Raw genomic sequence first — 50,495 nt, forward strand, 5'->3', positions numbered from 1 at the left:
GCTGTTGGAAGCAGAGGAGTCAGTGAGGACCGCAACCGTCAGTTGATTGGCGCCGAAGAGGGTGAGGAACGCGGGGAGCTTCGTTATGCCGCCGCCGGGTACAAGGACCCATCGATCGTCCAGGCCCTCACCGCCCTCGGCCTTCACCTGGTCGGAGAGAAACTGGAGATAAACGACGTCGGATGGCCCTTCGACGAACAGGACCTCGGGGCCGACGAAGAGCGATTGAGTGAGTTCGATCCCGAGTGCCGCGTGCAGAGGGAAGGCCGACTCCCCATCGACGCGCAGGACGTCGGAGGAGATGGTCGTGCCTGTGGCGTCGGCGTCGACGACCGTGCGGACGCGCTCGAAACGGCGAGCGTCGACCATGAACGGGGAGTGGGTAGAGAACAGCACCTGGTGTCGGGGCGCGAGGCGCTCATCGATGAACCGGAGGAGGTCGTGCTGGGCCGTGCCGTGCAGGCTGAGGCCGGGCTCGTCCAGGAGCAGGATCAGCGGCTGCTCTGCCTCGCTCTCCAGCTCGGAGAAGTAGGCCAGGAACGAGAAGAACCACACGAACCCGCGAGAGCGTTCATCGAAAGGGACGGTTACCCGGTGGCGCAGGTTGTGAACGCGGATCTGGAGCAATGGCCCCTGGTCGAGCGGAGCGGGTGCTCCGGCCTCGGGCTGTGGGATGACGGTCAGCTGGACCTGGAGGTTCTTGTTCTGGCTCCAGTACTCGAAGACCTCATCGCTGATGGAGTTCGAGGCGTTTTCGAGCCGGCGGATGAGGTGCTCGTGGCTTTCTGGCTCCGAGAAATCCTCCAGCTTCACCCCCGCGATCGCCAGCAGGGCCAGGAGCGCCTGCTCACCGCGGGTCATCTCGTCGGTGTCCCGCTTTGCGATCAATCGAGGGATCGAGACCTTGCCTGGCATCGTGTCGTAGTCGCCGAAGTAGACGAACTTCGGCCGGCGACCGTTCAGGATGTCGATGGCCTCGAGTGTCGGGTCGCCTCTACGCCAGTTCCCGACCCGTGCGACCACTGTCTGGCTCTCCGCGGTCGGCCCCTCCATCGCCTCGAGCGCGGCGACCAGCTCCCCGACGGTCTGCGCGGCCTCAGCCGCGGCAGCGGTGGACGGGGGTAGTTCCATATCGCCGCGGAGGTGCGTGACCACTGCGCGCTCTTCGATACGGACGTCCCACGTCGATCCCGCGTACCGATAGCCGGTCGTCACGGCGACCGTCATCGACTGCAAGGTGCCCGGGCCAAGCGCCTCCTCGACGGCGGCCACGTCGTCCTTGTCCAAGTTGTAGGACAGCACGGTCACGGGGATCTTGGTGTCTCCGCGCAGCTCTCGAGTCTTGTGGCTGGGGTAGTCGATTCCCTCGTCGAAGTCGGCGCCATCGTCGACAGGGCGGCTCTTGTACAGCGCCTGGAGCGTTGCCGTCTTGCCAGACTCGTTCTTCCCGACCAAGCAGGTGACGTCCTGCTGAACCGTGAACGTCGTCTCATCTTCGATGCTGCGGTAGCGACGGATCTTCGCCGATGCGAGTTTCACGTACGCAATCTAGTCCGGGTCGTGCCGTTCTCGTGGGAGGAGTTGGCACCTGACTTACCGAGATGCGGGGAGGTTTGATGAAGCCGTCGCGGCACTTTGCCCGTCGAGGCCGATGCTGCCGCGTTCGTGCCACCGGGGAACCACGACCATTCTCCGAGTTTGCCCGATAACCTGGCGCGGCATCGTCGGCTCAGTCCGCACGCGGCGTCCCCTTCCCTGCTAGCCGCCGGCCCATGTCCGCCACGCGACCGCGGCGGCGCCACCCAGCACGCCAGTGCCAGCGAGTCCGGTCAGCAGCACACATGCGGTGTCGGTCAGCTTGATGGCGATCCACCGCTTGGTCATCGACCAGCCTCCGCGCATGGCCTGACGCTTCGTCAGCTCTGCCTCGTATCGCGCGCTGGCGCGGCGCCGCTGTCCGTTCTCGTCGGTCCCGGCATCGCCCGGCTCGGCGGCGGGATCAGTGTTATCGGGGTGGGTCGGGTCGTTCACTAGCGTCTCCTGGGTGAGTCGGCCGGGCAGGTCGCGCGGCCAGCACGAGCAGGTTGAGGTACGCGGCGGGTCAACGTCGCGGGGTGCTGCGTTTGGCCGTGCTCGGCCGACCTGCAGAAGGCACCAGGGGTTGGTCTTCATGCTCACCGGGTCCCCTCCTCATCTCCTCGCGGCGCGGGGTCATCACTTGGGTGAAGCAACTTCCGGACACCAAGATCGGACACCTGCAGGTGAGTATCGGCACGATCGACACTTAGAACGCTACGGTCTAAGATTGGACCTGAACAGTCCAACGAACCAGGAAGGTTTGGACATGAGGGAGCCCGATAAGACGCGAACCTACGTCGGCAACATCAGGGGCTTCCCGTCGTGGGAAGTGCTGATCCCGGACGACTGTGCCGGCTCCTGCGAGACGGCCTGGCACAGCGCCGAGGGGATGCCGTGCGAGCTGATTGCCCAGACTCGCAACCACTTGGGCTACCGAGTCCAGGTCCGCTTCCTGCTCGACGACACCGCGGAGCCGTACGACGTGCAGGTGGCTGGCGTCGAGCTCGAAGACAACAGGCACCAGGAGGTGAACGGCGAACGTAGCTTTACGGGTTACGGCGACCCCAGGCCGCCCTCGGATGTCACCAAGGCACTCGAGCGTCTCCGCGTCTCCGGGCTCGCCGCGGCGATGCGGCAGGTCTTCCAGCAGGTCACTGATTGGGAGCGAGCAGCGACCGACCACCAAGTCGATCCCGAGGAGAACCGGCAGGCCGTAGAGCGTGTGTTTGACAAGCTGGCGCTCGTGGCAGACGTCTACAACCATGCTGACCGCCATCCACTCAAGGCCGTCATGCAGGAGCTCGGGATGCCGAAGAGCACTGCGGCGCTCTACGTGCGCCAGGCAAAGGAGCGCGGCGACATCCCCACAGCTGCGGCCACGCGGTAGGGGACGGGTGCCGTCGAGCCGCCGGTCGTGCAGCGAAACGTGGTCGGAGATCGGTGGGCCTAGTAGGACCGACCTCGGCCGCCTCTTCGGGCCTGATCCTCGATCTCCGATTGCGCCTCCGCCCGCGCGATCGCCCTCGCAGCGTCATCCAGTTCGGACCCCGTCGAGGTCAGCGTGGATTCCCTGAATGGTGGGTCACCGAGCGGGATCGAGGCGTGCTGAGTTTTTCAACGGTTATCTCTCCAAGAGATCTCGGCTCGAGTGGCGACGAGCCCCATGGCTTGGACGACACCGTCGATCCGAGTCGTTTGGTGCACCCCGATGTACGGGATGGTGTCAGGGCCGCCGCGGAGCAGGTCGTCAACCCGGACGGTCACCGTCTTGGCTGGCCCGGGTCCATGGTTCACCAGAACTATGGCGTCGGGGCCGCCAGCCCACTCGGCGGTGAGATTCGCGCGACCGCTGGCCAGATGCTGACGAACAGCTACGACGATGCTGATGGCCAAGGCGGTGAGCGCGATCCAGTCGGAGGGTTTGAGCACACCAAGCAGATGCATGACGGCACCTTAGCTCTGGGCGTCATCGGTACGGCGACACAGAGAGTCGTCGTACCGAGGTGATGACGATGACATGATAAGTGTCATTATCATGTGACCCGAGAACGTCTCTCACCCAGGCGATCGGCCGGTCACGGGCGTATTCGACGAGGTCTGAAATGACGGCATGCGCCGAAGTTCGCTCTCGTTGCCCAGAAACTGACCGGTCGGAGATGGCTGTTAGAGCTCTGTTCTCCCTGGCATGGTCGGGCTGATCATCTAAGGGGTGCCCGATCCGCCGACGGGTGTGCGAACTCGGGCGGTCGCTTCGCGTTGGGCGGCGAAGCAGGGGTGAGCGCGGCCGCTTGAAGCGAGTTGCTGCGTCGAGACGCTTTCGCTCGCCCGTCATCGCTGGCATTCAGTTCGTCGATTCGTGCCTGAGCCCAGGTCGCGACGTGGCGGTCGCGGTCTATGCTGGCTTCCAACGTGGCGCTCCGGAGTTCGCCGCTCGGGAGATCGAGACGCTCGCTGATCCGGTCGAGCTCCGCGAGCCAGGTGTCAGCGCTGCGCGAGGCCAGGATGCGGCCGGCGGCGTCGGCGACATCCGGGGTTGGCGTGCGATCGAGGAGGTCGTCGAGCATGACGTCGCCGAGTGGACGCGTCGACGCGATGGCCTGGGCAACAGCGCCGATGCCACGGAACTGGTGGAGTTCGCTCGGGTCGAGACCGTCGGGCAAGGCGATGTGGAGTGGGTCGAGGTCGGCGGCGGTGAGGTTCCAGTACGCGGTGCGGGCGGCCTTCCAGCCCGCTTCGTCGGCGTCGTAGGCGACTGCGATGTGCTGGTTGTCGTCGCCGAGGTGGATGTGGCGGATCAGGAGGCGGATCTGACGGGTTGTCAGGGCGGTGCCCATGGGGGCGAGGCCGGCCGCTCGGCCGGAGGATCCGAGGGTGATCGCCAGGGCGTCCATCGGGCCCTCGACGATGACGGGGAGGGCGCCGTTCGTGAGAGAGGCAGCGCTTTCGGCGTACCCGTAGAGGGCTTCGCCTTTGGTGAAGATGGCGGTGGTCTTCGTGTTGAGGTACTTGGGACCGGCGAAGTTGTCCTCGCCCTTGAGTGGGTTGCGGCGGCCGAGGAAGCCGATCACGCTCGCGGGGTTCGAGGGGTCTCGGATGGGGAGGACGAGGCGGTCGCGGAAGACGTCGACGTAGTCGGTTCGGCCGTCGCGGTGCTCGCGGAGGCGTACGAGACCGGCCTGTTCCAGCTCGTCGACGGTCGCTCCGGAGGTGGTGAGGTGGTTGAGGAGGCTGCGTGGGCCGGGTGGGGCGTAGCCGGCGGTGAGCGTGGCGTGGTCGGTGAGGTCGGTGCCGAGTCGCTCCGTGAGGTAGGCGGGTGCCCAGGAGGTGGGGTAGCGGGACTCGTAGTAGGCGAGGGCCTCGGCATTGAGCTCGAGGATCCGTTCGGCGGGAATCTCGCCGGGTTCGGGGAAGGCGAACTCAGCGCTGATCTCCTCGGGCTCGGCCGCTGGGAGCGGGAAATAGGGGTTCTCCTCGGGCACTTCGTCGATCTCATCGCGGTAGAGCGCGATGAGGAAGGTGTCGAGGTCCTCGGGCCGTTCCTGGTCCGGCTCGTACTCGAACGCCTGCTCCTCGCGTGGCCCCTTGGGCGGGAGATCGGGAAGCGGTACGTCGGGGTGGATCACCTGGTTGGTGAGCGAAGCGATCTGCCATGTAAGGGCATCAGCCACCTCGACCCCGGTCAAGGAACCGTCCTGAGGGACACGCTCGAGGGCTGCGGCGAGCAGTCGACGGGCCTCCCAATCATGGTGTCCGCAGGCCTCATCGATCGCGGCGACGAGTGCTGGCCACGCCGGGGCGCACCGCAGATAGTCGGCGCGCGCGATGCCGACGAGTTCAGCGAGGACCCCCGTCCAGGCCGGCGCGAGCAGGTCGTAGGAGTGCCGGTCGGCCTCCATCGCCGCCGGTCCCAGGTGCGGTACGATACGCCACCACAACGCGGCAGCCTGATACTCGTCGGGCAGCGGACGCTCGTCGGCAAGGGCTTGTGCGACGTACTCGCCGACGGGCAGCCCGGCGTGCTCGAGTCGGGCGAGGCGCTGGCACAGCGAAGTGATCCAGGCGTCGGCGCGGACGGAGTCCGGGAGGTTCTGATACCAGGTTCGCTGAGCGAATGAGTACGACGGCCGGACTTCACGCACCGCGCGGTTGAGTGCTCTCTGATGGTCGCCGGGGTTGCCGAGGGCGCGCGGTCCGGTGGGCCGCAGATCCTCGTCATGTACGCCGGTGGCCGCGCGCCACACCGAGAGTCGCGCTCGCAGGTCGGCGTCGGACTCCTCCAGGAACGGGTGTGCCCACGCCGGTGCGGTGCCACCGGACCAGGCCCGTGCTTCGTTCGCGACCGCGGCCACGCGGGAGGTCACTTGCACCGCGCGACGATCGAGATAGGCCGACCAGCCGGGTGATCCGACCAGGCCGGTGGGCGCCGGCGGCAGCCACGAGAGCGGCCCATCCAGCGTACGTTCGTGGCCGCTGTCGGCGAGGAGCCGGTCGATCCGGGCGTCGACGACGGCGGCAGGATCTCGGGCGTCGTCGAGACCTGCGAGGCGTACGGCATCGGTGAGAAGTCGGACCGGATCGTGCTCGTCGCAGGCAAGCAGGGCGAGGTGGCCGCGGAGGGTTGGCCAGGCATCAGACACGGTCAGGCCGTCGTCGAGCGTATCGGCGCAGGCGTCGATCCGCGCCATGCCTGCATCGCCAACCGCCGTCTCGGCCGCCGTGGTGACCGAGTCGTGGTAGCGCTCAGCGGCCTCGCGTAGCAGTTGCGCCGGACTGTTCTCCGCGTGCATCGCGGTGGTCGCGGAGACGGGAGACCCGTCGCGGCGCAACATGTCGGCGAGCTGGTCGAGCGCGGTGGGCGGGATCAGCGCCTCGGGCCGGATGAGGTTGTGCGGGTCACCGTCGGACGCGATGGAGAGGTAGAGGTGGTTGGCGCGGCGGCCGCGGGAGAGCCCAACGTACAGAAGGTTGCGGTCCTCCTCGCCGGTCAGGACGAGGTGGCAGGTGTCGACGGTGGCGCCTTGGGCGCCGTGGACCGTGGTTGCGTAGCCGAGCTGTACGTGCTCGGCGGCGTAGTCGGCGGGGAGTCGTACGCGGGCGCCGAGGTCGTCATGAACCGCAGTCACGGAGTCATCAGGATGGACCTCGGCGACCTGCCATCGGTCGCCGTTCTTGACCCAGTCGGTGGGGGAGAGGGCCAGGAGCCGCTCGTTGCGGCGGGTCACGATCGTGTCCCCGGCCGAGGCACAGGTGCCGTCGCCGAGGGTGAGCGTGCGGCCGATCTCGGGTTCGGGGAGGCCGGCGATGCGGTCGTTGCGGGCACGGCTGTTGAGCTCGGCGACCAGCTCGCGGGTCGGCGCGAGGAGTAGCGCGTCGAGCCCGGCGGCGTGATCGTCCGACCACGCCGCGTACGCCTGGTCGGCTGCCGAGCTGAGGTCTCCGACGTGGATGCGGCCCTGGTCGGCGTAGTAGCCGATGGCGGCGGGGTCGCCGTTGCGTACGGCGAGCGTCGCCCCGGCCTCCGCGGCATTGAGGCTTCCGTCGGGAGCCACGAAGCGGCGTACCTCGGTCAGGGTCACCGCTCCGACCTGGTCGGCGACGTCGCGCAGCACGCCACCCGCGGCCACGGAGGCGAGCTGGCGGTCGTCGCCGATCAGCCTGATGGTGGCTCCGCGGGCGGCGAGCCATTCGGTCACGGTTGCGAGCTCGGTGGTCGCGGCCATCCCTGCCTCGTCGATCAGGACCAGCGTGTCGCCGTCGATGCGTCGCATCCACGGCGGAAGGTCACCGTGTTCGATGTGCCAGACGAGCTTGGCGAGGGTGTCGCTGACAACGCCATCACCGCGGATCGCAGAGCCTAGTTCCTCGGCGGCGACCGCGGACGGAGCCAGCCCAATCACGGTGCCGCCGGAGCCGCGCCAGGCCCGGGAGAGCACACTCATCGCGGTCGTCTTGCCTGTGCCAGCGGGGGCGAGTGCGAGTTGGAGCCGCCGGCCGCTGGTGGCCAGCTCGCGCACCATCGCGGCCTGGGCGGCGTTCAGCTCAGTTCCGTTGGCGGCGCTCTCGGCCAGCGCGACGCCCACCTCGACCTCGTCGACCACCCGCCCGCCGGTTCGGGAGGCCGCCTCGAGGATGCGACGTTCGGCGTCGAGCACCGCAGCCGAGGTGTATTGCTGTGACCCGTGGACCGTGTAAATGCTCTCCCCGTCTTCGCGGACGAGCTGCTCCGGGATCCTCACCCCGAGGTTTGCGGCGATGGCAGGGTCGGTGAGCGGATCGGTGTTGGCGAACGGGATCGAGTGGTCTTCGATCGCGGTGGTCACAACCTGTTCGATGGCCCGATCAATGTCTTCGAGACGTACGCCGGCGGCTCGAGCTGCACGCTGCGCCTCGGCTCGCAGGTGCCAGACCTGCCAGGTCGCGCGGTCAGCTGACACCCTCGCAACCACTGCCGCAGCGGTCTTCACGACCCACTTGGCATGGATCTCCCGGTGGGCAGCGTGGCGGCCGAGAACTGCGGAAGCCATAGATTCCACGGCCTCGTTCGAACCCAAGATGGCGACGGCTTCATCGCGCCATACGTACCGCTGATCCCGCTCGTCGCGCGGTTCGCGCTTGTGCTGCCGAGTCTGCTCCCATGCCTGCTGCTTGAGAACGACAGCCTCATCCTCGGTCGGCGGCCGCCCGTGCTCCTTCTGAAACGCGACTGTGAGCTCACGGCGACGGCCGTTGATCGCCCGGTCCCGACTCGACCAGGACTCCGCCAACCGCGGATCGATGCCCACGATCTCCCGCACGGCCCGTTTCCGATCGGCGCCGGCAGGCGGCTTACGTTCCGCGAACTCGACCCCCAACCGGTCGACCAGCTCGGCCTCGAGCAGTGTGTTGTACGTCTCCGACAGGCTCACCTTCGCTTTGAAGAGCACGGTCCCGTCGACCGCCAGCCAGCGCCCGGTCTCGTCCTGGACCTTGTTGCTGACCGCCACATGGGTGTGCAGATGTGGGTCGCACGAGCGCGCGTCGCGGTGGGTGAACATTGTCGCCAGGAGGCCGACCGCCTTCACCTTCTGTACGCCGCCTCGACCGCGTCGGGAGTAGAGGACCTCGTCCTCGAGGTGCTTCAACGTCCGCTCGACCGCGGCATGGTGGGCGTCCTCGATCTGCTTCGCGACCTCGGGATCGGACACCGCCCAGAGCGTCGAGACGCTCTTGACGGGCGAGAACGTCAGGTCGTACCCGGCCACCGCGGTCGTCTTTTGACGACTCACCGTCGCCAGGAAGCCGGCCCGCTCCCGGTCGTCCAACGGCTCCCGCCCGTGCTTGTGGACGAACATCTCGTTCGCGACCTCGGTTCGGATCCTTGCCCGTACGTCGGCTGGAACCGCCGCCAGCCAAGGCTGCGCGTTCACCCGGTTGTAGTCGCCGAATCGTTCTGCGACCGTCTTCAGGAACTCCGACGCGTGCCCCTCGTAGACCGCGAACAACCGTCCCAGCTGGGTGGCCTTCATGGCGGCGTTGACGGACTTTCCGTCGTCGAGCGCGGCCTCCTCGATGGGCTCAGCGTTTGGATGCCGCCCCTCGCCGAACAGGTTCCGCATCTGCGCCTCGGTCACCTCGGACCCGATCTCGACTCCCACCGCCGCCAGCCCTGACCCCCACCAGCGCCCCGGCGACTCGCCCTTCTCGGCGTAGTAGTCACCGAGGCTAGAGGCAGCCCGCTCGGTGGTGTCCTGCACCGCAACCTGCCGGGTTAGGTACGTGTACCCGTCCCCAGCGGTCAACTTGTGCAAGGTCATCACGCGACCAAGAACAACCTCGCCGAATCCGGGTCGGACACGAACGATGCTCGGTTGCTCCGAAAGTGCACTAGGTCCGTGGCGGGTGGGGATCGCTCAGGTGGCGCATGCGGCGTCGTCGTACGCGGTTGTCGGAACGCGAGTGCCCGCGGCCTGGCCGGATCCGCCGATCCGTGTCCGATCCGTCTCGGCTGCCGTTGTTCTTGTTTCCGTCCAGCGATGAGCTCTCGATACGCGGTTGTCCACAGCCGTAGGCCGCGTTCCTTTCGCGCCGGCGCGGTGCGTGCGGTCATCGAGACGAACGCTTCGAGAAGTCTTGCGAAGGGAGAGTGACATGGGGACAGGACCGGACCCGAGCACGCCGGTCATCGCGTTGCGCAGCCCTGACGACGCGGATCTGGTCGACGTCCTGATCCGGGTGCTCTGGGAGGCGGCTTTCGCCGCGGGTCGGGTGGGTCCGTCGCCAGGGGCGTCGTTCCTCTCGGTGGGCGTGATGCTGGCGTACGACGCCGCGGCCAGGTTGCGAACGAGGCCGGGGGAGTTGTCACCTCTGGCCGAGGAGACGGCCGCTCGGATCGTGGCGGATGCGCGGAATGTGGTCGGCATCCTCGAGGGTGCGCTCGCCGTAGCGGCGCGAATCCAGCCGATCCCGGGTCTTGGCCGCTTGGTCGCGGACCTAGGCGAGCTCCTCCGCGAGGCGGACGGCGATGTCTAGGAACCGCCCAATGGCTTACCGCCGGGTGATGGCCGACCTGCTCGGCTCCACTCCTGGACTGTCGTCGAACCAGTTGGCCGCAGTTGAGGGCGGCCTGGGGCCCATGACCGCGGCGCGGTGGGTCGAGGCCCACGGCACGCGTGGTCCGGTCGGCGACGCGGAGACGGGGGAGCTGAGACGGTTCGTGCTTCGTTCGGGCACCGAGATGCCAGGCAACGTCGCGATTCCCCTCGCCATGAAGTTGCTCGAGCTCGGCAGAGTCCAGGAGCGCGACGACGATCGACTCCTGGCAACGGAGTTGGTGAAGGTTCGAGACTGCGTGGAAATGGCCGACCCGCTCTTGCCCGAGGTCGGCAGGGTCCATGAGCACCTCGATCGGCTCACGGTCGCGCTCGTCGGGCGGGCCGACGATGTCGATGCTCGACTCATCGGTGCCGTCCTCCGGCGCCGTCTCGATCCCGCAGGTCTGCCACGAGACGTGGGCGAGCTTCCCGGGTTTACCGTGGCGACGGTCCTCGAGGATGCGGAGAAGGCGGCACGGGAGTCGCTTCACTCCGCGGTCGGCTGGTACGCCCCGTCCATGCTCCAGTCGCTGATCCCGACGGCACACGTAGCCTTGGATCTCATCGATGCGCACGGTGACACCAGTGACCTGCGAAAACAGCTCGGGAACATCGAACGCTCTTGGGCGCAAGGATCGTGGCCGACCAACCGCGACCTGCGCCACCCAGCCATGACCCTGGCCGGCCGGAGCCTGAAAGACGCCTCGGCGTTGCTCGCCATGGACCCGGCCGAGACGCTCCGGAGTAATCCTGCGATCCGCCACTATGTCCTGCAGACGCTTCACGTCGCCACGTACGCCACCCGCTCAGCGGTGACCTCCTACATCGGAGCCGAGCGCGAACTACGGGCTCCTGGTCCCGCCATCGGCGAGGAAGGGCAACGCTGGATCCGGCGACTCGACACGTTCGAGCAGCTCGTCGGGGCCAAGGTGACCCCGAGAGCGGCGGTTGCGGAGCCGGCGAGGACAGTCAGCCGCCCCACGGACCACGAGCGGCTTCGTACCGACCTGGACGCCTGGACCACTGCCGTCGAGCAGGCCGTAGGCCGCCGCGCGTCTCCGGCCTCGCTCGCCTTGATCGCGCAGGTGCAGGCGATGACGATCGAGACCGGCGTACGTCTCGTACGCGCTGCCGACATTGCGCGTGACCCGGGATCGCCGGCCGTGGGCTCGCGCAGTTTCCTGAGGACATGCGACCACGCGCGCACCGCCTGGCGCGACCTGGCGGTCCGCTGGACGGCCGTCGCAGCACGCCGCCCAACCCTGGACCACGCAGTGAGCGACGCCGCCATCGCGCTGCGCGAGTCCTGCTCTCACCTAACCCGTGACGGCCGGCGGCTCGCGGAGCCCGTCGACGTTGCCACCCGACCCGACGTACCTCAGGCCGCCGTGGCCCTGCTCCGGTCGTTCGTGTCGGCCCAGTACATCGCGGTCGACCTGCAGCGGGCGGTCCTCGATCCGCACCTCAACGGCGGTATGGACGCTCCCGCGAACACAGGGATCTTCCCACGAGCGACGAGACGTCCCCACACAGTCGGCCCTCCCGACGTGCGCCGTGATCTCGCCTCGGCCACGGCCGAGGTCGTACGCCGCAGCGTCTTCCTTGCCTCCGCCGTCCACAAACGCCTGGACTCGCCTCCAGCGCCAGCGCCAGCCGACGCCGGAAGCCACGTGCTGCAGCAGGCGTTCCTCGGCGCTCCATTGCCCGCGAGCGCGCCTCCAAGGATCCCCGCCGCAGAGCCAGTCGCAGCTCCAGCCCGCTAACCCACCAGACAGGAGTCGATGACCATGTCCACCACCGCAACCAAGGCGCAGCACGCCCGCGACCGCGCGCGCAGGAACCGCCTCGCCGCCGCCCGCGAACGACGCCGCCGTCTCGATCCCGAGCAGCTCGCCAGAGAGCAGCGCATCGACGAGGCCGTCGTCGACGTCGAGCTCGCCTGGGAGCGACGCGCAGCCGCCGAGCAGGCCATTCAGATCGAAGAGCTCGCCGCCGCGCGAGCCATCGAGCGGCTACTCGACGAGCGACTGACCCTCGCCGACATCAGCCGTCTCACCGGTCTTGATCACAGCCTCATGCGCCGCCTGAAGTCGGCGATCGCGGCCACCGCTTCGTCAGAGCAGTCGGTGCAAGGTAGCGGTGCCCCATCGCCCGTTCGTTCGGGCAGTGAGTGAGATCGAGGTGCGACCCACGATGGCGCACAGCGAGGAGCAGGCTCTCCGAGTGAACGGCCGTGTCGTCCGACAGGGCGACCAGGAGGCCCAGCCCGAGCTCGCCACCGCTCACGATGACCGGGTCCGCCCCCTGTGCATGTGCCAGCGAGACGGCGTCGCGATGTACATCGCCCGGATCCCCGACCCCGATGGCGGAATGAGGTACGTCGTCAAGCGGATGCCCGACACCGGCCCGCTCCATGCTCCGCAATGCGCCTCGTACGTTCCACCTCCCGGCATCTCCGGCTTCGGCCAGCTCCTGGGCACTGCGATCAGCGAAGGCCCGGACGGGCGGACTGCTCTGCGTCTCGGCTTCCCGATGGACATGCTCGATTGGGCGGCACCAACCCCGACTGCCATGGTGGATCCGTCGGGATCCGTTCAGGCCGATCCGAGCCGGCTGACGCTCCGTGCCGTACTCCACTATTTGTGGCACGAGGCCGGCCTGGCGTCCTGGACGCCCGCGATGGCGGGCAAGCGCAACTGGCGCGTGGTCTCGTGGCATCTGCGCCAGGCCGCGCAAGGCATGTACCTGCGCAGCAGACCTCTCACCGACCGGCTCTTCGTCCCTGAACCGTTCCAGGCCGAACGGAAGGCCGAGATCACCGCACGCCGCCTAGCCGCATGGGCGCCCGCGCAGACTTCCGGGGCCCACGGCCGGAAGCTGATGATGCTGGTCGGCGAGGTGAAAGCGATCGAGGCGGCCCGCTACGGCAGGCAGCTGGTCATCAAGCACCTCCCCGACGCCCCGTTCATGCTCGACGACCGCCTCCACGTACGCCTCACTTGGCGCTTCGCGGCCGAGCTCGACCTCTGGCAGTCCGATCCCGATGGCCACCTCATAGCAATCTCCACCTTCGCCGTCGGTAGGGGAGGACTCGCGACCGTTGAGGAGATCTCACTCGTGACGGTCGATCGGCACTGGCTGCCGTACGAAACCGAGGCCGACCGCATGCTCGTCGAATTGGCCGTGGAGCAGCGGCGTCGGTTTACCAAGTCCCTGCGTTGCAACCTCACCGACGGCTTGCCCATCGCATCCCTAACGCTCACGGACACGACGGTCGCGACCGCAGCGTTTGTGCTCGCTGAAGCTACACAGGTTCCTGAGGCCGAGGACGCTGCTGCAGCCGCCGGGCTCGATGCCTGGATCTGGGCTCTCGGGTCGCCCATCCCGCGGCTTCCGGATCGTTCTCGAGTAACGGCGACCCCAGACGGTGCAGATCGGGGCGCAGTCGTTTACCGGCGCCGCCAACTTCGAGCATCTCTTTGAACGCTAGTGGCGACGAATAGCCATGCCTGTGATTTGACGTCTGGGAGTCAATCTTCTGGCGGGAGTGGGCCTGCACCACGCGTCCGGTGACGAGGATCGTGAAGCCCGGCGCGATCGTCGCCAGTGCGGTACTGGCAGTGAACAGGGCCATCGCCAGCAGGTGGCACCGCGCGTGCCGAGGTTGTTGGTGAGGAAGCCCGTCGCCGGGATGACCACGCCCATCGCCAGCATGAAGGCGGTGGTGAGCCACTGGTCCGTCGCGGCGGACACGCCTAGGTCGGCCATGATCGGCGGCAGCGCCACGGACATGGTGGTCTCGTTGAGGATCACGGTGAACGCGCCCGCCATGAACAGCGCGATGATCACGCGGAAGTGGCCTGGAGCGAGCTTGTCGGTGCGTGACGGCACAGAGGAGTCATTCGATGCTCCGCCGAATGTGGCCGCAGCGGTCGGTAGATCGCCCAGGTGGTCGGACGTGCCAGTTGTGACACTCATGGGCTTGCCTCTCTCGCACAGCGCGTGGGACAGGTCGACAGCGACGTTGCACGCGACCTGCTCTTGACGAACAAGGCTGACTTCGCGCCAGCGCGAAGTTGTCAAAGAAGGTTGCCAATCCGGCAAACCCTCACAGGTCCCCGCGCGTCCGGGTGCCCGCCCGCCAGATCCCGCTTGATGCGAACCATCTTCCGGTCGTCGTCGACGCCGGAGAACGTGCCCCGTCCTCGACGAAGGGAAAGGGAGCACGGTGACAGAGCCCAACAAGAAAGGACAGGACGGAAACATGGAACCCGAGCTGACAGAGAAGGCAGTTCAGTGCCTGCGACACCTGGAGAAGTTCGACTTCGCCAGCATGCGTGCGATGTGCGCGGACACGGCCACCGTCTGGCACAACGACGGCAAGGGCGAGCAGACGACCGAGGAGAACCGCGTGCAGCTCGCGCAGATGTCGGGCGGGGGGAGTGTTGCCTGCGGTACGAGATCACCCGTCAATTCCAGAGCCCGATGAGGTGCTCCAACAGTACGTGCCGCACATCAAGATGCCCGACGGGTCCGGCACCGAGCTGCCCGTGGCGATGTACTTCGGATTCAAGGACGGTCTCATCGACCGCATCGAGGAGTACGCGAACATGACGCCGCCCGACCAGGCCCACGTGACTGACGGAAGCTGATCCGGCATCTGAACCGGCGCCGAGAGTCTCCGGCACCTGGGCACGATCGATGCCCAGGTGCCGGATCGCCGTCAGCCTCTGTTCTCGCGGCGGCGGACGAAGACCTGGCACGCCTAGAAGGGTTAAGGATCTGAGGCCGAGCAGCTCTCAGTCTTCGAGCTAGGCGCCCACCGTGAGGCCGAGGTCGTCGTCCTCGGCGTCGACCGATGCCGGCGTGAGATGGTCCCGGATCCTGCAGTGCTTCGGGCTGATGGCGACGCCTACGCCGAGCGCCTTCCGCGCCTCCGATGGGAGCCTGGAGGACCGCGACCCAATGTGGAGCCTGCGCCCGGACCGTTTGGTCCGGGTAGCGATTGAACAGTTGCACTCGGCGCAGATGCGAGTCAGTGCTGGCGAGACACTGACCGACGAGGACCTGCGCAAGGTCTCGACGCTCCCGCGCCCGTGGGGCCCGGCGAGCTGCTCGGGTCACCTGCGCCGCGGGCTTTGGGGACGGCTCGACGAGGTCGCCTTCTGGATCGACGATCAGCACCTTTGGGCGCTCAACCGACCCGGCATTCCCGAATGCTGGCCGGCACACCCGCACATCGCGCACGACGTCGCAGTCCTCGCGTGCCTCCGGTTCCTCGCTGGCATCGGGCTCGTCCTCGCGCAGATCGAGGAATGGCATCGGTTCACGCTGTCGGCGTGCGGCGTGCAGTCGCGTTGGGCAATCGTGACGGGCAGTGCACAGCTTCCACGTTCGGGGCCAGGGAAGCCTCGGGCGATTCTTGTCTGCTCACCAGTCTGCTTTTGCGCCGGCCGCAAGGAGGCGCGTCGTCAGCATGGTCCATTGGGCGCGCTGGCGCTCACTCAGCGCATCCAGGAGAACGCGCGCATCGTCGGCGAACCGTGTGCTTGCGGCGTCGACCAGTGCCCGCCCGGCGGTCTCCAGGTGGACCCTGACTGCCCGCCCGTCATGCGTGTCGGTCGTGCGGCTCACCAGCCCGCGCCTTTCGGCGCGAGCTACCGCGCCGCTCATGCTCGACTTGTCGACGCCCAGGTGGGCCGCGAGTTCATTGATGGTTGGCTCCCGATCGCGAAGGATCCCCAGTAACCGGACCTGCTGCACCGAGAGACCTACCTCGGCGGATCGGATTTCGAGTCGCGCACCAATGGCGAAGGAGAGCCGAGCCAGAGCCTCGACGGCGGACAGTTCTGAGTCGTCGGTCATGACGTCACCCTACTGAATAGGTGGCACCGCCTACTAGATATATGGTGGCACCACCTATTATAGTTGGCGCCACCATATAAAGGAGAACTAATGAGCACGATCAGCGCCGCCGTGGTCGAGAACTTCGGTGAATCGCCTCGCTACCGATCTGTGCGGGGCCCGCAGGCTCCGATCGGCGGTGAGGTGGTCGACGTCATCGCTGTCGGAGTGCACCCGGTCACCCGGGGTGTCGCCGCGGGCCTGCACTACGCCAGCAACGAGAGCCCGCCGATGATCCCTGGCGTCGACGGTGTCGTCCGGAGGGCAGACGGCAGCCTCGCGTTCGTCATCGCCGGCGACACCGGGACGCTGGCTGAGCGCATCGTGATCAACCCCGCTAGGGCCATCCCGCTGCCCCGCGATGCCGATCCTGCCATCGTCGCCGCCACGATGAACCCGGTCATGTCGTCGTGGGTCGTGCTGCGTGCCCGGGTGCCCTTCGCTGCCGGCCAATCCGTGCTGGTCCTCGGTGCCACCGGCAACGCCGGATCGATGGCTGTGAGGGTTGCGCGCCATCTCGGCGCCGGACGGGTCATCGCCGCGGGCCGCAATGAGGAACGCCTGGACGCGCTCCGCCTCGAGGGCGCGGACGACGTCGTCATGCTCACTGCGGACGCGGCCGCCACAGCTGCAGCGCTCGCCGCTGCAGCCGCCGACGTCGACGTCGTCCTCGATTACGTCTGGGGGCGGCCCAGCGAGTACGTGATGGACGCGATCCTCGGGGCACGCGCCGACGCGGCGAAGGTCCTTGACTGGGTGCAGATCGGGAGCACGGGCGGATCGGCGATCGCCCTCGACGGCGCGGCCCTTCGATCCAATGCGTTCCGGATCAGCGGCAGTGGATTCGGCTCAGTCTCGCCACAGGTGTACCGCAAGGAGCTTCCCGAAGCTGCCGCGGCCATCATGCAGGGAGCCCTTGTCGTCCGACCCTGCTGCTTCGCCCTCGCCGACATCGAGGATGCCTGGGAGCACGTGGACGTGCCCGGGGAACGGACGGTCGTCGTCATGTGAGCCGTCAGCGAGCCGTGCGGTCATCGTGATGACGTTGAGTCCACACCTGCGGCTGGCCGTCATTCGTTCAGAAGGTCGTGGCAGAGGAGAGAGATCATGGAAAACAAGGCACTGGTGGTTGGGCTCGGAATTGCGGGAATGTCCGCGGCGATCGGGCTGCGTAAGGCCGGATGGACGCCGGTGATCATCGAGCGGGCGCCCAAGCGTCGTACGGGCGGCTACTTCATCGGCTTGTTTCCCGAAGGTATTCAGGCCGCCGTCGACCTCGGCATCATCGATCACTTGCACAGCCGGAATCCCGAAGGTAACGGCAATACGTGGTCGCTGGGCCGGCGGGGGAACCGGACGCCAACGCTAGGGTTCTTGGACCAGCCGGGCGAGCCTGCGGCTGTGCTGCGAGGTGACATCGAAGCTGCGCTTTGGCAAGCCCTCGATATGCCTGAAGCGTCCGGGGAGAGGGTCGAGGTGCGCTACGCCACCGTCCCCGTGGAGGTCATGCAAGGCGCGGACGGAGTGCACGTGCTACTCAAGGACGAGGCCACCGGTCGCCAGTACCAGGAGAGGTTCGACCTGGTCGTCGGCGCCGACGGGATGCGCTCGACCGTGCGCCGTTTGGTGTTCGGACCCGATGAGCGCTATCTGACGGACTGGAACTCGATGATATGCGCGTTCGAGCTCCACGAGCAGGTGCCATTCTACGACCGGGCCGACAGCGTGATCAGCGCTCGATCCAAGCGCGCAGCATGGGTATTCGGCCTGGCTGACCGAGCCCCTACCGCCCTTTTGACCTATCGCCTTGCTCGCGGAGAGGAGATCGACGCCCAGTTTGGTGGACGACCCGTGGAACGTCTTCGCGAGGTCTTCGCGGGCATGGACGACCCTGTCGTTCGCCATCTCTTGGACTCCCTCGAGCAGACTCCTGAATATCTCTACGACTCGGTGCATCAGGTGAACATGTCGCGGTGGGTCAAGGGGCGTGTCGTGCTCATAGGGGACGCGGCGTGGTGTCTGAACCTCTACTCGGGGATGGGGGCCACATCCGCTTTGCGGGGAGGTGCAGAGCTCGGCAAAGCGTTGGGGGAGCGCCCTGGCAAGATGGATGCTGCCCTGGAGGCATGGGAAAAGAGACTGCGTCCTTTCATCACCAAGCACCAGCGCGCCGCGCGACTCAAGCAGCAGTTGTTCGTCCCCTCGAGCCGTCTGGTCGAGGGGCTTCGCCTGGTCGTCCTCGGTCTGCTGCGCAAGGTCCGCAACTGCAGGACGGCCAATGCGGCAGTCTGGCCACCGGCCCCCGGCACTATCCAGTAGGGCGCTGCCTGTTCAAGGAACGATGTGCATGGGTGAGGTCGCGACACGGATCGCTGCGGGGTTCGTCGCCAGCGGTGGAGTTCCGGCGTTACGTGCAACCGGTGTTCCGGGATCCGCACTCGTCGCTGAACCCGCGGATGCCGGTGGGTTCGATCATCATCCACTCGCTGGTTGTTTAAGGCCTCCACGAAGGGCGCCGCAAACGAGCCGGTCAGCGAAGTTCCCGAGTTCGTCGGTCTCCGGTCCAGCGCGCGCTTCGCACCATCCACACGAGTCCGCTGGCGGATGTGTCAGAGTCTGGGCATTGCACGCGCCCTGGCGGTCGAGCACGAGGTGCTGGGTACTCGACCAATCCGTGAGCTCGCTCGACGTGAGCGTTCAGCAGCGCGGTCGCTTGTCTTCCCGAGGGACGTCAACCGGTGTCAGTGACGCCAGCGTCCGATCAAGCGCATGCAGGACGAGCCGTCGCGACGGTCAGTGCCGAAATCGATGCTTCGTCGCGAACCCAGCCGAGGTCCACCCGCCGCGCTCGGCCGATGCCGCGCGTCACGAGCTCACGCTTGACTGACGGCGCGAAAGCTAGACCTGGGTGAGGCCGCCGTCGACTGGCAGTTCAGTGCCGGTGATGTAGCTGGAATCAGAGGATGCGAGGAACAGTGCCGTCGTAGCGATGTCCGCTTCGGTGCCGAGGCGGCCTAGTGGAATCTCCGCGAGGGCCTGCGATTTGAACTCTGGTGGCAGGGACTCGAACGAGGGAGTGCGGATCGCTCCAGGGCTGAGAACGTTGACGCGAATGCGTCGTTCCTTCAGGTCGGTGGTCCAGGTGCGAGCAAATGAGCGCAGCGCGGCTTTGCTTGCGGCGTAGACGGTGCTACCGGGGCTGCCCTGCACCGCAGCGGCCGAGCCGTTGAGGATGATCGAGGCGCCATCAGTCATCAGTGGCAGCAGCTTTTGCACGCTGAAGAAGGTGCCCCGGACGTTGATGTCGAAAACTTCGTCGAAGGACTTCTCGGTCACGGCGCCGAGTGGTTCGTCGAAGTTGTGGTTCCCGGCGCTGGCGAAAAGTACGTCGACCTGGCCGCTATGTGCGACGACGGCCTCGACCACACGGTCAAGGTCCTCAAGGTTGCTGACGTCGCCCTTTACGCCGGTGACGTTGTGGCCGATCTCGGCCACCGCCTCATCCAGTCTGTCTTTGCGCCGTCCGGTGATGATGACGTGTGCGCCTTCTTTGACGAACAGCTTCGCGGTTGTCAGGGCCATCCCGACCGTGCCGCCGGTGATCACCGCTGTCTTGCCGTCGAGCTTCGGCATCGTGAGCCCTTCTGATCGTCGATTATGAGGCATCCCTCAGGTTCGTCTTCGACCTTAACATGAGGACTCCCTCGACTTATAGTGAGGTAGGTCTCGACTTTGATACGGTCGCGTCATGTCGATCGTCGAACCTTCGCCGCCGTCCCGCCGGGACGCTCGCCTCAATCGCGAGTTGTTCATCCGGCATGCCCGGACAGCATTCGCGAGACAAGGGGCGTCGGCCTCGCTCGAAGGGATAGCACGAAGCGCCAACCGCGCGATCGGAACCCTCTACAGACACTTTCCTGAGCGGATAGACCTACTGGTTGCCGTCTACGGAGCGACCCTGCGGGAACTTCTCGACGACATTGAGGCCACATTGGAAACATCTGGTCCTTGGGATGGACTCTGTGCTCTTCTCGACGTGCTGTGCTCGGCTCAAATGGGTGATCGCGGCTTCAGCGACTTTGTTTCGCGGCGATTCCCAGGCGATACGCGCACCGAGGCCTTGCACAACCGTCTATGTGAGGTCGCCGAGCGTGCGCTCACCCGTGCGCAGAACGCTGGGGCCGTGCGCCCGGATGTCACCAATGCCGACCTCGTCATGCTCCTCTGGGCGAGCAGCAAGATCGCCGAGGCCACCGGCGAGGTCGCGCCGCGGGCCTGGAGGCGAAACCTGTACGTGGCGCTCGACGGGCTTCGTTCCGGGCACGACCTTCCTGAACCACCATTGGACGATGAGCAGCTTTATCAAGTCATGGCGCGCCTGAAGAGTTGAGCCGGTGCACCGGGAGAAGTTCGGACTTGAGGCGGAGCACCGTGTACAGGTTCAACTCGAGCCCGACGGTCAGTATGGCGACGACGGTCGCGTCTGGCTGTGAAGTGTGTGGTGGACCTGCCGCCTGCATGTCGCGCTCCGTAGGACCATGCAGATCCCTGTCGCGGCGTCGCGCTGACGGGGAAGCATCGGGGGTTCCGGCCGAGGTACACACCTTTGCGGGTTAGGGGCCGCCACGCATTGCTTGGAAGGCACCTTTGCAGCGATGGTCAATGCTGCGATTCGGATTCCGCCGAGGACAACCTTTCCTGCGCCGTGCCCTCGGTGACGCTGAGGTCCTGGGTCCCTATGACAGACAGCAGCTCCAGTTGCTGGGCTCCCCGGCTTCCGGGCGGCGCCGTGAACCACAGGAGGCGCTGGCGTCCGTCCTCGCTGAGAAGGTTGTAGCAGTCGAGTTCGATAGTGCCGAGCGTGGGGTGGACGATCTTCTTGTGGTCCATGCGGCGCACCGCGACGTCGTGGGTGTCCCAGAGGGCGGCGAACTCCTGGCTGAGGCGGCGTAACACGGCGACCATCTTCGTCACTTCAGTGTCCCGGCCGCGCCGGGCGGCCGCTGCCTGGAGATCGGCCACGAACACCCGGGAGTGGTGCGGATGATCTTCGACTGGGTACCTCTCACGCGCCTGCGGGTCGGTGAACCAGCGGTAGACGAAGCTCGCGGCCGGACCGCTTGGTGCCGGGGACTTGCCAAGCAGGCCCAGGGCAAGGTCGTTTTCCACCAGGGTTTCGTGCAGGTCGGTGATGATGCGCGCGGGGGTGTTGGACAGGCGGTCCAGAAGTCCGAGAAGCGCGGGCTGCACGTGTGCCGACCGTCCGTGTGCTGCAGGGGGGACCGGCCGCTCGGCCAAGTGAAACAGGTGGTCGCGCTCGTCGCCATTCAGACGCAGGGCTCGGGCGAGGGCGACCAGGGTCTGGGTCGAGGGCTGCACGCGGTTCTTGGCGCTGCCGCGCTCCAGTTCGGTGTAATAGTCGGCTGACAGCCCCGCCAACTGGGCGACTTCCTCGCGCCGCAGCCCGGGGACGCGCCGGCGCGGGCCGTGGGGGAGACCGACATCGGCGGGTCGGATGCGATCGCGGCGTGTCCTGAGGAAGGCGCCGAGTTCTGGAAGGTTCACCCCTTCATGGTCGCTCGTGCGCCGGTCAGTAGCCAGGGGGCGGCATCCCCTGGGTAAGTACAGCCCTGGCTGTGGGTGAGGGACTGGCGGATTGTTGATGCGCAGCAGGGCGACGGCGAGACCGCGCCCCCGACCCGCATTCACCACAGGAGTCAATGATGCCTAACACCCCTTCCCGTGACGGGAAGCCGGCCTCGTCCCAGCCCCCCGCGTCACCTCGTGTCGCGATCGTCACCGGAGGCTCGCGCGGCATCGGCCGCCAGACCGTCGGCCGGCTGGCCGCCGACGGGTACGCCGTCGTGGCCGGCTATGCTGGTAATCAGAGCGAGGCCGAAGCCGCCGTGCACGAGGCCGTCACTCGCGGCGTCCGGGCGATCGCTGTGCGGGCTGACGTCGCCGACGAAGATGCCATCGCAGCCCTGTTCGACACGGCAGAGGCAGAGTTCGGCGGTGTCGACGTCGTCGTGCACGCCGCTGGGCGGGCACACATCGCCCCGATCGCCGAGCTGGACCTGGCCGTCTTGGACGACCTGCACCGCACCAACATCCGCGGCACCTTCGTCGTAGCTCAGCAGGCGGCTCGCCGAGTGCGGGCTGGCGGTGCGATCGTTACGTTCTCCACGTCCGTGGTGGGGCTGGCCTTCCCAGGCTACGGTGCATACTCTGCCAGTAAGGGCGCGGTCGAGGCTCTGACGCTGATCCTGGCCCGGGAGCTGCGGGGCCGGGACGTCACCGCCAACGCCATCGCGCCCGGCCCCACGGCAACTGACCTCTTCCTGGATGGCAAGGACGAGGAGACTATCGCCCGCCTGGCTGCCCAGCCACCGCTAGAGCGCCTCGGTACCCCGGCCGACATCGCAGAGGTCGTCGCGTTCCTGGCCTCCTCGGCCGGCCACTGGATCAACGGCCAGGTCGTCCGCGCCAACGGCGGAATCATCTGAACTTTCCGCGATCACCCGTCGATCGATGAAAGACCCTGTCATGAGGAACGATGACACAGGGAAAAGCCATAACTGGCGACAGGTGCCTCCAGCGGCATCGGCCACCAAGCCCTGATTGGCTATCTGGGCAAGCGCCTGGCCGCGCTCATCCCTCCAGAAGCCGACGTGACTGACGTAGTTGAAGCCGTCGTGCATTTGGCCGCGATGGCATATGGCACGCGGCGGCCACGCACCCTCATAGACCCCAGCCGAGACGGCAGCGACGTCGTTTCCACGTCCGCCCACCGCGTCCGCGTCGACTCTTCCGCCGCATCGGACTGGACAGCCTGCTCATCGCGGGCAACTCCCTGTAACACCCCATCGAGAGAAGGAACAACTAATCATGCCTTTCGCGAACTTCAAGGTCCCCGAAAAGACCCTCACCCCGAAGCAGAAGGAGGAAATCGTCACCCGCACCACCGAGCTGTACGTCGAGATCTACGGCGAGCGTGCCCGCAACAACACGATGGTGTTGGTGGAAGAGGTCGCCGACGGCGGATGGGGCATTTCCGGCAACGTACTGACCCTCGCCATGCTCGGCGAGGCGACGCTGACCGACACCGGCGACGCCTGACCGCGCCCCTCCCATCGTCCTGCAGCTAGGACGGCGCCGTGGAACTGAGGGTCGCCGCCGATCGTCCCGGCGGCGGCCCTCGGCTTGGTCCAGCTGGTTGCACAACCTACGGCTGGTGGGTGGGCATCACAGCCTGGGTGGCGGTGTCGACATCGACACGCGGCGCCAGTGTCATTCGCTCCGGTATCTCGGCTCCGGACCGCGACCACCTCGTCTGCCCGCCCTCGATCGGGTCCGCGACCCGATGCATGATTCGGGCCTGGTCGCATCCCCGGCCAGGGCCTTCTTTGCAGGAGCGTCGCGCGTGGGTCACCGCGATATCGACGCCGGGCAGGTCGCCTAGCGGCGCGGTTGTCGTCGCCTTGCCCGTGCTGGGATCGATCACGTCTGCGCGTCGCTCGCCCGCGGCGCTCACCCCTGATGGAGGGGTGTTGATTTTCATGACGTTTGAAGGGACTACGGGCAGTGGCTACCGATGGCCGACGGTCAGGTCACGGATGCTGACGACGTGCTTGGTGACGGTCTTTGATATCTATCAGGCGGACGGCCGACATTTGCCGGGGCCGCTGCAGCCGAAGGTGCTGGAGGGGCGGGAGCGGGAGGCCTGTGAAACGCACTCGCCGATCAGGTCACTGAGCGTGGTTCGAGCTGCGCTTGGTCAACAGCGTCGAGGCAATCGGGTGAGATAACGGGATTACCCCTTGGCGAGGTTTCGGCGCGTACGGACATGGATGGCGTGGCACGGGTGATGAATTGCTGATGATGTCTTGGAACCTGCTTCCTTCGGTGCGTCACTCGAGCCCGTCCGCGAGGTAGGTGCGCAGGTGGCTCATCGTGGCGTCGAGCAGGTGGGGGAGCGAAGCGTTCTCGTCGGCGAGCCATGCCTGATAGGAGGTCAGGGCGAGGGCGAGGGAGACCTGGCCGATGGTCTGGGGGAGGAGGTCGCCCGGGCGCGTGCCGGTGCGCTCGGCGACGTACTCGGCGATGACCTCGCGCCAACTGGCGTAGCGGAGCACGGAGTGGGCCTGGAGTGCTGGGGTGGTCAGGATCAGGCGCATCCGGTCGCGGTGGCTGGGGCTGGCGTCGGCGGGGAAGTCGTTGAAGGCGAGTACGCCGCGGTGGACCGCCTCGTGCAGCGGGAGGTCGGCGGGCATGGCGCGCAGGATTTCGCGGAAGCCGTCGAGGGTGCGGTCGAACTGTCCCCAGGGGATGTCGTTCTTGGAGGGGTAGTAGCGGGTGATGGTGCGCCTGCCGACGCCGATGGCCTCGCCGATGTCGTCGAGGGTGGTGGCCTCGAAGCCTCTGGTCATGAAGAGCCGGAAGGCGGCCTGCTCGATCTCCGCGTGCGTGGTCGCGGCGGGTCGTCCGCGGAGCGAGCTGCGCGGCGTCGCGTGGGCGGGCGTGGTCGGCATCCGTCGCAATCTATCAGCATCAACCTGGGTAAAAGACGCGTTCGTTCGAGCGAACCTCTATCTTTTTGACCCTCGGTGTCATTAATGTGGCGGGTGTCACTTTGAGATGCGTCTTCGGACGTGCCGACGATGAAGGAGAGCTGTCATGAACCCTGAAGAGAACACCCAGGTCGTGGACGAGGCCCTGACGGAGGAGTCGTTGATCGAGGAGGTCTCGATCGACGGCATGTGCGGCGTCTACTGATCCCGAGATGAGCGTCGTCATGACTGCTGTGAGCCTGGACAGCGCGTGGGCGCTGTCGCCGTCGGTGGCGCTGCGTCCCGAGCCTTTCGGGGCGCTGGCCTATCACTTCGGGAACCGGAAGCTGACCTTCCTCAAGCGTCCCGAGCTGGTGGCGGTCGTGCGTGCCCTGGGGTCGCACCCGGACGTGCGCGGTGCGCTCGTGGCATCGGGAGTGCCGGAGGGCCAGCACGCTGCGTACGTCGCTGCGCTCTCCGGCCTGGCCCGGACCGACATGATCCGACCCGCCCGACCCGAATCCGCCTGAGAAGGAGCGAGACGATGAAGCTGGTGGAGCACTTCGAGCTCGGCCTGGATGCGCCGATCTGCCTGACCTGGGAGCTCACCTACGCGTGCAATCTGGAGTGTGCGCACTGCCTGTCGAGCAGCGGCCGGCGCGATCCGCGGGAGCTGACGACCGAGCAGTGCGAGGCGGTGATCGACGAGCTGCAGCGGATGCAGGTCTTCTACGTGAACATCGGCGGCGGGGAGCCGACGGTACGTCCCGACTTCTGGCACCTGGTCGAATATGCCGTCGCCCACGACGTCGGGGTGAAGTTCTCGACCAACGGCGTCCGGCTCACACCGGAGCGGGCGCGGTGGCTGGCGGGCAGCGACTACGTGGACGTCCAGATCTCTCTCGACGGCGCCACCGCCGAGGTCAACGACCGGGTGCGGGGGACGGGGTCGTACGACACCGCGATCACGGCGCTGCGCAACCTGCACGAGGCGGGCTTCCGCGACGCCAAGCTCAGCGTGGTCTGCACCCGGGAGAACACTAGCCAGCTCGACGAGTTCAAGGCGATCGCCGACCGTTTCGGCGCGACGCTGCGGCTTACCCGGCTGCGTCCCTCCGGCCGCGGTGCCGATGTGTGGGACGAGCTGCATCCGCTGCCCGAGCAGCAGCGAGAGCTGTACGAATGGCTTGTCGCCAACGGCGACAATGTGCTGACTGGAGACTCCTTCTTCCATCTGGCTGCCTTCGGCCCGGAGGACGGCAGTGGCGCCCTGCCGGGCCTCAACCTGTGCGGCGCGGGCCGGGTGGTGTGCCTGATCGACCCGATCGGCGATGTCTATGCCTGTCCGTTCGCGATCCATGACCAGTTCCTGGCCGGCAACCTGCTGACCGACGGCGGCTTCGACAACGTGTGGAAGACCTCGGCGCTCTTCCAGGAGCTGCGCGAGCCGCAGACCGGTGGTGCCTGCTCGGGCTGTGCCCACTACGACTCCTGCCGCGGTGGCTGCATGGCCGCGAAGTTCTTCACCGGTCTGCCGCTGGACGGGCCGGACCCGGAGTGCGTCCAGGGGTACGGCGAGTCCGCCCTGGCGGAAGCCCGGACCATTCCGGCAGTCAGTCAGGACCACTCCCGCAGCGCTCCCAGCCGCAACGCGCCGGTGCTGCTGACGCTCTCGCGACGGCGTCCGGACTCCGATCTGGCCCCGCTGGTGAGTGCGTGCGCCGAGTCGCCGCTGGCCGGCTTCGCACCCAACTGACCCCTGAGAACAGAAGCGAGAAAACTGACATGGCCTGGAAGAACCCCTGGAAGCAGAACCCGTGGTTCGAGTCCGTCGCGGTGGCGCAGGAGCGTGCCCGCAGGCGGCTGCCGAAGCCGGTGTACGCCGCGCTGCTGGCCGGATCCGAGCGCGGTCAGACGATCGCGGACAATCAGCAGGCGTTCGCCGACCTCGGGCTCGCGCCGCACGTGGCCGGCCATCACGACAAGCGCGAGCTGTCGACCACGGTCCTGGGCCAGGAGATCGGGTTCCCGGTGATCATCTCGCCCACCGGCGTACAGGCCGTCCATCCCGACGGTGAGGTGGCAGTCGCCCGAGCGGCGGCGGCCCGGGGGACCGTGATGGGGCTGTCCAACTTCGCCTCGAAGTCGGTCGAGGAGGTCGTGGCGGCCAACGCAGCGACGTTCTTCCAGATGTACTGGACCGGCGACCGCGAGGTGATGATCCGGCGGATGCGCCGGGCCCACGCCGCCGGGGCGAAGGCGCTGATCGCCACCCTGGACTGGTCCTTCTCCATGGGCCGTGACTGGGGCAGCCCGGAGATCCCGGAGAAGGTCGACCTCTCCGCGATGCTTCGTTTCGCGCCTCAGGTGATGAGCCGGGGCAGGTGGATGGCGGCGTACGCCCGCAGCGGCGGGATCCCGGACCTGACCGCCCCCAACCTGGCGCCGATCGCCGACGACGGCAACCTGGGGGAGCCGCCCACGTTCTTCGGTGCCTACTACGAGTGGATGACCACGCCGCCGCCTTCGTGGGACGACGTCGCCTGGATGGTGAGCACCTGGAAGGAGTTGAGCGGGGGCAAGCCCTTCATGCTCAAGGGTGTGTGCCGGGTCGATGACGCGCTGCGTGCTGTCGACGCGGGCGTGGACGCGATCTCGGTCTCCAACCACGGAGGTAACAACCTCGACGGCACCCCGGCCACCATCCGGGTGCTGCCCCCGATCGCCGCCGCGGTCGGCGACCAGATCGAGGTGCTCCTCGACGGTGGCGTACGCCGCGGCTCCGACGTCGCCAAGGCGCTCGCCCTGGGCGCGCGTGCGGTGATGGTGGGGCGTGCCTACCTGTGGGGGCTGGGCGCCAACGGCCAGGCCGGCGTCGAGAACGTCCTCGACATCCTCCGCAACGGCCTCGACTCCGCGGTCCTGGGCATGGGCAAGGCCTCCATCCACGACTTCACGCCGCACGACCTGGTGATCCCCGACGGCTTCGAGCTCGCCCTGGGCCGACCATCGGACCAAGCATCGGACCGGCCGTGAGCCTGGTCGACCGTCCCTGGCCGGAGATCGTGCCGGGCGGCGCGGTCCTGGTGCCGGTGGGGTCCACCGAGCAGCACGGCCCCCACCTGCCCCTCGACGTCGACACGGTGATCGCGACCGCGGTGGCCGACGAGCTCGCCCCGCTCATCGGCGCCTCCGTCGCTCCGGCGGTGCCGATCGGTGCCAGCGGGGAGCACCAGTCGTTTCCCGGGACCATCTCGATCGGGACGGCGGTGCTGACCTCGGTCCTCGTCGAGCTCGGCCGCTCGCTGACCATCTGGGCCTCCCGGGTCGTCTTCGTCAACGGTCATGGCGGCAACCTGGACGCGGTCACGGCCGCCGTGACCGTCCTTCGTGCCGAGGGGAGAGAGGTGTCCTGGGTGCCCTGTCAGGTCCCGGACGCGGATCCGCACGCCGGCCAGACCGAGACCTCGCTCATGCTGCACCTGGCCCCGGAACGGGTACGTCTGCGGCAGGCTGTCCCCGGCAACACCCGCCCGATCGCCCAGCTGCTGCCGGTGATGCGGGCAGGCGGGGTCGAAGCCGTCTCGGCCAACGGTGTCCTCGGCGACCCGACCGGAGCGAGCGCCGAGCAGGGCAAGCGCCTCCTCGAGGCGATGGTCGTCGCTGCCTATGACCGGCTCCGGGTAGGAGCGGCGGCACGATGAGTGCCGAGACGACACGGGTCGCGTTGGTGACCGGCGCAGCGCGCGGGATCGGCGCGGCGACGGTGCGTGGGCTGGTGGCCGAGGGCGTACGCGTCGTCGCGCTCGACTGGTGCGTGGGGGAGGACTCTCCGGCCGGCTATCCCCAGGCCACGCAGGCCGACCTGGACGCCCTGGTCGCCTCGCTGCCGGCCGGCTGGGTCGAACCGGTCGTCGGTGACGTACGGGACCCGGCTGCGCTGACCGCCGCGGTCGATGCCGCGAAGGCGAGGTGGGGTCGGCTCGACGTCGCGGTCGCGGGTGCGGCGGTGATCGCCGGCGGGCGCCCGCTGTGGGAGGACACCTCGCTCGACCTGCAGTGGCAGATCGACGTGGCCGGGGTCTGGAACACCGCGACGGCGGCCGTCCCGGCCATGCTCGCCGGGCCCGATCCCGGCGGCTGCCGGTTCGTCGCGCTCGCCTCGGCGGCGGGCTCGCGCGGGCTGTTCCACCTCGCCGCCTACAACGCCGCGAAGCATGCCGTGATCGGTCTGGTGAGAGGTTTGGCCGCCGACCTGGCCGGCACGGGCGTGACCGCCTGCGCCGTCTCACCGGGCTCCACCGACACCGCGATGCTCGCTGCGACCGCCGACCTCTACGCGGTCGGCCCGGACGACCTCGCCGCCCACCAGCTCCTACGCCGCCCGCTCACGCCCGACGAGGTCGCCGCCACCGTCGTGCACGCCTGCTCGCGTGCCGGGGCGGTGCTCAACGGCTCGGTCGTCGCCGCCGATGGAGGCTTCGGCGGATGAGGCTGCCGGACGGGTTCGCGGTGCGGGTGCGCGATGACGTACGCCTCCTGCCCACGGCGGACGGCGGGCTGTCGCTGGTCGGCGGCTCACCGTTGCGGTCCATGCGCCTGGCGTCCACGGCTGCCGACCGGGTGGCCGGGAGGCAGGTGCAGGTCGACGATGCCACCTCCGACCTCGTCGCTCGTCGCCTGCTCGAGGGCAACCTCGCCGATCCCATGGGCCTCACGCCCGTCGATCCTGCCGAGCTCACCGTCATCGTCCCGGCCCGCGACCGACCCGAGCTCCTCGACCGCTGCCTGGCCGCACTGAACGGACTCCGCGTCATCGTCGTCGACGACGCCTCCCGCGACCCGGAAGCCGTCGCGGAGGTCGTGTTCCGCCACGGCGCCACCCTTCTGGTGCTGACCGACAACCTGGGACCCGCCGGCGCCCGCAACGCCGGACTCGCCCGGGTCGCCACGAGCTACGTCGCCTTCGTCGACTCCGACGTCGCCGCCTCTCCGGAGATGCTCGCGCAACTGGCGGGCCATCTCGCGGACCCTCGGGTCGCGCTGGTGGGGCCGCTGGTGCGAGGGCACAGCGACAAGGCTCGACCGTCGTGGTTCGAACGCCACGACATGGCCGCCTCCTCGCTCTCCCTGGGCACGAGAGCGTGCTCGGTGCGTCCTGGCGCGGCCGTCGGCTGGCTCCCGTCGGCCTGCCTGGTCGCCCGCACCTCGACCCTGCGCGAGGTCGGCGGGTTCGCCGGCGACCTGCGCGTGGGCGAGGACGTCGACCTGGTCTGGCGGCTGGTCGAGGCCGGGAACGTGGTCCGCTACGCGCCCGATCTCCAGGCCCTGCACGAGGTCCGCGGCACCGTGCGCGGCTGGCTCGGCCGCAAGCTCGTCTACGGCACCGGCGGCGCCGAGCTCGGCCGCCGTCACGGCTCCGCGGTCGCCCCGGCCGTACTCTCTCCGGCCATGGCCGCGGCTGGAGCCGCGATCCTCGCCGGCCGCTGGTGGTCGGCACCCGCGGCGCTCGCCTCGCTGGTCTGGGGCAGCCGCGTCGTCTCAGATGCCCTCCCTGACGTACCCGGCCGCCGTGGCCTTGCAGCCCGGCTTGCGGTGAGAGGACTCGGCTGGTCGCTGCGCCAGGAGTCAGCGCTCCTGCTGCGCCACTGGTGGCCACTCACGCTGGTCGCCTGCCTGCTCAGCCGCACCGCACGCCGGATGATGCTCGCCGCCCTCGTCATCGACACCGCCGTCGCCTTCCACGAGACCGACATCCGGCCCACGACCCTCCTCGGCCGCCGCCTCGACGACCTCGCCTACGGCACCGGACTCTGGCTCGGCGCCGCGAGATCCAGGTCCGTGCAATGCCTCAATCCGCGTATGGTGCGTCGGGACGGGGCATCAACCTCCTCAGCCGCCGAGCCGAGTGATTGGTAGATGCGTGTTGTAGTTCCACATCATTCAAGAGAGGTCAGGTAGGAAGATCCTGGATTAGTGGAGATCGCCCCGGCCCAGCGTCGCCGCCGACTGTTTTGAACACCGGATAGTCCCTAGAGCACTGGTCAGCGCGACGACTCTGGCATCGCCGCGGCCACGTCGGGCCCTGACCAATGCCCCAGCCTTGCAACGGCGTACCCGACGGCCTGTCGCTCGGCGTCTTCCCTTGCGCCCCAATGGCTGGTCCTGGCCGAGCGCTTCTCGACGGGGCTGGTCCACATCAACGACCAGACCACGGACGGCAAGCCCAACGCACCGTTCTGCGGGCCCGGTGGCTCCAGCACGGACGCTCATCACGGAAACTTTGGCTGCCAACTCGACGCGTTCGCCGAGATCCAGAGGATCACGGTGCGTGAAGGCCTGCCGCGGTACCCGTTCTGAAACCGGTCCGCTCCTTGAGTGGTAGTTCGCCCTACATCCTCCCGGGCGCGCAGATCACTGGTGTCAGCGCGCCGGGAAGCCACGTGGTTGCACGGCAACCCGCGATCCAACCCCTCAGCTAAGTGCTTCGGCTACTCGACATGCTGGTTCGGGGCTTGACCACAAAGAGCAGATGGAAGTGGTGCCTGGACGAAGGGCTCCCGTACGTCGCGGCACAGGTGCTGTGACGTACGGGAGCCGCGGGAGGTGTCAGGAGTGATGGCACCTCACTCATGGTGTGAGCGGTGATCAGACGTTGCGCCGGTACTGTCCGCCGACCTCGTAGAACGTCTCTGTGATCTGGCCGAGCGAGCAGACGCGGGTGGCCTCCCTAGCACGGCGAACACGTTGTCGCCCGAGGTCGCGGCTTCCTTGAGCTTCGCGATGGCAGCGGTGGCCTCGTCATAGTGGCGGGTCTGGAAGTCGCGGGGGCGGGTGAGCTGTGACTGCTTCTCGGTCTCGGTCGCGCGGGCGAGCTCGACCGTCTCCTCCTCTTCACCGGCCGACTCGGTTCGGCGGAAGGTGTTGACCCCGATGATGGGCAGCGTGCCGTCGTGCTTCTTGTGCTCGTAGAGCATCGACTCGTCCTGGATGCGGCCGCGTTGGTAGCCGGTCTCCATCGCGCCGAGGACGCCGCCGCGCTCGGAGATCCGCTCGAACTCGAGGAGTACGGCTTCTTCGACCAGGTCGGTGAGCTGATCGATGATGAACGGTCCCTGCAGAGGGCTTTCGTTCATCGCGAGGCCCCACTCGCGGTGCTGATGAGAGGCGTTCTACAGGCTCGTCGATGCCGCCTACGAGCGCCGCAGCCTGGCCATCGCCTGCGACATCCACCCCGCCGGGTTCGACACCATCGTGCCCAAGGCCCTGGCCACCGCCGTCACCGACAGGCTCCTGCGCCACGCCCACGTCATCACCACCGAGTGCACCTCCCTACGGCTCAGCGAGGCCACCGCCGGACGAGGGGTGGATCCCCTTGGTCTGAGCAACCCGACGACGAGGAGATCAGCCGTCCGTGTACAGGGAGATCCAGATGTCCCTTCACTTGGCGGCGTACCTCAGTTGTCGATGGCGATGTCGGGCCTCATGGAGCGTTGAGAACGTTGAAGTACTCCTTGATCATCCAACGCGAGGGGCCTGTTCAATTTCCTGACAGACCCGTCGTGGGCGAGCGTCGCGGGCGAGCCGGTTGACGATCTCGAACGATAGGGCGTGCCCGGACAGACGTCAGAACGTGCGTGCCGATTGCCTGGCCGAGTCGTTTGGCGACCTGCCCGCGTTAGCGGGGCGCCATCCGGAGCGCACCGTCCATCCGGACGACCTCGCCGTTGATGTAGTCGTGCGCGATGAGCTGGGTCACCAGTAGGGCGAATTCCTCGGGCCTGGCCAAGCGCTGTGGGAAGGGCACGCCTTCCGCGAGCCCGACGCGATACTCCTCGCTCACGGTGGCGAGCATCGGGGTCTCGACGATGCCGGGTGCGATGGTGTTGACGCGGATACCGTGCCTGGCGAGGTCCCTGGCTGCCGGGAGGGTCATCGAGACGACACCGCCCTTGGAGGAGGCGTACGCGGTCTGTCCGATCTGGCCGTCATAGGCGGCGATCGAGGCGGTATTGATCACGACGCCGCGTTGGCCATCCTCGAGTTTGGCGTTGCGCGCCATCTCGTCGGCCGCCAGCGCCAGCACCGTGAAGGTGCCGACCAGGTTGACTGACACAACCTTCGCGAAGAGGTCGAAGTCGTGGGTCCCGGCACGCCCGACAATGCGGGCTGAGGGGCCGATCCCGGCGCAGTTCACCGCGATCCGCAGCGGGGCGGCGGTGGCGGCCTCAGCCACGGCGTGGCCGACCTGGATCGGGTCTGTGACGTCTGCCGATAGCTGGGTCACGCCGGCGACGGGCTTGACGCCATCGAAGGCGAGGTCAAGTGCGAGGACGTGTGCGCCGGCGTCGGCCAGTGTGCGAGCGGTCGCTGCTCCCAGCCCCGACGCTGCGCCGGTGACGATTGCGGAGGTTCCGTGGATGTCCATCTGTTCTCCTGGTCTGTGTGCGTGAGTGGCCGTTGGTTAACGCGCGAGAAAGACGCGTTGCCAATAGATGGTAGTGCATGTAATTATTGATCCAAGAAATCGATGAGACGATCGATGCCGTGGCGAAACCGGAGGTTGCTGTGATTGAAGCGTTCAGCGATACGTATGCCGAGGCGCGTCGCAGGTTCCTCGACTTGGTAGCTGAGCGGGGCGCGCAGCTCGAGTCAGTGCCGCATCCGACCGAGCGCGGTGCCGAAGGTGAGGAGTTGGCCATCGACCTGGCCACGTTCGGTGATCCCGAGGCGGCCAAGACCTTCCTCGTCGTCTCGGGCACCCACGGCCAGGAGGGCTTCCTCGGCTCGGCCCTCCAGCTCGAGCTGCTCCGCGACCTCAAGATCCCGGATGGGGTCAACATCGTGGCGCTGCATGCCCTGAATCCGTGGGGCTTCTCGCACCGCTCGCGCACAGATGAGAACAACATCGACCTCAATCGCAACTTCCTCGATCACCAGGCCCCGTTTCCTCGCAACGAGCTCTATCGCGAGCTGTTCCCGACGCTGTGCCCCGAGGACTGGACGGAAGAGACGCGCGACTGGAGCGGTGTCCTCGACGAGATGGTGCGTGTCCATGGGCCGCAGCAGATGATCACCGCCCTCTCGGGCGGACAGGCTGTAGAACCGACCGGTATCACCTACGTCGGCGACCGACCGGCCTGGTCCCACACGGTCGTCGCCGAGCTCCTGCCGCGCGCGCTGGCCCACGCCGAGAAGATTGCCTTCATCGAATGGCACACCGGCATCGGCGAGTGGGGCAAACTCGCGCACATCTGCAGCCTCCCGGTCGGCTCGCCGGGGTACGAGCGGGTGGTCGATTGGTTGGGGGAGTCGGCACGCACCAGCTTTTCCTCCTCGGCCCGGATGTCGGAGGGGCACACCCCGTCATACACCGGATTCTTCTCCGCCTGGCTGCCCAGTACCGCGCCGTGGGCGGAGTGGGCCGGACTCCTGATCGAGGTCGGCACCTACGACAACCTGGCTGTGCTCAATACGGTGCGCATCGACCGGTGGTTGAAGTACGCCACCGGGCGGACCTACACGTCGCGCGAGGAGATGCTGGACATGATGATGGAAGGGCTCAACCCTGCAGCACCGGCTTGGCGCGAGGCCGCGATGGCCAACGGGGTCGATGCCCAGAAGCGCATGCTCGAAGGGCTGGCTCGATGGTGACGGACCGACGCTTCGAGCACCTCAACGACCTGCTTGTCCGCGCGCTGCGAACGCATTCAGACAAGACACTTGTCGTCGAGTCCGACGGCACGAGCTGGACCGGCGCGCAGCTCGAGGTTGCGATCGCGCGGTGCGCCGCAGTTCTGGACGGGCTAGGTCTCCGGTCCGGTGACCGGGTCGCGCTGCTCTCCGGAAACCGCGTCGAGGTGCTCTTCGTCCAGCAGGCCGTCGCCGCGCTAGGCGGGGTCTTCGTGCCGTTGCACCCCTTGGGCAGCCCCGCCGACTTCGCCCACATCCTCAACGACGCCGCGGCGACCCACGTCGTCGTAGACGGCGCACGGATCGACGAGATCACCGAGGCAGTGGAGATCGCGGGCAGTAGCCCGCAAATCCTGAGAATCGCGGGCGGGGGAGCGGACGACCTACAGGTGCTCTTGGCGGCCGAGACTGCGACCGTGCTCGAGCCGCGCCCCACCGACCCCGAGGCGATCTGCCGCATAGTTTACACCGGGGGCACCACCGGGGTGCCGAAGGCGAGCCAAGTCAGCTTCCGCAGCATGTCGACGATGTATGGCATCCAGCTCGTGGACTGGCAATGGCCCGACGAGATCCGCAACCTGCTGGTCGCTCCGCTCAGCCATGCCGGCGGGGTCAACTTCGTGCCGACGATCGCGCAGGGCGGCACCCTCTACGTCCAGCAGTCCTTCGACGCGGGCGAGTTCCTTGCCGCGGTCGAACGGCACCACATCACGTGTGCCCTGCTCGTGCCGACGATGATCAGCGCAATCCTGGACCACCCGCGCTTAAGCGAGTACGACACCTCCAGCCTCGCCACGGTGTTCTACGGAGCCTCGCCCATCTCACCGCAGCGACTCAGGGACGCCATCGCCTGGTTCGGGCCGATCTTCTTCCAGTTCTACGGACAGGCCGAGGCGCCGACCACCGTCTGCGTGATGCGGCGCGAGGAGCACGACGTCACGTCCGATGACCGCATGGCGTCCTGTGGGCGCCCGATCGCGGAGGCGGAGGTGCGCCTTGTTGACCACGACGACGTCGAGGTGCCCGACGGGCAGCCGGGCGAGCTGTGTGTCCGCGGCCCTCTCCTGATGAGCGGCTATCTCAACCGGCCTGAGGACACGGCCCAGGCGATGCGGGGCGGTTGGCTCCACACCGGTGATGTCGCTATACGCGACCCGGACGGGTTCCTGCGAATCGTGGACCGCGCCAAGGACCTCGTCATAACCGGCGGTTTCAACGTCTACCCCCGCAACGTCGAGGACGCACTCGAGGAGCACCCCGCTGTCGCCGCGGCGACGGTCTTCGGCGTCCCGGACGACTACTGGGGCGAGATCCTCGTCGCCGCGGTCGAGGTGCGCCACCCCGGTGTGACGATCGACGACCTCAAGGCGCACGTGCGCGAGCGCAAGGGCTCCGTACAGACGCCGAAGCGCATCGACATCGTCGAACGCATCCCGCTGACCCAGGTCGGGAAGCGTGACAAGAAGGCGCTCCGACGCGCGTTCATTGAGCAGACGCAAGCCAAGACGAGCGGAGGACCCCGATGAGCACGACACACGCGCTGCGCGAGCAGCTCGCCCGACTGATGGAGGAGCGTCACGTGCCCGGCCTGCAGGCCGTGGTGCTGCGTCACGGCGAGATCGTGGCTTCGGAGACGCTCGGCATGGCCAACTTAGAGCACGACGTGGCGGTGACCCGGGAGTCGGTGTTCTCTATCAACTCCATGGCCAAGGCGTTCACCGGGATCGCCCTGATGCAGCTGGTCGAGTCCGGCGACCTCGACCTCGACGCCCCAGTCTCCCGCTACCTCGACGCGCTGCCCGAGGCCTGGCAGCCAATCACGATCCGACAGCTCGCCACCCTCACCTCCGGGCTGCCGGAGATCATGGCCTACGGCGCGGACAGTTCCGTCGGGCTGGTCGCAGCGGACGAGGAGGCTGCCTGGGCCGTCGTGCGCGCCGCACCGATGGAGTTCGAGCCCGGTCGAGGCTACAACTATGTACAGACCAACTACGCCCTGCTTGGCAAGGTCATCGACCGGTTGAGCGGGAGGCCCTTCGTCGACTTCATTACCGAGCGCCAGTTCGACATTGCCGGGATGACCCACACGCGCTACGCCAACGACCACGACCTCATCCCCCACAGGGCAGACACCTACATGAGCATCGACGCCTCGGGTGAACCCACCGGGCGCATCGACAAGAGCCGCCTGGACTGGCCGCACCTGCTCCGTACTGCCGCGGGACTCCACAGCACCGCCGACGACCTGGCCGCCTGGATGTCCGCCCTCGAGAGCGGTGCGCTGCTCTCCCCGGCGAGTCGCCACACTCTGTGGACCCCGATCCCCACCCATGACGGCAGCCCCGGCTTGTGGGGGATCGGTTGGCTCGTCTTCGAGCGACCTCAAGGCCTGGTCCCGGCGCCGGGCGGTGGCGGCAAGGCCCAGATCGCCCGGTACCCCGACGGGCTGACACTGATCGTGCTCACCAACCTGCTCGGCGCGTTCCCCGAGCACGTGGCGGTTGCCCACGGCAAGCCGATCGATCTCGTCTACATGGACGATCTCCTCCCGTACTGCCCGCATTGAGACCCCGTGACGATAGGCTGCCGTAGTGGACTTGGATCGCGACCTCATCGAGGTCACGCAACAGGAGTTCGAGCGTCGTGGTGCTCATTCCCACCGCCAGCTCGCCGTCTCCCTCGAGGTGGAGCGGATCAACCGCCTCGTGCAGGTGGCCGCCCAGCCCGCCCTCGCTGCAGAGAACCTGACCTTTGCCGGCTGGCAGGCGCTGACCGCGCTCAGCTTTCATCCGGCCAAGCAGATGCCAACCGCCAAGCTGGCACTGCGTGTCGCGGCCCACCCGACCACCATCACCCGCACCGTCGACCGGCTCGAGCGCAGCAAGTTCGTCCGGCGATCCCAGGGCAGCGACCGGCGCGTCACCGTCGTCACCTTGCTCCCTGCGGGTGAGGCCGCCCAGGAGGCCGTCGCCACCGCGCTCGACAGCAGCGAGTTCGGGCTCGCCGGAGTTCCGGCGGACTCGCTGGACGAGCTCGCAGAGATGCTCCGAAAGGTCCGGATGCTCGTCGAGGAGCGAATTGCCAGTCCCGACTGAGCCGCTGGCCTAGTGCAACACGCGGACGTCGTGGCCACGGTCGACCGGTCTGGTTCCCGCGTCGGTCTAGCTGTGATGACCCAGGGATGTCGTACCGCCGTGCGTCGGCGAGCCTGCCTGCACGGTGAAGTCCTCCGGTTGTGAAGTGGAACTGTCTAGTTCACACACTTCGCCCGACCGGAGGCCCTCATGTCCCACGCTAACGCTGCTTTGACTCTGCGCGCCCGTTTGCGGCTTGCCCAACTCGTCATCGACCGCGGATGGACGAACGCAGGCTGCGGCCAAGGTGGTCACGGCCGATCACACGCCGTGAAGAAATGAGCTGAGCGCTACCGCAGCGAAGGAAGCGCGGGTATGGGTGACCGCAGCTCACGACCACGCTCCAGCCCGACCAAGACGACCTCTGATGGGATACGCCACATCGTCGGGCTGCGGTGACGACACCGACTCAGGCCGGTTCCAGATCGCGCCAGCAGGCCCGGGATGCGGGCCTCGACCGTGCACACGGTCCTGATGCACTGCCGGATCAACTGCCTCTCGCACGTCGAACATGTCAGCGGCGAGCCAATGCGCCGCTATGAGTGCGACCACTCCGGCTCACTGATCCACGTCGGCGTCACCAAGTTCGTCACCCCCCCCGATGGCAGCGGCTGGCGCTACGTCGACAGACAACAGGGCAAGAGCCTGATCGATGCGCTCTGTTCGGCTTCGGAGGCACCAGAAGTATTTGATGATTTACCAATTGATGGCTTGCGGATAGTTGGTAATGCATGTAAGTCTGAAACACGCCGCCACCAAAGACCCGACGGCGTTTCAGGACCACCTGCACCTCCAGGGAGCGCACATGACTGCTCAACGCGTGACGCTGTTCCTCATGCGACGCCTCGGCGCGTTGCTCGCGATGCTGACGATCTTGTCCTTCGTCATCTACTCGCTCCTCTACATCGCTCCCGGCAGTCCGGTTGACATCCTGCTCGGTTCGCAGCCGCGAACGCCGGAGACCGTGCAGTTGCTCAATGAGCGCTACCACCTTGACGAGCCGTTTCTGACCCAGTATTGGATCTGGGCGCAGTCGGCGCTGCACCTGGACTTCGGCACCTCGATCCAGACCACCCTCCCGGTCGAGGAGGAGATCAGCTCCCGACTTCCGGTCTCGCTGTTCCTGGGTGTCTTCGCCTTCGCACTCACCATGGTCCTCGGCGTCGGTCTCGGGGTGGTCTCGGCGCTGCGCCGAAAGACCGCCGTCGACCGCGGGATCGTCGGCGCCTCGGTCGTTGCGCTGAGCATGCCGGCGTTCGTCAGTGGCGTACTTCTGCTGTTCCTGTTCGCGATCGTCTTCCCGATCTTCCCGGCGACAGGTGCCGGGGAGGGCTTCGCTGATCGGGCGTGGCACCTGACCCTGCCCGCGGTGGCACTGGCATTGACGGTCTCGGCGTTCGTGCTCAAGCACACGCGGGCCGCGCTGATTGGGGTCATCGACCAGGACTACGTGACGTTCGCCCGCTCGCGGGGCCTCGGGTCGGCGCGGATCCTGCTCACCTACGTGCTCCGCAACGCCCTCATCCCGATCGTCACCATCAGCGGACTGGTGCTCGGAGCCTTGATCACCAGCGCGTTCCTGGTCGAGGTGACGTTCTCGCTGCCCGGCATCGGAACCCTCCTCGTCGATGCCGCGATCAACAAGGACCTGCCCATGATCCAAGGCGTCGCGCTGGTGATCGCCGTGGTCATCATGGTCGCGAATCTGCTCGCGGACCTTCTCTACATGGCAGTCGACCCCCGGATCCGACTCGGAAGGAACGCATCATGAGCATCACACTGGAGACCGGCAGGAGCCGCTTGCGGCGCCGCCAACGCGCCTCGTGGTCCGTGGTCCTGTGCGTGACCGTGATCATCATCGTCGCGCTGCTGGCGCTGCTAGGCGAGTCGATCTCTCCCCAGGACCCCGACTCCCAGATGACTTCTCTGGGGATGTCTGGCCCGAGTGCCGAGCACTGGCTGGGGACCGACCAGCTCGGCCGCGACATCTTCTCCAGGCTCATCGTCGGTGCCCGGACGGCGTTCGTCGGCCCGCTGGTCATCGCCGCCTGCTCGCTGGTCATCGGCGATCTGCTTGGCCTCGTTGCGGGGTACTTCGGGGGATGGGTCGACTCGCTCATCATGCGCTGGGTCGACCTGATGTGGTCGATCCCCTCGCTGCTGGTCATCATCGTCGTCGCCGGAGCATTCGGCGGAGGCTACTGGCTCGCGATCGGCCTCCTGATCATCCTGGTCGTACCGATGGATGTACGAGTCGTCCGCGGCGCCACGCTCGAGCAGGTGCCTCGCCCCTACGTTGAGTCGGCGAAGACCCTGGGCGTGTCGAACATCCGGATCCTCGTATCGCACATCTGGCCCAACGTCGCCCCGGTCGCAGTCGCGAACTCGTTCCTCATCTTCGCCACCGCACTGGTGTCACTGTCCGGGCTCTCGTTCCTAGGTCTCGGGGTGAACCCCGGCACCCCGGACTGGGGTCTGATGCTCGCCGAGAACCTCGATCTGCTGTTCATCAGCCCGGTCGCTGCGCTCGCGCCCGGCCTGATGATCGTGATGACCGCAGCGTCGATGAACGTCTTCGGCGACTGGACCTACGAGCGACTTTCCGAGAGAGGAGCGTCGCGATGACGCGGACAGATCGCACCCGGACCACGGCCGAGACCATGACCAAGACGGCAGCCGCACAGAGCGGGGAGACCTCCGTTGGCACCGAACTTCCGGCGGGGCCTGCAGCGGTGCCAATTCTGAAGGTGTCCGACCTCTCGGTCGTGCACAGGACGCCGACCAGCACCTCCACCGTGGTATCCGGGGTCGACCTGTCCATCGCCTCTGGTGAGATGGTCGCAGTCGTCGGGGAGAGCGGCAGCGGGAAGTCGGTGACCGCGAAGGCGATCATGGGCCTGCTCCCGCACGGACTCCACACTAGTGGCACGATCGCCTTCGACGGCGAGAACCTGATGGACCTAGGTCCCCGCCAGCGACGGGCGATGCGCGGCAACGCGATCGGGATGATCCTCCAGGACCCCTTCACCATGCTGAACCCCGTGATGCGGGTCGGGCGCATCCTGGTCGAGTCCTTGCCGCCAGAGCTTGCCCGACGTCCACGCGCAGAGAAGCGGCAGGAAGCCATCCGGCGACTGGCCGAGGTCGGCATCGACGACCCGTCGGTGGTCGACCGCTACCCCTTCCAGCTCTCGGGCGGCATGCGCCAGCGGGTGGCCATCGCCGCAGCGTTGGCATGCGACCCCGAGCTGCTGATCGCAGATGAGCCGTCGACCGCGCTCGATGTCACCACACAGCGCGAGATCCTATCGCTGATCAAGGACCTCCAGCGCTCCCGAGGCATGGGCGTCATGCTGATCACCCACGACCTCCGGCTGGCATTCGGAACCTGCGACCGGGTCCACGTGTTCTACGCAGGCTCGCTCCTCGAAGTCGCCCCCTCGGCAGACCTCGAGCACGAACCGTTGCACCCCTACAGCCACGGGTTGCTGTTGTCCGAGCCCCCGGCCGACCGCAAGCTGCGCGAGATGCTCTCGATCCCGGGATCCGTGCCGGCGCCCGACGACGTGGCTGGCGGCTGCGCCTTCGCGCCACGCTGCCGGTGGGCGACAGAAGTGTGCATCGAGACGCGGCCCGAGATGGTGGGTGTGGGAGAGCAACGGTGGTCACGGTGCCTGCGCCTGCCCGAAATCCGAGACGAGATGGCCGAGATCCGCGCGCGGGTCGAGGTCGGCGTCGATGAGGTCACCCCGTCTGATGGCACCCGCGATCAACTGATTCAGGTCCGCGATGTCGTCAAGCAGTTCGACAACGGCAAGCAGGGCGTGCGCGCTGTCGACGGGGTGTCCATGGGCATCGGGGCAGGGCGGAGTGTCGGAATCGTGGGCGAGTCCGGCAGCGGAAAGACGACGCTGGCGCGGATGCTCATCGGGCTGGAGACCGCGTCGACCGGCGAGATCGAGATCGGCGGCGTCGCGGCCAACGACTGGTCGGCGCTGAGCCGCCGCGACGCCCGCCGGCTGCGGAGCACCGTGCAGATGGTCTTTCAAGATCCCTACTCGAGTCTGAACCCGAAGCGCACCATCGGCTGGACCCTCCAGGAGGCGATCCGAACCCACGATCCGAAGGCGACCGACGTCTCGGCCCGGGTGGCAGACCTGCTCGAGACGGTCGGGCTACCCGCTGCCTACGCCCAGCGTAAGCCGGTGGCCCTCTCGGGTGGGGAGCGGCAGCGCGTGGCCATCGGGCGGGCCCTCGCCGCCCGGCCGCAGCTGCTGATCTGTGACGAATCGGTCTCGGCGCTCGACATGTCGGTGCAGGCGCAGATCCTCAACCTCTTCGGGAAGCTCCGCGAGGAGCAGGGCATCGGCTATCTCTTCATCACCCACGACCTCGCCATCGTCCGGCAGATCTCGGACTACATCTACGTCATGCACCGCGGACGGGTCGTCGAGCACGGCCCGACGAGCGACGTGCTGGATCGGCCGAGGGACGCCTACACCCGGAAACTCGTCGACTCGGTGCCTCGATCCGACGGATGGGCCACCTAGTGGTCTGGACGTGACGGGCGCATGGCACCCACAGAGCAGCAGCCGGACACGGAGAAAAGACAAACGACGGAGCACGACATGGACATGGGATCGACCCCCAACAATCAATCGACAGATGAAGTGAGGAAGCTCATGCGAAGACCACGTGCGATCGCGGCCGCGGCGCTCATGGCGATAGCGGGCCTCAGTGCCTGCGGAAGCCCTTCCACCCCGTCCGCGGACGGTGGCGTCCTCCGAGTCGGCATCGTGGGCACCACGAGCACGGTCGACATCATCGACTCGCAGATCGCGCCGCTCATCTCGAGCGCGAGCCTGGAGAACCTCGTACGGCTCAAGCCGGACGGAAGCCTCGAACCCCGCCTGGCCGAGAGCGTGGAGAACCCTAGCCCGACGGAGTACGTCTACCACCTCAGGAAGGGCGTGGAGTTCTGGGACGGCCAAGAGCTGACCTCGGAGGACGTGGTCTTCTCCCTGGAACGCTACCGCGACCCTAACTCCTACACCGCGGCGAAGTACCGCACCGTCGACACGATCGAGGCTACCGACGAGTACACGGTGACCGTGACGCTGAAGACCCCGGACTCCAACTGGCCGACCCAGGCGTCGATGTTCTCCTCCCAGATCATCCAGAAGAAGTTCTATGAGGAGCACGAGGACGACTTCGGCAACCCCGGCACCCTCGTGATGGGAACCGGGCCCTACGAGATCGTCAAGCTGGACCCGACCAGCGGCGCAGAGTTCAAGGCCAACTCCGACTACTGGGGCGGCGACGTCGAATTCGAGACGATGGAGGTCAAGTTCTTCGACTCCGAGACCAACGCTGCGATTGCCCTACGCGCCAAGTCGATCGACATGGTTCCCAGCGTCGCGAACGCGACGTCGTTCAAGTCGACCTCCAAGGCAGAGATCGTCAGTAGCCCGAGCTGCTCCTTGGGCTTCGTCGCGCTCAACACACAGTCGGCACCGTGGGACGATATCCATGTGCGTCGCGCTGTCGCTTACGCAGTGGACCGTACGGCGTTCGTGGACGACGTCGACGGTCACGCCGACCCGATCACCACGTTCATCCCTCCGCAGTCGCTCGAGACGATCGCGTCGCCGGAGAAGGTCGAGGCGATGATCGAGTCGCTCCCGCAGTTTCCACACGACCTCGACAAGGCGAAGGCGGAGTTGGCCAAGTCGGCCTATCCCGACGGCTTCCAGGCCGAGCTGCCGACCACCGACTTCTCCAACAACGTCACCGGATCGCAGATCCTGGCCGACCAGCTGGGCAAGATCGGCATCAAGCTGACGGTCAAGAACCAGACCATCGCGAAGTGGGTGGCCGGCGTGGGAGCAGCAGTCGAGAAGCGCCCGGCGGTCTACACCGCAGGTGCCGGCTGCACCCCGACGCCGGGCTACATGCCGTCCTACTGGCTGGGTTCCGCAGGCCTGGTCGACGGAGGCAGCAACCTCGCCGGCTACGGGCCCCCCGCGGCGGACCGCATTATTAAGCAAGCCTCGGAGGCCACCACCCCCGAAGCCCAGTTCGAGGCCTACACCGAGCTCCTCACCCAGCTGGCAACCGACGTCCCCTACATCCCGATCATGGCGCTCCAGGCCAACCTGGGCATCGCCTCAGGGTTCGAGTGGGCGAACTACACGCAGCCGTGGTGGAACGCGCCGTGGCCGCTCAACATCACCCGCACCAGTTGACGGCCAACACCACCAGAAAGGCGGCAAGCACATGACTGAAACCAACCCGCTCGTCTTCGAGGACGCGGTCGTCATCGACTCGGCCTGCGAGTTCGAATACTGGCGCACCCACCTGGACCACTGGCGCAAGGGCGGCACGACTGTCTGCGTGCTCACGGTCTCGGCGCTCGGCGCTGCCAGGGAGGCGCTGTTCGCCTTCGGCAGGTGCTTCGAATTCATCCGCAACACCCCGGGACTGCGACTGGCGACCTCCGTGGAGGCGATCCGGGCAGCCAAGGCCGCCGGAGAGATGGCCGTGGTGTTCCACTTCCAGGGCACACGACCCCTCGAGTACGAGCCTTCGCTGATCGAGGCCTACTGGCGGATGGGCCTCCGAATCGTGCAGGTCGCCTACAACCGGCGCGGCATCATGTGCGACGGGTGCGAGGAGCCCCAGGACGCCGGGCTCAGCAAGCTCGGCGAGCAGATGCTCGCCGAGCTGAACCGCCTCGGCATCCTGGTCGACGTCAGCCACACCGGATGGCGCTCTGCGCTCGAGGTCATCGAGGCCTCGACCGCACCGGTCATCGCCTCGCATTCGAACGCCCACGCCGTGCACCCGAGCACGCGCAACATCCCGGACGACGTCATCAAGGCCATCGCCGCTAGCGGGGGAGTCATCGGGATGAACGGCCTGCCGTTCTTTGTCGCGGCGGACACCGCTCCCACGCTCGACCAGTTCATCGACCACATGGTCCACGTGGACAGCCTGGTCGGCACCGGCCACGTGGGCCTAGGTGTCGACTACTGCCGCGGCACCCAGGTCGACGATGACGCGACGCTGACCATGGAGCAGTACGAGGGCCTCATCAAGTCCCAGGTCTGGCGCCGGGAGACCTACCCGCCTCCGCCGTTCAACTTCCCCGAGGGCCTCGGCCAGGGCGGCCCGAGCGGCTTTCCCAAGCTCGCGGAGCGGATGCTCGAGCGCGGCTACACCGCCAACGAGGTCCGTGGCGTGCTAGGTGAGAACTGGCTGCGGGTCTACGGCCAGGTCTGGTCCTGAGCCGACCGCGCGCGACGGAACCCCCAGGCCGTTGCGCGCGGTCCCCCTGAGCAAGGGCGACACCGCCGACCGGTGTGCGTCCGAAGTCCTGCTGCCTCCGTGCAGTCATCCCAACAGATTGGAAACCTCATGACCCGCGTTGCCATCGTCTCCGGTGTCCGCACCCCCATCGCGAAGAAGGACAAGGCCTACCGCGACGTCCACCCCGTCGACCTGCTCGCGACGTCGTTCAACGGCGCCCTCGCTGCGGCTGGGATCGATCCTGCGAACGTCGACATGGGTCTCGCCGGCGCCACCGGCCAGGTAGGGGGACAGGCGCAAAACATCGGCCGCAACGCCTGGCTGTCGTCCGGCCTGCCGATGACTGTGCCCATCTCAACGCTCGACGCGCAGTGCCCCTCGAGCCAGCTGGCCACCCACCTCGGCGTCGCCTCGATCATGGCCGGGGACGCATCGGTCGTCATCACGGGAGGCGTGGAGTCGCTGACCCGAGTGCCTACCGGAATCGCGGGAACGGTGGGTGAAGACGGCCCGATCTCACAGAGCCTGCGCGCGCACTGGGACATGCCGCACCAGGGCGAGGCCGCGGAGCGTGCCGCCGACAAGTACGGCATCACCCGCGAGGCGTGCGACGAGTACGGTGTCCGTTCGCACCTGGCCGCGCACGTGGCGTGGGAACGCGGGGCGTTCGACAACGAGACCGTGCCCGTCACGGTCGACGGCACCGTCCTGCTGAACCGCGACGAGGGCATCAGGCCGGACTCTAGTGTCGAGAAGGCGGGAAAACTGCCATCGGTCTACCGGCCCGACGGTGTGAACAACGCCGCCAACTCCAGCCAGCTCTCCGACGGCAGCGCCGCGATCATCCTCGCATCTGAGGAGGCCTGCGCCCGCTTCGGCCTGACCCCGCTGGCCTGGATCCGGTCGACCACCTTCGTGGGCAACGACCCCGACATCATCTTCGACGGCCCCAACGACGCGACCGCCAAGATCCTCGACCGCACCGGGCTCACCCTCGACCAGATGAAGCTCATCGACGTCCACGAGGCCTACGCGGTCCCGGTGCTGATCTGGCAGGAGCACTTCGGCGTGAGCCTCGACCGCGTCAACCTCGACGGCGGCGCCATCAGCATCGGCCACCCGTTCGGCGCCACCGGAGCCCGGCAGATGCTCCACCTCGCCCACGCCCTGCGTGCAGCCGGCGGGGGCATCGGGCTCTCCACCATGTGCGGCGGCGGCGGAATCGCGACCGCCACCATCATCGAGTCGGCCAGCTGAATGACACTGTCTACCTCTTCAACCAGGAGCAAGGCGTGAAGGTCGGAGTACCCAAGGAGGTCAAGAATCGTGAGTACCGGGTTGCTCTGACTCCGATCGGGGCGCACGAGCTGGTCCAGCACGGTCACGAGGTGGTGGTGGAGAAGACCGCTGGTGAGGGCTCACAGATCCCCGACCAAGAGTACGTCGCCGCGGGCGCCACGATGCTTGACACGGCTGATGACGTATGGGGCAGTGCGGAGATGATCCTGAAGGTCAAGGAGCCGATCGCCGAGGAGTACGCCCGGATGCGGGAGGGCCAAACCCTCTTCACCTACCTCCACCTCGCTGCCGACAAGCCCCTGACAGAAGAACTGCTGGCCCGCAAGCTCACCGCCATCGCCTACGAGACCGTGCAGCTGCCTTCGGGAGGACTGCCGCTGCTCTACCCGATGTCGGAGGTCGCCGGCTGCCTGGCACCCCAAGTGGGTGCCTACTCGCTGATGAAGGCCAACGGCGGGCGCGGTGTCCTCATGGGCGGCGTGGGTGGCGTGGCCAACGCCAAGGTCGTCATCATCGGCGCCGGCGTCTCGGGCCAGAACGCCGCCAACATCGCGCTCGGCATGGGCGCCGACGTCACCCTGCTCGACACCGACCTCGACAAGCTGCGAATGTCTTTCTGGCGCTACAACAACCACGTCCGCGGTCTTGCCTCGTCCAAGTTGGCGATCGAGCAGCAGGTGATGGAAGCCGACATGGTGATCGGTGCAGTGCTGATCCCGGGCGCAGCCGCGCCGAAGCTGGTCAGCAACGACCTGGTGTCGAGGATGAAGCCGGGTTCGGTGCTGGTCGACATCGCAATCGACCAGGGCGGGTGCTTCGAGGACTCGCACGCCACCACCCACGATCACCCGACCTACGAGGTCCACGACTCCGTGTTCTACTGCGTGGCGAACATGCCGGGTGCGGTGCCGAACACCTCGACCTACGCGCTGACGAACGCAACACTGCCATACGTCGTCGCTTTGGCGGACAAGGGCTGGGTGCAGGCGCTACGCGATGACCACAGCCTCGCGCTGGGGCTGAACACCCACGCCGGACGACTCACCAACGAACCCGTCGGCACCGCGGTCGGCATCGACTCCGTCGACCTTGCCGTTGTCCTGGACATTGCCGACTTGGAGGAAACAGTATGACCGGAGGTTCTTTGGCGCGTCGCCCACTCATCGTGGGCGCCGCCGGTCTGGCCCTGTCAGGACTCATCGGCATCTCGACCGACAGTTCGAGCAGGGCCGCCGCGCCGGCACGCCAGGACAGGGCCTCCGGTAGTGGTGGGGGATCGCTTGAGCTCGAGGGAGCGCCCAACGCCCGCGACCTCGGCGGCTACAGAACGGTGCAGAGCGGCCAGGTCCGCCCTGGCCTGCTCCTGCACGGGCCACAACTGAGCAACGCTCACTCGTTCGGACATCTCGAAGCTCGAGGATCTCCGGCTTGACCAGGATCATCGACCTTCGGACGCCCGAGGAGGTCGCAGGAAAGCCGGACCGGGCGGTGCCGGGCGCGAGGAACATGCAGATTCCACTGAACCCGGCCGGAGACTCCCTCGTCAACGCCTACAATGGCGCATCCACCACTGCAGAGTATCGAGCCGTCACCGACTCGCTGGGCGGGCCGGTGGCATGCTCTACCAATTGCAGCACGAGCTCGCAGGGCGCCGTATGCCGTGTCCCAACTCTGCTCGGTCTTCGAGGCGATCCTAGCCGCGAGCGGTGACCCGGTTCTCTTCCATTGCACGATCGGCAGGGACCGAAACGGCATCACCACCGCGTACGTGTTGCTGCGGATTCTCGGCGTGAGTCGAGGCGACGCCATGAAGGACTATCTAGCGAGCAACGTCCACAACACCGAGGTGGTGCAGAGTCACATCGAGTTCTACGAGTCCCTCGGCATGGGTGCCCTCGTCGAGACGGCGAGGGCGGCAGTGATCTCCTGAGGGTCCAAGCGCGACGTGAGCCAGAGCGTTTCCTCGAGCTCTCCCGGTTCCTCGGCGCGTACCGCGATGCCTATGGTGCGCTGCTCGTCGACGGAGGCGCCTTCGGTCACTCGCGCAGACCATGGTCGAGCTTAACCTCGGCACGCTGCGAACCCGCGACGAATTGCACGGCCACCCTGACGTCACCGCGCAGTTCTTCGCGGGCGGATTCGTCACCGTGTCTGCTGGTGGCTGCGGACAGAGCCGGCGACCATGTCCCCGAGGAACTCGCGCAGGCGCTACTGACGTCACACCACGCGACTTCAACGACTGACGTCGCTCAGCCTCCGCTGTCGTCATCCGGGGTCATCGAGTTCCATTGCCCATCGTCGAGCTGTGAGCTCGTGGCGACGTTCGGATACCGTCATCTCGCCCGATCAGCGCTACCCGGATCCTCATCCGACGAGGATGTGGACACCACCGTCCGTGCCGAGAAACGCTGATGTGTTATCGGAACGACTCGACGACGCCGCTGCGGTGGTAGTCGAAGACGATGCTGGTGCGGACCGGAGCGACGCTCGGGTGCCCGGAGAGGTGCTCCACCCACTGGCGGATCGCGGAGCTGTCGGTGGCCGCGATGTGCATGTGAAGTCGTCAGCACATCCGAGGGAGAACACCTGTAACCCCTGCGGCAGCCCGTGCACCTGCTCGGAGACGTGCGTGATGCTCTCCTGCCACGCCCGGCACAGAGTGACGCCGGTCAGCGGTTCTTACCGATGGCGCCGGCGTCGATTGGAAACTGCACGCCCGTCACGTAGCGCGCCCAGTCCGAGCACGGAAGACCACGGCATCTTCCTGATCAGCGGTCGGCCGGGGGCTGGACGCTTCTCCGTAGAATCTTGCCTGTAGGGCCCTTTGGCAAGCTGGACACGAACCAGATCTTACGGGGGTACTTGTAGTCGGCTAGGCGCTCCCGTACATACTTGACTAGTTCGTCGGTATCGGCCTGAGCTCCCCGTTTGAGTGCCACCGCTGCTCCGATCTGCTCCCCGAGGTGTATGTCCTTGATCCCAACCACCGCTGCCTCGGAGACGGCTGGGTGCTCGTATAGCACCTCTTCCACTTCGCGCGGATATACATTATATCCGCCCCTGATTATCACGTCCTTCTTTCGATCGACGATGCTGTAGTAGCCGTCGGCGTCTAGGCGTGCTATATCCCCCGTACTGAACCAGCCGTCCACGATCGATTCCTCAGTCGCCTCTGGCCGACCCCAGTAACCCTTCATGACGTTCTCGCCCTTGATCTGAATCTCTCCCGGAGTCTCAAGGTCACTCAACTGGTTGCCAGCCTCGTCGACTAGCCGGAGCTGGCACCCCCGCACGGGAGTTCCGATCGTTCCGGGCTTACGCGGCTTTCCTGGCTTGTTGAAGCAGGCAATAGGTGCGGTTTCAGACAGGCCGTATCCTTCGTATATCTCGCAACCGAACTGCCTCTCGAAGGCCTTAAGTACCTCGACCGGCATCGGTGCCCCTCCAACGATACAACAACGCAGCTTCGACAAGTCTGCCGAAACTGAATTTGGAGAGTTCAAAAGCGCGGAGTACATGGTGGGAACGCCCTCGAGAACCGTAACGTTGTCGCGCTCGAGAACGCGCAATGCCACTTCTGCGTCAAACCGAGGAATCAAAGTGAGCAGTGCCCCCGATTTCACAGCAGCGTTCAGTCCGCAAGTCAGTCCGAATACGTGAAAGAGCGGCAAACAGCCAAGGATAACGTCATCGGTAGACGTTTGGATGAGGGTGTCCACGGTTGTAGAAGCATTTGTCGCCATGTTGGCGTGTGTGAGTTCAGCACCCTTAGGATTTCCAGTTGTTCCGGAGGTGTAGAGCAACACGGCAGTGTCATCCGCGTTTCGCGCAATTGGGTCCTCGAGTGGGTTTCCGAGAAGGTTCAGTGCGGTGGGGCCGTCGTCTCCGACTAGGAACGATGGAATTCCAACATCGCTGGCTGCCTCCGCCACCACCTCCCCTACGGCATGAGAGCCATAGATGAGTGACATGCCGGAGTCTTGAATGTAATACGTGATCTCGCGTGACTTCAGCAAGGGGTTCATCGGGACAGCGATGGCCCCAGCCATGAGGACACCGTAAAACAGAATGGGAAACGCCGGGACATTCGGCATCACGATGCCTACGCGATCACCAGGTCGGATACCTCGAGCTTGCAGATCGCCCGCTACAGCCCCGGCGGCTTGCCGGAGCTGGGAATAGTCGAGCGTGGTGCCATGCAGCCTGATCGCCGGCCTATTGCCCAGGTTGCGTGCGGTGTCGATGAGGTTGTTGGCTAGGTTCGAAGACATGACGATTCTCCTCTCAAACTTGGGTTGTTGACGGATTCTGGGGCGCAGTGCGACGGGTCGGGAGGTTGGGGGGCTAGGATGTAGTCCATGGTGGCTTCTTTTTCCAACGGTCTCAATGGCTCTGAGCCTCGGGCTGGCAGGCGGAATCTGAAGGGTGACATGCGAGAGCAGGCGATCCTTCAGTGTGCC

At 66.8% G+C, this 50,495-nt stretch carries 44 protein-coding genes and 3 pseudogenes (1 of these 47 cut by a window edge); 34 read left to right on the top strand and 13 right to left on the bottom strand.

Features of this window, described 5'->3' with window-relative positions:
* Positions 1 to 1,272, bottom strand: partial view of an ATP-dependent nuclease gene (locus tag ACIO3S_RS24585; protein ID WP_400468372.1) — the 5' portion only. It extends 372 nt beyond the left edge of the window; only the first 1,272 of its 1,644 coding nucleotides appear in the window; its start codon is at positions 1,270 to 1,272; its stop codon lies beyond the left edge, outside the window.
* 486 nt (positions 1,273 to 1,758) lie between these two features.
* The gene (locus tag ACIO3S_RS24590) at positions 1,759 to 2,031 is read right to left on the bottom strand and encodes a hypothetical protein (protein ID WP_400468374.1); all 273 of its coding nucleotides are present in this window, start codon (positions 2,029 to 2,031) and stop codon (positions 1,759 to 1,761) included.
* 313 nt (positions 2,032 to 2,344) lie between these two features.
* On the opposite strand from ACIO3S_RS24590, the gene ACIO3S_RS24595 reads away from it, so the two are divergent.
* On the top strand, positions 2,345 to 2,965 hold the full coding sequence (locus ACIO3S_RS24595) for a hypothetical protein (RefSeq protein ID WP_400468376.1): 621 nt from the start codon (positions 2,345 to 2,347) through the stop codon (positions 2,963 to 2,965).
* 227 nt (positions 2,966 to 3,192) lie between these two features.
* Here ACIO3S_RS24595 and ACIO3S_RS24600 read toward each other — a convergent pair whose 3' ends face one another.
* Both ACIO3S_RS24600 and mobF read right to left on the bottom strand, forming a co-directional pair.
* On the bottom strand, positions 3,193 to 3,522 hold the full coding sequence (locus ACIO3S_RS24600; RefSeq protein WP_400468378.1) for a hypothetical protein: 330 nt from the start codon (positions 3,520 to 3,522) through the stop codon (positions 3,193 to 3,195).
* A gap of 254 nt (positions 3,523 to 3,776) precedes the next feature.
* The gene (gene mobF, locus ACIO3S_RS24605) at positions 3,777 to 9,371 is read right to left on the bottom strand and encodes a MobF family relaxase (RefSeq protein WP_400468380.1); all 5,595 of its coding nucleotides are present in this window, start codon (positions 9,369 to 9,371) and stop codon (positions 3,777 to 3,779) included.
* A 334-nt stretch (positions 9,372 to 9,705) separates the two neighbouring features.
* Between mobF and ACIO3S_RS24610 the strand changes: the two genes are divergently transcribed.
* The 4 genes from ACIO3S_RS24610 to ACIO3S_RS24625 are packed head-to-tail and all read left to right on the top strand — an operon-like array spanning position 9,706 to position 13,631.
* Positions 9,706 to 10,086 (top strand): hypothetical protein, encoded by a 381-nt coding sequence (locus ACIO3S_RS24610; RefSeq protein ID WP_400468382.1) that lies wholly within the window; start codon positions 9,706 to 9,708, stop codon positions 10,084 to 10,086.
* Positions 10,087 to 10,096: 10 nt separating this feature from the next.
* Positions 10,097 to 11,911, top strand: a complete 1,815-nt coding sequence (locus tag ACIO3S_RS24615) for a hypothetical protein (protein WP_400468384.1) — start codon at positions 10,097 to 10,099, stop codon at positions 11,909 to 11,911.
* A 24-nt stretch (positions 11,912 to 11,935) separates the two neighbouring features.
* Positions 11,936 to 12,322, top strand: a complete 387-nt coding sequence (locus tag ACIO3S_RS24620) for a hypothetical protein (RefSeq protein WP_400468386.1) — start codon at positions 11,936 to 11,938, stop codon at positions 12,320 to 12,322.
* 19 nt (positions 12,323 to 12,341) lie between these two features.
* Positions 12,342 to 13,631 (top strand): DUF1173 domain-containing protein, encoded by a 1,290-nt coding sequence (locus ACIO3S_RS24625; protein ID WP_400468388.1) that lies wholly within the window; start codon positions 12,342 to 12,344, stop codon positions 13,629 to 13,631.
* 3 nt (positions 13,632 to 13,634) lie between these two features.
* On the opposite strand, the gene ACIO3S_RS24630 is transcribed toward ACIO3S_RS24625, so the two are convergent.
* Complete coding sequence (locus tag ACIO3S_RS24630) at positions 13,635 to 14,126, bottom strand: hypothetical protein (protein ID WP_400468390.1); 492 nt, start codon at positions 14,124 to 14,126, stop codon at positions 13,635 to 13,637.
* Positions 14,127 to 14,412: 286 nt separating this feature from the next.
* Here ACIO3S_RS24630 and ACIO3S_RS24635 point away from each other — a divergent pair, with 286 nt between their 5' ends.
* Both ACIO3S_RS24635 and ACIO3S_RS24640 read left to right on the top strand, forming a co-directional pair.
* Positions 14,413 to 14,637: a hypothetical protein gene (locus ACIO3S_RS24635; RefSeq protein ID WP_400468391.1), complete on the top strand. Its 225-nt coding sequence runs from the start codon at positions 14,413 to 14,415 to the stop codon at positions 14,635 to 14,637.
* Between the two features lie 16 nt (positions 14,638 to 14,653).
* Positions 14,654 to 14,800: a hypothetical protein gene (locus ACIO3S_RS24640; RefSeq protein WP_400468393.1), complete on the top strand. Its 147-nt coding sequence runs from the start codon at positions 14,654 to 14,656 to the stop codon at positions 14,798 to 14,800.
* Positions 14,801 to 15,578: 778 nt separating this feature from the next.
* Here the strand turns inward: ACIO3S_RS24640 and ACIO3S_RS24645 are convergent.
* Positions 15,579 to 16,013 carry a MarR family winged helix-turn-helix transcriptional regulator gene (locus ACIO3S_RS24645; RefSeq protein WP_400468395.1) on the bottom strand — a complete coding sequence of 145 codons (435 nt, stop codon included), beginning with the start codon at positions 16,011 to 16,013 and terminating at the stop codon, positions 15,579 to 15,581.
* A 90-nt stretch (positions 16,014 to 16,103) separates the two neighbouring features.
* On the opposite strand from ACIO3S_RS24645, the gene ACIO3S_RS24650 reads away from it, so the two are divergent.
* Entirely contained in the window at positions 16,104 to 17,063 is a 960-nt protein-coding gene (locus tag ACIO3S_RS24650; RefSeq protein WP_400468397.1) for a zinc-binding dehydrogenase, read from the top strand.
* Positions 17,064 to 17,159: 96 nt separating this feature from the next.
* Positions 17,160 to 18,371: an FAD-dependent monooxygenase gene (locus tag ACIO3S_RS24655; RefSeq protein ID WP_400468399.1), complete on the top strand. Its 1,212-nt coding sequence runs from the start codon at positions 17,160 to 17,162 to the stop codon at positions 18,369 to 18,371.
* A gap of 579 nt (positions 18,372 to 18,950) precedes the next feature.
* On the opposite strand, the gene ACIO3S_RS24660 is transcribed toward ACIO3S_RS24655, so the two are convergent.
* Complete coding sequence (locus ACIO3S_RS24660; protein WP_400468401.1) at positions 18,951 to 19,685, bottom strand: SDR family NAD(P)-dependent oxidoreductase; 735 nt, start codon at positions 19,683 to 19,685, stop codon at positions 18,951 to 18,953.
* 115 nt (positions 19,686 to 19,800) lie between these two features.
* Between ACIO3S_RS24660 and ACIO3S_RS24665 the strand changes: the two genes are divergently transcribed.
* Positions 19,801 to 20,442 (top strand): TetR/AcrR family transcriptional regulator, encoded by a 642-nt coding sequence (locus ACIO3S_RS24665; RefSeq protein ID WP_400468403.1) that lies wholly within the window; start codon positions 19,801 to 19,803, stop codon positions 20,440 to 20,442.
* 269 nt (positions 20,443 to 20,711) lie between these two features.
* Here ACIO3S_RS24665 and ACIO3S_RS24670 read toward each other — a convergent pair whose 3' ends face one another.
* The gene (locus ACIO3S_RS24670; protein WP_400468405.1) at positions 20,712 to 21,617 is read right to left on the bottom strand and encodes a helix-turn-helix transcriptional regulator; all 906 of its coding nucleotides are present in this window, start codon (positions 21,615 to 21,617) and stop codon (positions 20,712 to 20,714) included.
* A 158-nt stretch (positions 21,618 to 21,775) separates the two neighbouring features.
* Here ACIO3S_RS24670 and ACIO3S_RS24675 point away from each other — a divergent pair, with 158 nt between their 5' ends.
* Both ACIO3S_RS24675 and ACIO3S_RS24680 read left to right on the top strand, forming a co-directional pair.
* Positions 21,776 to 22,558 (top strand): SDR family oxidoreductase, encoded by a 783-nt coding sequence (locus ACIO3S_RS24675; protein ID WP_400468407.1) that lies wholly within the window; start codon positions 21,776 to 21,778, stop codon positions 22,556 to 22,558.
* A 382-nt stretch (positions 22,559 to 22,940) separates the two neighbouring features.
* Complete coding sequence (locus tag ACIO3S_RS24680; RefSeq protein WP_400468409.1) at positions 22,941 to 23,171, top strand: tautomerase family protein; 231 nt, start codon at positions 22,941 to 22,943, stop codon at positions 23,169 to 23,171.
* A gap of 791 nt (positions 23,172 to 23,962) precedes the next feature.
* On the opposite strand, the gene mftR is transcribed toward ACIO3S_RS24680, so the two are convergent.
* Positions 23,963 to 24,583: a mycofactocin system transcriptional regulator gene (gene mftR / locus ACIO3S_RS24685; RefSeq protein ID WP_400468411.1), complete on the bottom strand. Its 621-nt coding sequence runs from the start codon at positions 24,581 to 24,583 to the stop codon at positions 23,963 to 23,965.
* A 145-nt stretch (positions 24,584 to 24,728) separates the two neighbouring features.
* Here mftR and mftA point away from each other — a divergent pair, with 145 nt between their 5' ends.
* Genes mftA through mftF form a run of 7 tightly spaced genes read left to right on the top strand, consistent with a single transcriptional unit; the run spans position 24,729 to position 30,520 of the window.
* The gene (mftA, locus tag ACIO3S_RS24690) at positions 24,729 to 24,827 is read left to right on the top strand and encodes a mycofactocin precursor MftA (protein WP_179658722.1); all 99 of its coding nucleotides are present in this window, start codon (positions 24,729 to 24,731) and stop codon (positions 24,825 to 24,827) included.
* Between the two features lie 19 nt (positions 24,828 to 24,846).
* Positions 24,847 to 25,131: a mycofactocin biosynthesis chaperone MftB gene (gene mftB, locus ACIO3S_RS24695; protein ID WP_400468413.1), complete on the top strand. Its 285-nt coding sequence runs from the start codon at positions 24,847 to 24,849 to the stop codon at positions 25,129 to 25,131.
* A gap of 14 nt (positions 25,132 to 25,145) precedes the next feature.
* Positions 25,146 to 26,357, top strand: a complete 1,212-nt coding sequence (mftC, locus tag ACIO3S_RS24700; RefSeq protein WP_400468415.1) for a mycofactocin radical SAM maturase — start codon at positions 25,146 to 25,148, stop codon at positions 26,355 to 26,357.
* Positions 26,358 to 26,386: 29 nt separating this feature from the next.
* A complete protein-coding gene (gene mftD / locus ACIO3S_RS24705) occupies positions 26,387 to 27,637 on the top strand; it encodes a pre-mycofactocin synthase MftD (RefSeq protein ID WP_400468417.1) in 1,251 nt (416 codons plus the stop codon).
* A complete protein-coding gene (mftE, locus tag ACIO3S_RS24710) occupies positions 27,634 to 28,305 on the top strand; it encodes a mycofactocin biosynthesis peptidyl-dipeptidase MftE (protein WP_400468419.1) in 672 nt (223 codons plus the stop codon). Before mftD ends, mftE begins: the two co-directional genes overlap by 4 nt.
* Positions 28,302 to 29,093 carry a mycofactocin-coupled SDR family oxidoreductase gene (locus ACIO3S_RS24715; RefSeq protein WP_400468420.1) on the top strand — a complete coding sequence of 264 codons (792 nt, stop codon included), beginning with the start codon at positions 28,302 to 28,304 and terminating at the stop codon, positions 29,091 to 29,093. The genes mftE and ACIO3S_RS24715 overlap by 4 nt, the downstream gene beginning before the upstream one ends.
* The gene (gene mftF, locus ACIO3S_RS24720; protein ID WP_400468422.1) at positions 29,090 to 30,520 is read left to right on the top strand and encodes a mycofactocin biosynthesis glycosyltransferase MftF; all 1,431 of its coding nucleotides are present in this window, start codon (positions 29,090 to 29,092) and stop codon (positions 30,518 to 30,520) included. Before ACIO3S_RS24715 ends, mftF begins: the two co-directional genes overlap by 4 nt.
* Positions 30,521 to 31,249: 729 nt before the next feature.
* Here mftF and ACIO3S_RS24725 read toward each other — a convergent pair.
* Positions 31,250 to 31,758: pseudogene (locus ACIO3S_RS24725) on the bottom strand (methylmalonyl-CoA mutase family protein); the annotation flags it as partial.
* Positions 31,759 to 31,783: 25 nt separating this feature from the next.
* Here ACIO3S_RS24725 and ACIO3S_RS24730 point away from each other — a divergent pair.
* Positions 31,784 to 32,098 (top strand): annotated as a pseudogene (locus tag ACIO3S_RS24730) (hypothetical protein); the annotation flags it as partial.
* Positions 32,099 to 32,279: 181 nt separating this feature from the next.
* On the opposite strand, the gene ACIO3S_RS24735 reads toward ACIO3S_RS24730, so the two are convergent.
* The gene (locus tag ACIO3S_RS24735; RefSeq protein WP_400468424.1) at positions 32,280 to 33,029 is read right to left on the bottom strand and encodes an SDR family NAD(P)-dependent oxidoreductase; all 750 of its coding nucleotides are present in this window, start codon (positions 33,027 to 33,029) and stop codon (positions 32,280 to 32,282) included.
* Between the two features lie 86 nt (positions 33,030 to 33,115).
* Here ACIO3S_RS24735 and ACIO3S_RS24740 point away from each other — a divergent pair, with 86 nt between their 5' ends.
* The 14 genes and pseudogenes from ACIO3S_RS24740 (at position 33,116) to ACIO3S_RS24805 (ending at position 47,965) form a co-directional block, all read left to right on the top strand.
* Positions 33,116 to 34,255, top strand: a complete 1,140-nt coding sequence (locus tag ACIO3S_RS24740; RefSeq protein ID WP_400468426.1) for a DUF2817 domain-containing protein — start codon at positions 33,116 to 33,118, stop codon at positions 34,253 to 34,255.
* The gene (locus ACIO3S_RS24745) at positions 34,249 to 35,820 is read left to right on the top strand and encodes an AMP-binding protein (RefSeq protein WP_400468428.1); all 1,572 of its coding nucleotides are present in this window, start codon (positions 34,249 to 34,251) and stop codon (positions 35,818 to 35,820) included. The genes ACIO3S_RS24740 and ACIO3S_RS24745 overlap by 7 nt, the downstream gene beginning before the upstream one ends.
* Positions 35,817 to 36,860, top strand: coding sequence for a serine hydrolase domain-containing protein (locus tag ACIO3S_RS24750; protein ID WP_400468430.1), 1,044 nt, complete (start codon positions 35,817 to 35,819; stop codon positions 36,858 to 36,860). The genes ACIO3S_RS24745 and ACIO3S_RS24750 overlap by 4 nt, the downstream gene beginning before the upstream one ends.
* 25 nt (positions 36,861 to 36,885) lie before the next feature.
* A complete protein-coding gene (locus tag ACIO3S_RS24755) occupies positions 36,886 to 37,389 on the top strand; it encodes a MarR family winged helix-turn-helix transcriptional regulator (protein ID WP_400468432.1) in 504 nt (167 codons plus the stop codon).
* Between the two features lie 339 nt (positions 37,390 to 37,728).
* A pseudogene (locus tag ACIO3S_RS24760) lies at positions 37,729 to 37,827 on the top strand (hypothetical protein); the annotation flags it as partial.
* Positions 37,828 to 38,233: 406 nt separating this feature from the next.
* Positions 38,234 to 39,199 (top strand): ABC transporter permease, encoded by a 966-nt coding sequence (locus tag ACIO3S_RS24765; RefSeq protein ID WP_400468434.1) that lies wholly within the window; start codon positions 38,234 to 38,236, stop codon positions 39,197 to 39,199.
* On the top strand, positions 39,196 to 40,053 hold the full coding sequence (locus ACIO3S_RS24770; protein ID WP_400468436.1) for an ABC transporter permease: 858 nt from the start codon (positions 39,196 to 39,198) through the stop codon (positions 40,051 to 40,053). Before ACIO3S_RS24765 ends, ACIO3S_RS24770 begins: the two co-directional genes overlap by 4 nt.
* On the top strand, positions 40,050 to 41,978 hold the full coding sequence (locus ACIO3S_RS24775; protein ID WP_400468437.1) for a dipeptide ABC transporter ATP-binding protein: 1,929 nt from the start codon (positions 40,050 to 40,052) through the stop codon (positions 41,976 to 41,978). The genes ACIO3S_RS24770 and ACIO3S_RS24775 overlap by 4 nt, the downstream gene beginning before the upstream one ends.
* A gap of 132 nt (positions 41,979 to 42,110) precedes the next feature.
* On the top strand, positions 42,111 to 43,673 hold the full coding sequence (locus tag ACIO3S_RS24780) for an ABC transporter substrate-binding protein (protein WP_400468439.1): 1,563 nt from the start codon (positions 42,111 to 42,113) through the stop codon (positions 43,671 to 43,673).
* A 31-nt stretch (positions 43,674 to 43,704) separates the two neighbouring features.
* Positions 43,705 to 44,715, top strand: coding sequence for a dipeptidase (locus tag ACIO3S_RS24785; protein WP_400468441.1), 1,011 nt, complete (start codon positions 43,705 to 43,707; stop codon positions 44,713 to 44,715).
* 129 nt (positions 44,716 to 44,844) lie between these two features.
* Complete coding sequence (locus ACIO3S_RS24790) at positions 44,845 to 45,993, top strand: thiolase family protein (protein WP_400468443.1); 1,149 nt, start codon at positions 44,845 to 44,847, stop codon at positions 45,991 to 45,993.
* 35 nt (positions 45,994 to 46,028) lie between these two features.
* Positions 46,029 to 47,168 (top strand): alanine dehydrogenase, encoded by a 1,140-nt coding sequence (ald, locus tag ACIO3S_RS24795; RefSeq protein ID WP_400468445.1) that lies wholly within the window; start codon positions 46,029 to 46,031, stop codon positions 47,166 to 47,168.
* Positions 47,165 to 47,467: a tyrosine-protein phosphatase gene (locus tag ACIO3S_RS24800; protein ID WP_400468447.1), complete on the top strand. Its 303-nt coding sequence runs from the start codon at positions 47,165 to 47,167 to the stop codon at positions 47,465 to 47,467. The genes ald and ACIO3S_RS24800 overlap by 4 nt, the downstream gene beginning before the upstream one ends.
* Before the next feature lie 123 nt (positions 47,468 to 47,590).
* Positions 47,591 to 47,965 carry a tyrosine-protein phosphatase gene (locus ACIO3S_RS24805; RefSeq protein WP_400468449.1) on the top strand — a complete coding sequence of 125 codons (375 nt, stop codon included), beginning with the start codon at positions 47,591 to 47,593 and terminating at the stop codon, positions 47,963 to 47,965.
* A 486-nt stretch (positions 47,966 to 48,451) separates the two neighbouring features.
* Here ACIO3S_RS24805 and ACIO3S_RS24810 read toward each other — a convergent pair whose 3' ends face one another.
* Both ACIO3S_RS24810 and ACIO3S_RS24815 read right to left on the bottom strand, forming a co-directional pair.
* Positions 48,452 to 48,589, bottom strand: a complete 138-nt coding sequence (locus ACIO3S_RS24810; protein WP_400468451.1) for a hypothetical protein — start codon at positions 48,587 to 48,589, stop codon at positions 48,452 to 48,454.
* Between the two features lie 214 nt (positions 48,590 to 48,803).
* On the bottom strand, positions 48,804 to 50,306 hold the full coding sequence (locus ACIO3S_RS24815; protein WP_400468453.1) for a long-chain fatty acid--CoA ligase: 1,503 nt from the start codon (positions 50,304 to 50,306) through the stop codon (positions 48,804 to 48,806).
* Positions 50,307 to 50,495 lie beyond the last annotated feature (189 nt).

Source organism: Nocardioides sp. NPDC087217 (genome assembly GCF_044744805.1).
GTDB lineage: Bacteria > Actinomycetota > Actinomycetes > Propionibacteriales > Nocardioidaceae > Nocardioides.

Bases quoted from the DNA above. Each gene is read 5' to 3' on its own strand.
- mftR (WP_400468411.1), bottom strand. From the start codon at position 24,583: ATGCCGACCACGCCCGCCCACGCGACGCCGCGCAGCTCGCTCCGCGGA.
- ACIO3S_RS24750 (WP_400468430.1), top strand. From the start codon at position 35,817: ATGAGCACGACACACGCGCTGCGCGAGCAGCTCGCCCGACTGATGGAG.
- ACIO3S_RS24770 (WP_400468436.1), top strand. From the start codon at position 39,196: ATGAGCATCACACTGGAGACCGGCAGGAGCCGCTTGCGGCGCCGCCAA.
- ACIO3S_RS24610 (WP_400468382.1), top strand. From the start codon at position 9,706: ATGGGGACAGGACCGGACCCGAGCACGCCGGTCATCGCGTTGCGCAGC.
- ACIO3S_RS24815 (WP_400468453.1), bottom strand. From the start codon at position 50,306: ATGTCTTCGAACCTAGCCAACAACCTCATCGACACCGCACGCAACCTG.
- ACIO3S_RS24625 (WP_400468388.1), top strand. From the start codon at position 12,342: ATGGCGCACAGCGAGGAGCAGGCTCTCCGAGTGAACGGCCGTGTCGTC.
- ACIO3S_RS24745 (WP_400468428.1), top strand. From the start codon at position 34,249: ATGGTGACGGACCGACGCTTCGAGCACCTCAACGACCTGCTTGTCCGC.
- ACIO3S_RS24600 (WP_400468378.1), bottom strand. From the start codon at position 3,522: ATGCATCTGCTTGGTGTGCTCAAACCCTCCGACTGGATCGCGCTCACC.
- mftB (WP_400468413.1), top strand. From the start codon at position 24,847: ATGACTGCTGTGAGCCTGGACAGCGCGTGGGCGCTGTCGCCGTCGGTG.
- ACIO3S_RS24650 (WP_400468397.1), top strand. From the start codon at position 16,104: ATGAGCACGATCAGCGCCGCCGTGGTCGAGAACTTCGGTGAATCGCCT.
- ACIO3S_RS24630 (WP_400468390.1), bottom strand. From the start codon at position 14,126: ATGAGTGTCACAACTGGCACGTCCGACCACCTGGGCGATCTACCGACC.
- ACIO3S_RS24595 (WP_400468376.1), top strand. From the start codon at position 2,345: ATGAGGGAGCCCGATAAGACGCGAACCTACGTCGGCAACATCAGGGGC.
- ACIO3S_RS24635 (WP_400468391.1), top strand. From the start codon at position 14,413: ATGGAACCCGAGCTGACAGAGAAGGCAGTTCAGTGCCTGCGACACCTG.
- ACIO3S_RS24735 (WP_400468424.1), bottom strand. From the start codon at position 33,029: ATGGACATCCACGGAACCTCCGCAATCGTCACCGGCGCAGCGTCGGGG.
- ACIO3S_RS24800 (WP_400468447.1), top strand. From the start codon at position 47,165: ATGACCGGAGGTTCTTTGGCGCGTCGCCCACTCATCGTGGGCGCCGCC.
- mftA (WP_179658722.1), top strand. From the start codon at position 24,729: ATGAACCCTGAAGAGAACACCCAGGTCGTGGACGAGGCCCTGACGGAG.
- ACIO3S_RS24790 (WP_400468443.1), top strand. From the start codon at position 44,845: ATGACCCGCGTTGCCATCGTCTCCGGTGTCCGCACCCCCATCGCGAAG.
- ACIO3S_RS24780 (WP_400468439.1), top strand. From the start codon at position 42,111: ATGCGAAGACCACGTGCGATCGCGGCCGCGGCGCTCATGGCGATAGCG.
- ACIO3S_RS24665 (WP_400468403.1), top strand. From the start codon at position 19,801: ATGTCGATCGTCGAACCTTCGCCGCCGTCCCGCCGGGACGCTCGCCTC.
- ACIO3S_RS24785 (WP_400468441.1), top strand. From the start codon at position 43,705: ATGACTGAAACCAACCCGCTCGTCTTCGAGGACGCGGTCGTCATCGAC.
- ACIO3S_RS24810 (WP_400468451.1), bottom strand. From the start codon at position 48,589: ATGCACATCGCGGCCACCGACAGCTCCGCGATCCGCCAGTGGGTGGAG.
- mftF (WP_400468422.1), top strand. From the start codon at position 29,090: ATGAGGCTGCCGGACGGGTTCGCGGTGCGGGTGCGCGATGACGTACGC.
- ACIO3S_RS24775 (WP_400468437.1), top strand. From the start codon at position 40,050: ATGACGCGGACAGATCGCACCCGGACCACGGCCGAGACCATGACCAAG.
- mftD (WP_400468417.1), top strand. From the start codon at position 26,387: ATGGCCTGGAAGAACCCCTGGAAGCAGAACCCGTGGTTCGAGTCCGTC.
- ACIO3S_RS24675 (WP_400468407.1), top strand. From the start codon at position 21,776: ATGCCTAACACCCCTTCCCGTGACGGGAAGCCGGCCTCGTCCCAGCCC.
- ACIO3S_RS24805 (WP_400468449.1), top strand. From the start codon at position 47,591: ATGGCGCATCCACCACTGCAGAGTATCGAGCCGTCACCGACTCGCTGG.
- mftC (WP_400468415.1), top strand. From the start codon at position 25,146: ATGAAGCTGGTGGAGCACTTCGAGCTCGGCCTGGATGCGCCGATCTGC.
- ACIO3S_RS24680 (WP_400468409.1), top strand. From the start codon at position 22,941: ATGCCTTTCGCGAACTTCAAGGTCCCCGAAAAGACCCTCACCCCGAAG.
- ACIO3S_RS24660 (WP_400468401.1), bottom strand. From the start codon at position 19,685: ATGCCGAAGCTCGACGGCAAGACAGCGGTGATCACCGGCGGCACGGTC.
- ACIO3S_RS24765 (WP_400468434.1), top strand. From the start codon at position 38,234: ATGACTGCTCAACGCGTGACGCTGTTCCTCATGCGACGCCTCGGCGCG.
- ACIO3S_RS24715 (WP_400468420.1), top strand. From the start codon at position 28,302: ATGAGTGCCGAGACGACACGGGTCGCGTTGGTGACCGGCGCAGCGCGC.
- ACIO3S_RS24615 (WP_400468384.1), top strand. From the start codon at position 10,097: ATGGCTTACCGCCGGGTGATGGCCGACCTGCTCGGCTCCACTCCTGGA.
- ACIO3S_RS24620 (WP_400468386.1), top strand. From the start codon at position 11,936: ATGTCCACCACCGCAACCAAGGCGCAGCACGCCCGCGACCGCGCGCGC.
- ACIO3S_RS24645 (WP_400468395.1), bottom strand. From the start codon at position 16,013: ATGACCGACGACTCAGAACTGTCCGCCGTCGAGGCTCTGGCTCGGCTC.
- ACIO3S_RS24655 (WP_400468399.1), top strand. From the start codon at position 17,160: ATGGAAAACAAGGCACTGGTGGTTGGGCTCGGAATTGCGGGAATGTCC.
- mobF (WP_400468380.1), bottom strand. From the start codon at position 9,371: ATGACCTTGCACAAGTTGACCGCTGGGGACGGGTACACGTACCTAACC.